This is a genomic window from Silanimonas sp. (assembly GCF_027530345.1).
In the GTDB taxonomy this organism is placed as follows: Bacteria; Pseudomonadota; Gammaproteobacteria; order Xanthomonadales; family Xanthomonadaceae; genus Silanimonas.
In genome coordinates, this window is the sequence record NZ_JAPZQK010000022.1 from 1 (window position 1) to 56,893 (window position 56,893).

47 protein-coding genes and 1 riboswitch (1 of these 48 cut by a window edge) are annotated in these 56,893 nt (G+C 70.3%); of the genes, 24 read left to right on the top strand and 23 right to left on the bottom strand.

Going from position 1 to position 56,893, the window contains the following annotated elements:
* Positions 1-405 precede the first annotated feature (405 nt).
* From O9255_RS11385 to O9255_RS11405, 5 genes are all read left to right on the top strand, one after another.
* Positions 406-993, top strand: coding sequence for a TetR/AcrR family transcriptional regulator (locus O9255_RS11385; protein ID WP_297866980.1), 588 nt, complete (start codon positions 406-408; stop codon positions 991-993).
* 54 nt (positions 994-1,047) lie between these two features.
* Positions 1,048-2,136, top strand: a complete 1,089-nt coding sequence (locus O9255_RS11390; protein WP_297866981.1) for an efflux RND transporter periplasmic adaptor subunit — start codon at positions 1,048-1,050, stop codon at positions 2,134-2,136.
* A gap of 31 nt (positions 2,137-2,167) precedes the next feature.
* Entirely contained in the window at positions 2,168-5,248 is a 3,081-nt protein-coding gene (locus tag O9255_RS11395) for an efflux RND transporter permease subunit (RefSeq protein ID WP_297866982.1), read from the top strand.
* Between the two features lie 89 nt (positions 5,249-5,337).
* A complete protein-coding gene (locus O9255_RS11400) occupies positions 5,338-6,690 on the top strand; it encodes a TolC family protein (protein ID WP_297866983.1) in 1,353 nt (450 codons plus the stop codon).
* Positions 6,691-6,692: 2 nt separating this feature from the next.
* Entirely contained in the window at positions 6,693-7,361 is a 669-nt protein-coding gene (locus O9255_RS11405) for a GAP family protein (RefSeq protein WP_297866984.1), read from the top strand.
* A gap of 888 nt (positions 7,362-8,249) precedes the next feature.
* Here O9255_RS11405 and O9255_RS11410 read toward each other — a convergent pair.
* The 3 genes from O9255_RS11410 to O9255_RS11420 are packed head-to-tail and all read right to left on the bottom strand — an operon-like array spanning position 8,250 to position 12,439.
* Positions 8,250-9,542, bottom strand: a complete 1,293-nt coding sequence (locus O9255_RS11410) for a multifunctional CCA addition/repair protein (RefSeq protein ID WP_297866985.1) — start codon at positions 9,540-9,542, stop codon at positions 8,250-8,252.
* A complete protein-coding gene (locus tag O9255_RS11415) occupies positions 9,514-10,449 on the bottom strand; it encodes a complex I NDUFA9 subunit family protein (protein ID WP_297866986.1) in 936 nt (311 codons plus the stop codon). Before O9255_RS11415 ends, O9255_RS11410 begins: the two co-directional genes overlap by 29 nt.
* A 10-nt stretch (positions 10,450-10,459) precedes the next feature.
* Entirely contained in the window at positions 10,460-12,439 is a 1,980-nt protein-coding gene (locus O9255_RS11420) for a lytic transglycosylase domain-containing protein (protein ID WP_297866987.1), read from the bottom strand.
* Positions 12,440-12,468: 29 nt separating this feature from the next.
* Between O9255_RS11420 and O9255_RS11425 the strand changes: the two genes are divergently transcribed.
* Positions 12,469-13,314, top strand: coding sequence for a sulfite exporter TauE/SafE family protein (locus O9255_RS11425; protein WP_297866988.1), 846 nt, complete (start codon positions 12,469-12,471; stop codon positions 13,312-13,314).
* Between the two features lie 7 nt (positions 13,315-13,321).
* On the opposite strand, the gene O9255_RS11430 is transcribed toward O9255_RS11425, so the two are convergent.
* The 3 genes from O9255_RS11430 to O9255_RS11440 form a co-directional block, all read right to left on the bottom strand.
* Positions 13,322-14,062: an endonuclease/exonuclease/phosphatase family protein gene (locus tag O9255_RS11430; protein WP_297867125.1), complete on the bottom strand. Its 741-nt coding sequence runs from the start codon at positions 14,060-14,062 to the stop codon at positions 13,322-13,324.
* 17 nt (positions 14,063-14,079) lie between these two features.
* Positions 14,080-14,772, bottom strand: a complete 693-nt coding sequence (locus O9255_RS11435; protein WP_297866989.1) for a thiol:disulfide interchange protein DsbA/DsbL — start codon at positions 14,770-14,772, stop codon at positions 14,080-14,082.
* A gap of 92 nt (positions 14,773-14,864) precedes the next feature.
* Entirely contained in the window at positions 14,865-15,701 is an 837-nt protein-coding gene (locus O9255_RS11440; RefSeq protein WP_297866990.1) for a c-type cytochrome, read from the bottom strand.
* 201 nt (positions 15,702-15,902) lie between these two features.
* Here O9255_RS11440 and yihA point away from each other — a divergent pair, with 201 nt between their 5' ends.
* Entirely contained in the window at positions 15,903-16,505 is a 603-nt protein-coding gene (gene yihA, locus O9255_RS11445; RefSeq protein WP_297866991.1) for a ribosome biogenesis GTP-binding protein YihA/YsxC, read from the top strand.
* 67 nt (positions 16,506-16,572) lie between these two features.
* The gene (locus O9255_RS11450) at positions 16,573-17,937 is read left to right on the top strand and encodes a glutamate--cysteine ligase (RefSeq protein WP_297866992.1); all 1,365 of its coding nucleotides are present in this window, start codon (positions 16,573-16,575) and stop codon (positions 17,935-17,937) included.
* 27 nt (positions 17,938-17,964) lie between these two features.
* Here the strand turns inward: O9255_RS11450 and O9255_RS11455 are convergent, their stop codons facing one another.
* Positions 17,965-18,696 (bottom strand): tetratricopeptide repeat protein, encoded by a 732-nt coding sequence (locus tag O9255_RS11455; RefSeq protein ID WP_297866993.1) that lies wholly within the window; start codon positions 18,694-18,696, stop codon positions 17,965-17,967.
* 77 nt (positions 18,697-18,773) lie between these two features.
* Between O9255_RS11455 and O9255_RS11460 the strand changes: the two genes are divergently transcribed.
* A complete protein-coding gene (locus O9255_RS11460; RefSeq protein ID WP_297866994.1) occupies positions 18,774-19,451 on the top strand; it encodes a UPF0149 family protein in 678 nt (225 codons plus the stop codon).
* A 103-nt stretch (positions 19,452-19,554) separates the two neighbouring features.
* On the opposite strand, the gene O9255_RS11465 is transcribed toward O9255_RS11460, so the two are convergent.
* The gene (locus O9255_RS11465) at positions 19,555-21,684 is read right to left on the bottom strand and encodes a M3 family metallopeptidase (RefSeq protein ID WP_297866995.1); all 2,130 of its coding nucleotides are present in this window, start codon (positions 21,682-21,684) and stop codon (positions 19,555-19,557) included.
* Positions 21,685-21,885: 201 nt separating this feature from the next.
* Here O9255_RS11465 and ppc point away from each other — a divergent pair, with 201 nt between their 5' ends.
* Genes ppc through O9255_RS11480 form a run of 3 tightly spaced genes read left to right on the top strand, consistent with a single transcriptional unit; the run spans position 21,886 to position 26,288 of the window.
* On the top strand, positions 21,886-24,639 hold the full coding sequence (gene ppc, locus O9255_RS11470) for a phosphoenolpyruvate carboxylase (RefSeq protein WP_297866996.1): 2,754 nt from the start codon (positions 21,886-21,888) through the stop codon (positions 24,637-24,639).
* Between the two features lie 18 nt (positions 24,640-24,657).
* Entirely contained in the window at positions 24,658-26,037 is a 1,380-nt protein-coding gene (locus tag O9255_RS11475; RefSeq protein WP_297866997.1) for a GGDEF domain-containing protein, read from the top strand.
* Positions 25,938-26,288, top strand: a complete 351-nt coding sequence (locus O9255_RS11480; RefSeq protein WP_297866998.1) for a GGDEF domain-containing protein — start codon at positions 25,938-25,940, stop codon at positions 26,286-26,288. The genes O9255_RS11475 and O9255_RS11480 overlap by 100 nt, the downstream gene beginning before the upstream one ends.
* 7 nt (positions 26,289-26,295) lie before the next feature.
* Here the strand turns inward: O9255_RS11480 and O9255_RS11485 are convergent, their stop codons facing one another.
* A complete protein-coding gene (locus O9255_RS11485) occupies positions 26,296-27,159 on the bottom strand; it encodes a DMT family transporter (protein ID WP_297866999.1) in 864 nt (287 codons plus the stop codon).
* Positions 27,160-27,264: 105 nt separating this feature from the next.
* Between O9255_RS11485 and O9255_RS11490 the strand changes: the two genes are divergently transcribed.
* The 6 genes from O9255_RS11490 to O9255_RS11515 are packed head-to-tail and all read left to right on the top strand — an operon-like array spanning position 27,265 to position 31,629.
* A complete protein-coding gene (locus O9255_RS11490) occupies positions 27,265-27,849 on the top strand; it encodes a DUF2796 domain-containing protein (RefSeq protein ID WP_297867000.1) in 585 nt (194 codons plus the stop codon).
* Complete coding sequence (locus O9255_RS11495) at positions 27,846-28,562, top strand: ABC transporter ATP-binding protein (protein ID WP_297867001.1); 717 nt, start codon at positions 27,846-27,848, stop codon at positions 28,560-28,562. The genes O9255_RS11490 and O9255_RS11495 overlap by 4 nt, the downstream gene beginning before the upstream one ends.
* Positions 28,559-29,821 carry an ABC transporter permease gene (locus O9255_RS11500; RefSeq protein ID WP_297867002.1) on the top strand — a complete coding sequence of 421 codons (1,263 nt, stop codon included), beginning with the start codon at positions 28,559-28,561 and terminating at the stop codon, positions 29,819-29,821. Before O9255_RS11495 ends, O9255_RS11500 begins: the two co-directional genes overlap by 4 nt.
* Positions 29,822-29,838: 17 nt before the next feature.
* Positions 29,839-30,393, top strand: coding sequence for a DUF3299 domain-containing protein (locus O9255_RS11505; RefSeq protein WP_297867003.1), 555 nt, complete (start codon positions 29,839-29,841; stop codon positions 30,391-30,393).
* A 4-nt stretch (positions 30,394-30,397) separates the two neighbouring features.
* Positions 30,398-31,213: a transporter substrate-binding domain-containing protein gene (locus O9255_RS11510; protein WP_297867004.1), complete on the top strand. Its 816-nt coding sequence runs from the start codon at positions 30,398-30,400 to the stop codon at positions 31,211-31,213.
* The gene (locus O9255_RS11515) at positions 31,210-31,629 is read left to right on the top strand and encodes a hypothetical protein (protein WP_297867005.1); all 420 of its coding nucleotides are present in this window, start codon (positions 31,210-31,212) and stop codon (positions 31,627-31,629) included. The genes O9255_RS11510 and O9255_RS11515 overlap by 4 nt, the downstream gene beginning before the upstream one ends.
* Here O9255_RS11515 and O9255_RS11520 read toward each other — a convergent pair.
* The 5 genes from O9255_RS11520 to O9255_RS11540 form a co-directional block, all read right to left on the bottom strand.
* Positions 31,573-32,922 (bottom strand): DUF3526 domain-containing protein, encoded by a 1,350-nt coding sequence (locus tag O9255_RS11520; RefSeq protein ID WP_297867006.1) that lies wholly within the window; start codon positions 32,920-32,922, stop codon positions 31,573-31,575. The genes O9255_RS11515 and O9255_RS11520 overlap by 57 nt on opposite strands.
* Entirely contained in the window at positions 32,919-34,343 is a 1,425-nt protein-coding gene (locus O9255_RS11525) for a DUF3526 domain-containing protein (protein WP_297867007.1), read from the bottom strand. Before O9255_RS11525 ends, O9255_RS11520 begins: the two co-directional genes overlap by 4 nt.
* Positions 34,340-35,089 carry an ABC transporter ATP-binding protein gene (locus tag O9255_RS11530; RefSeq protein ID WP_297867008.1) on the bottom strand — a complete coding sequence of 250 codons (750 nt, stop codon included), beginning with the start codon at positions 35,087-35,089 and terminating at the stop codon, positions 34,340-34,342. The genes O9255_RS11525 and O9255_RS11530 overlap by 4 nt, the downstream gene beginning before the upstream one ends.
* 2 nt (positions 35,090-35,091) lie before the next feature.
* Entirely contained in the window at positions 35,092-37,098 is a 2,007-nt protein-coding gene (locus O9255_RS11535) for a TonB-dependent receptor plug domain-containing protein (RefSeq protein ID WP_297867009.1), read from the bottom strand.
* A gap of 85 nt (positions 37,099-37,183) precedes the next feature.
* Positions 37,184-38,458 carry a GTP-binding protein gene (locus O9255_RS11540; protein WP_297867010.1) on the bottom strand — a complete coding sequence of 425 codons (1,275 nt, stop codon included), beginning with the start codon at positions 38,456-38,458 and terminating at the stop codon, positions 37,184-37,186.
* An 82-nt stretch (positions 38,459-38,540) separates the two neighbouring features.
* Here O9255_RS11540 and O9255_RS11545 point away from each other — a divergent pair, with 82 nt between their 5' ends.
* The 6 genes from O9255_RS11545 to O9255_RS11570 all read left to right on the top strand — a co-directional run bounded on the left by O9255_RS11545 (position 38,541) and on the right by O9255_RS11570 (position 45,103).
* Positions 38,541-38,747, top strand: coding sequence for a hypothetical protein (locus O9255_RS11545; protein WP_297867011.1), 207 nt, complete (start codon positions 38,541-38,543; stop codon positions 38,745-38,747).
* On the top strand, positions 38,737-39,354 hold the full coding sequence (locus O9255_RS11550) for a DUF1826 domain-containing protein (protein WP_297867012.1): 618 nt from the start codon (positions 38,737-38,739) through the stop codon (positions 39,352-39,354). Before O9255_RS11545 ends, O9255_RS11550 begins: the two co-directional genes overlap by 11 nt.
* Positions 39,351-40,181: a ZIP family metal transporter gene (locus O9255_RS11555; protein WP_297867013.1), complete on the top strand. Its 831-nt coding sequence runs from the start codon at positions 39,351-39,353 to the stop codon at positions 40,179-40,181. Before O9255_RS11550 ends, O9255_RS11555 begins: the two co-directional genes overlap by 4 nt.
* 49 nt (positions 40,182-40,230) lie before the next feature.
* Positions 40,231-41,223, top strand: a complete 993-nt coding sequence (locus O9255_RS11560; protein WP_297867014.1) for an alpha/beta hydrolase — start codon at positions 40,231-40,233, stop codon at positions 41,221-41,223.
* Positions 41,224-41,291: 68 nt separating this feature from the next.
* A riboswitch (cobalamin riboswitch) is annotated at positions 41,292-41,501 on the top strand.
* Positions 41,502-41,765: 264 nt separating this feature from the next.
* The gene (locus O9255_RS11565; RefSeq protein WP_297867126.1) at positions 41,766-44,087 is read left to right on the top strand and encodes a ribonucleoside-diphosphate reductase subunit alpha; all 2,322 of its coding nucleotides are present in this window, start codon (positions 41,766-41,768) and stop codon (positions 44,085-44,087) included.
* Between the two features lie 8 nt (positions 44,088-44,095).
* Positions 44,096-45,103: a ribonucleotide-diphosphate reductase subunit beta gene (locus O9255_RS11570; RefSeq protein WP_297867015.1), complete on the top strand. Its 1,008-nt coding sequence runs from the start codon at positions 44,096-44,098 to the stop codon at positions 45,101-45,103.
* On the opposite strand, the gene O9255_RS11575 is transcribed toward O9255_RS11570, so the two are convergent.
* From O9255_RS11575 to O9255_RS11615, 9 genes are all read right to left on the bottom strand, one after another.
* Positions 45,055-45,510, bottom strand: coding sequence for a hypothetical protein (locus O9255_RS11575; RefSeq protein ID WP_297867016.1), 456 nt, complete (start codon positions 45,508-45,510; stop codon positions 45,055-45,057). The genes O9255_RS11570 and O9255_RS11575 overlap by 49 nt on opposite strands.
* Positions 45,511-45,520: 10 nt before the next feature.
* A complete protein-coding gene (locus tag O9255_RS11580; RefSeq protein WP_297867017.1) occupies positions 45,521-45,949 on the bottom strand; it encodes a hypothetical protein in 429 nt (142 codons plus the stop codon).
* A gap of 99 nt (positions 45,950-46,048) precedes the next feature.
* The gene (locus O9255_RS11585; protein WP_297867018.1) at positions 46,049-47,089 is read right to left on the bottom strand and encodes a helix-turn-helix domain-containing protein; all 1,041 of its coding nucleotides are present in this window, start codon (positions 47,087-47,089) and stop codon (positions 46,049-46,051) included.
* Positions 47,090-50,245, bottom strand: coding sequence for an NAD(P)-binding protein (locus O9255_RS11590; protein WP_297867019.1), 3,156 nt, complete (start codon positions 50,243-50,245; stop codon positions 47,090-47,092).
* Positions 50,246-50,344: 99 nt separating this feature from the next.
* A complete protein-coding gene (locus O9255_RS11595) occupies positions 50,345-51,697 on the bottom strand; it encodes an outer membrane protein transport protein (protein ID WP_297867020.1) in 1,353 nt (450 codons plus the stop codon).
* Between the two features lie 40 nt (positions 51,698-51,737).
* On the bottom strand, positions 51,738-53,378 hold the full coding sequence (locus O9255_RS11600; protein WP_297867021.1) for a diguanylate cyclase: 1,641 nt from the start codon (positions 53,376-53,378) through the stop codon (positions 51,738-51,740).
* Positions 53,379-53,530: 152 nt separating this feature from the next.
* A complete protein-coding gene (locus tag O9255_RS11605; RefSeq protein ID WP_297867022.1) occupies positions 53,531-55,948 on the bottom strand; it encodes a Tex family protein in 2,418 nt (805 codons plus the stop codon).
* Positions 55,949-56,050: 102 nt separating this feature from the next.
* Positions 56,051-56,884 (bottom strand): transporter substrate-binding domain-containing protein, encoded by an 834-nt coding sequence (locus O9255_RS11610; RefSeq protein WP_297867023.1) that lies wholly within the window; start codon positions 56,882-56,884, stop codon positions 56,051-56,053.
* Positions 56,881-56,893, bottom strand: partial view of a transporter substrate-binding domain-containing protein gene (locus tag O9255_RS11615; protein ID WP_297867024.1) — the end only. 803 nt of this gene lie beyond the right edge of the window; only the last 13 of its 816 coding nucleotides appear in the window; its start codon lies off the right edge, out of view; its stop codon occupies positions 56,881-56,883. Before O9255_RS11615 ends, O9255_RS11610 begins: the two co-directional genes overlap by 4 nt.

A 56,893-nucleotide genomic window follows, 5' to 3' on the forward strand; every position in this document is an offset into this window, starting at 1 on the left:
CTCGTCCGCCGGGCAATCTCGCTGATCGAGAGCCCCTCCCGCAGCCGAAGCCGCCGGACCTTCGCGTACATCGCCATGGTGTGCACCTCGTCGTCCTGCCCTTCGTCTGGTCGGGCAGGTCAGGTTGAACACCCTGGTCAACTTTCGATGCGCAGATCCCCGTTTCGCTGGTCAATTTTCAGCGAGCGGCAACAGGGGAGGTTGCGCGGGGCCTTGAAGGCGCGGAGCTTGACGATGCCGCTGATGGTCTTGACGACGAAGGTTGCGGCGCAGTTCGCGCGGGGCGGTGGAACGGTTGCGTTGAGCGATCAATCACTAGGGGCTTGACAATATGTAAGCGAGGGCTTACTAATATCAAGCATGAACAGAACTAAAGCCTCTCCCTCCCTCCGCCGTGGCCGGCCCGTGAACGCCGAAGCGCGCGCTGAACGCCGGCAGCAGATCCTTGATGCTGCACACCGCTGTTTCGTGCGCCGCGGGTTCCATGCCTCGAGCACGGCGGAGATCAGCAGTGAAGCCGGCATCAGCGTAGCCGGGCTGTATCAGTACTTTCCCACCAAGCAGGATCTTGTCACGGCCCTGATCCAGCACGAGCTCGAGGCAGACCTCGCCCTGATCCAGCAGCTCGACCGCGCTGCCGATCTGCTGGAGGGGTTGCAACAGGTTGCGATGGCGGTAGTGCGTGACTCCAGAACCCCACAGGCTGCCCACCTGCGTCTGGAGATCCTCGCCGAGGCGGCCCGCGATGCGGGAACCGCAAAGGTGTTCCTCGCCGCCGAGCGGCGCATCAATCGTGCCCTCTCGCGGGTGATCCGCAAGGGCCAGGAACAGGGCAGCATCGACCGCGACCTCGACCCGATGGCGGTTGCAGAGCACATCAACGCGTTTCTCGACGGCGCGTTCAGTCGCCTGACGCTGCCGATCACCGACCCGGAAGCCTTTGTCCGCGGTTCGATCGAACTCATTCGCCGCGCGCTTAGCGCCAAAAGCTGATCCAACCCAACGACCAGCGGGCCAAGTGCTCGCGAAACATGGAGTGACTATTTTATGAGTAAGGCCTCACTTTTTATATGTAACCCCGGCCCCCTCGCAGCTGCTCTCTGCGGGATCTTGGCGGTGGGGTTGACTGGCTGTTCCAGCGAGCCGACCACCGTTGCGCCAGCGGCCGAGCCGGTTGCCTTGGTGGCGACCGCGGCAGCGCCTATCGACCCGGCGCTACGTGCGACCGGGCTGGTGCGTGGCCGCCACGCCCACGTCGTCACCTCTGAGGCGGCCGGCCGTATCGTCGGCGTACATGCTGATGTGGGCGCGCACGTGCGCCGCGGTCAGCTGCTGGCCACCATCGAGGGGGAACCGCTGCGTCTGCAGCTGGTCGTCGCCGAGGCCGAGGTCGCCCGCGCGGCGGCTGTCGCGGCGGAGCGCGAGGCAGCGCTGGCCCGCACGCGCGGCCTGGTGGAGGCCGGTGTCGCCAGCCAGGCCGATTACGACGCGCTTGCGGTCGACGCCGACAGCGCCCGCAAGATGCTGGAGGCTGCCCGGGCCAGCGCCGAGCTCAGCCGGCGCGCCGTGCGGGAAGCAGAGGTGCGTGCTCCGCTCGACGGTGTGGTCGCGGCGCGGCGCGTGGAGCTGTCGCAGGCGGTCGCTGCTGGCGAGGCGCTGTTCGACATCGACGGTCCCGGTCGGCGCGACATCGTGCTCATGGCACCGGCCACGGCCACATTGGAGCCCGGTGCCCACGCCCGATTCTGGTTCGATGGTGGCGCAGGCGAGGCGCGCCTGCTCGGAGTCAGCGCGCGGGCGGGCAGCGCGGGTGCGCGCACCGCCCGGCTGGAAATCCTTTCAGACGCACCGCTCGCGGGCACGCCAGTTGAGGTGGCTTTCAGCGGCAGTTCGAGCCCGACGGCGGCGGCGATCGTGCCCCTCGCCGCGGTGCTCAGCGGCCGCGATGGAGCGCGGCGGGTGTTGCAGGTGGACGCCGAAGGGGTTCTGCAAGAGGCCGCGGTGGAACTGCTCGCCGTGACGGACGCAGGTGCACTGGTCAGCGGACCTACCCGCCCGGGCGACCGGGTGGTGGCTGCCGGTGGCGAGTTCCTCGCCGTGGGCACGCGTGTGCGCGCCGTCGCGGTCCAGCGCTGAATTGCCGCCCCCTCGTATTGGGAGATCCGTCATGTCCATCACTGCGACCGCACTCAAACGCGCGCGATTCACTCTGGCCGCCGCGGCCGGGCTCATGATCGCGGGCGTCGTCAGCCTGTTCGGCTTTCCCGCCACCGAGGAGCCGACTGTGCCGACCCGCATCGCCACGGTCGAAGCCTACTTCCCCGGCGCGTCCTCCGCGCGGGTTGAGCAACTCGTCGCACGCCCGATTGAAGAGCGCGTTCGCGAGATCGCCGAGGTCAAGACTATCGATACCGTGGTCCGGCCAGGCGCCACGTACATTTATGTCTCGCTGCACCCGGAGACCAGCCCAGATCGCTTGCCTTCCGTGTGGCAGCGCCTGCGCGCAAAGGCCAGCGATGCCGCCGAGGTGCTGCCTGAGGGCACCATCGGCCCGATCGTCAATGACGAGTTCGGCCGGGTTTCGGTACTGACGCTCGCCTTGACCGGCCAAGGCTACTCGGCCGGACAGCTGCAAGACTGGGCGCGAAAGGTGCGCGGCCGCCTGCAGAGCCTTCCGGGGGTTGAGCAGATTTCGCTCCACGGAGTGCGCGAGGAACGCGTCTATGTCGAGCTTTCGCCGGCCCAGCTGGCAGCCCATGGGCTGTCGATCGAGGCCGTGGCGACCACCCTCGCCAACCGCAACGTGATCGCGCCTTCCGGCGAGCTCGACGCCGGCGGGCGCGTGCTCGCGCTCGAACCCAGCGGTGACCTGCCCGATACGGCGGCTCTGGCAACGGTCCAGATTCCGCTGCCAGACGGTGGGGTGATCGCGCTCGCTGCGCTCGGCGAGATCCGCCAGCAGGCCCAGGACCCGCCGCTGTTCGCTGCCATCTACGACGGCAAACCAGCCGTTGTGCTCGGTGCATCGATGCGCGCAGGGCTCAACGTCAACCAGTTCGTTGCCACCTTGCGTGAAGCCGCCACCGCGATGCAGGCCGACTTGCCGGCTGGCATGCGGCTGGACACCGTCACCGACCAGAGCGAAGTCGTCGCCGGTGACCTCACCAAGGTCGGCCAGATCTTCATCGAGACCATCGTCATCGTGATGCTGGTGGTCGTGGTGTTCCTGGGCTGGCGCGCAGGGATGGTGACTGGTCTGATCGTGCCGCTGACGGTGCTGGGCACGCTGGTGTTCATGCGCGTGGCCGGTATCGAACTGCATACCGTGTCGATCGGCGCCATCATCATTTCGCTGGGCCTGTTCGTCGACAACGCGATCGTGGTGGTCGAGGACTACCAGCGTCGGCTCGGCGAAGGTGACGAGCCCGATGCCGCCGCGCGCGCTGCCGGCGAGACCATGGCCGGGCCGCTGCTAGTGTCGTCGCTGGCGATCATCTTCGCCTTCGCGCCACTGGTCGCCGGCGCCAGCGAAACGGCCGAGTACATGCGCAGCCTTGCCATCGTGCTGGCGGTGACCCTGTTGCTTTCGCTGTTCCTTGCATTGACCTTCACCGCGGTGACGGCGCGGATGTTCGTCGGAAAGGCCGATCCCGGGCACGAGGACCATGGCCCGATCGCCAGGGTGCGCGACTGGTACGTCGTCAAGGTGCGCAGCATCCTGCGCTACCCGGCTGCGGTCGCCACGGCGATGTTCGTGCTGCTCGGCGCGGCGATCGTGGCTTCCGAGCTGCTGCCGACCGAGCTGCTGTCGCCCTCGGCGCGCAAGCAGCTGCAGATTCCGGTGGAGCTTCCGCCCGGTGCGTCTTCCCGCGAGACTCTGGCGCTCGCGCAGCGCCTGTCGGCGCGGCTAGCCGACCGTGCGGTCCACCCCCAGCTGCGCGGCAACGTGGTCTACGTGGGCGACGGCGGGCCGCGTTTCATCCTCGGCCTCAACCCGCCGACGCCGGCCGCGCACCGAGCTTACGCGGTGGTCAACCTCGACGATGACGCCGACCTCGACGCCACCGTCGAGCACCTGCGCGGCGACCTGTCGGGTGAGTTTCCCGGTGCGCGGATCGAGCCGAAGCGGTTCTCCCTGGGCGTGTCCGAGGCCGGCACCGCGGTGTTCCGCCTTGCCGGGCCTGATCGTGCGGCGCTGCAGCAGGCATCCGCGCGGCTGCGCGAGGCCTTGGGTGCCGTGCCGGGCATGCTCGACGTCAAGGACGACGCCGAAGGTCGCATCGTGCGCCTTGCGCTCGAGGTCGACCCGATCCGCGCAAACGCGGCCGGGGTGACCACGGCCGACATCTCGCGTTCGCTCGATGCAGCCTATGGCGGTGCCCTGGCAACGGCCCTGCGCCAGGACGACATCCTGGTGCCTGTGCTGCTGCGGGCGCCCGCGGGAGAGCGCCATGCACCCGAGCGACTGCAGGCGATGCCCGTGGTCGGCGCCGCGGGGGCTGTACCGCTGGGCCAGATCGCCCGGGTGCAGATAGCCGACCAGCCGAGCGTGCTGATCCGCCGCAACCAGAGCCCAGTGATCACCGTCTCCGCGCGCCATCCAGAGATGACCGCGCAGGCGATCGTCGACGCGATGGGCCCCGTCATCGCCGGGCTCGGCCTGCCCGCTGCGCATTCCCTGCAGCTGGGCGGCGAGATCGAAGAGGGTGTAGAAGCCAACGCCGGCCTGGTGACCTACTTTCCGCTCGCCATACTGGGAATGGCCGCCTTGTTCCTCTGGCAGTTCGGCAGCCTGCGCAAGACCTTCATCATTCTTGCCTCAATGCCCTTTGTACTGATCGGCGCCACGCTGGGCCTCGCGGTGACCGCTCAGCCGATGAGCTACACCGCCACGCTAGGCCTACTGGCCCTCGCCGGCATCATCGTCAACAACGCCGTACTGCTGCTAGAGCGCATCGTCGAGGAGCAGGCCGCAGGCAAGCCGCAAGCCGAGGCGATTGCCGCGGCCGCCGCGGTGCGTCTGCGCCCGATCGTTATGACCAAGCTCACCTGCGTGGTGGGACTGCTGCCGCTATTCGTGTTCGGCGGCGACCTCTGGCGCCCGATGGCCGCGGCGATGATCGGTGGCCTTGCGCTGGGCACCCTGATCACGCTCGTGCTGATCCCGGCGCTCTACGCGCTGCTGTTCCGGGGCCGAGCCACGGCGCCGGCCAACTCGAATGCACCCTTGCTGGATTCGCACCCATGAAAACCCTTCGGTTTCTGGCGATGGCCCTCGCCACTCTGACGCTCTGCGCCTGCGCCACCAGCGGCCAACTGCCGCACAACACGATCGACATGCCGGCGGCCTTCACGCCGGCCGACGGCACCGCGCCGGTGCCTGCACGCCTTGACTGGTGGAAACAATTCGACGATCCCTTGCTCGACGCGCTGGTTACCGACGCGCTCGCGTACAACCGCGAACTGGCAGCGGCGACCGCCAACCTGCGGGCCGCGCACGCGCTACACGCCGAGGGCGGCGCGCAGCGCGCACCCGGTGGCGGCGTCACCGGCAGCCGGCTGCGCCTGCGGCAGTCTGCCTTGTCGCAGCCGCCGATGGAGGGCGCGCCCTTGCTGTTCGACACCCAGCGGATTGTCGATGCCGGGCTGGCGCTGGCGTGGGAGATCGATGTTTTCGGTGCGCTTGCGGCAAACGAAACTGCGGCCCGCGCCGACGCCGAAGCGACCTGGTGGCTGCGGCGCCACGCCGAGGCGGCCGTGGTCGCCGAGACAGTTCGCGCCTATGTCGATCTGCAGGCTTCGTCAGGTCGGCAGGCGCGTCAACGTGAACGCATCGAGACCTTGGTCGCGATCGCCGATCGCCTGCAGCGTGCGCAAGCAATCGGTGGGCTTGCGCGCGATGAAGTCGAGCAAGCTGTTGCCGCCCTTGAGGGCCAGCGCGCTGGGCTTCCGCTGCTCGAGGTGGAAGCGCGCAACGCGGCGCGGCGGCTGGCGGTGCTCACCGGCAGGACGCCGCAGCACGGCCTGCAGTTGATGGCGGATTGGAAGCGTGCCGCCGTGATCGCGCCGCCGACGCTCAACGTTGGCGATCCCGCAGGTCTGCTGCGCCAGCGCCCCGATGTCGGCGCCGCGGAACGGCGGTTGCAGGCCGCGGTGGCGCGAACCGGCGTTGCGACCGCCGCGCTGTATCCGCGGATTGTCCTGCTCGGCGAGGCGGGCGTGGCCGCCCCCCCGGGCGGGCTGGATGACAAGGGCGCCATCCGGTTCGCCGCCGGTCCCAGGCTGGAGTGGGGCATTTTCGACCTCGCGCGCACGCGCGCCCGGATCGCTGCCAGCGAGGCTGGCGCCGAAGCCGCGTTGGCGGAGTGGGAGCACGCCACCCTGAGGGCCCTCGAAGAAGCCGACGCCGCGATCGACGGCTGGACGGCCGAGCGCACCGCCTTGGCCAGCGCAGCGAGTGCCGCGGCCGCGTCAGAGCGCGCAGCTGCAGCGGCTCACACCCGTCTCGCGCGCGGGCTGGCCAGCCCACTTGATGTGAGTCGTGCGGAGGTCGAGCGTTTGCTCGCCGAGGCAGACGCGTTCGAACGTGGTGTGTCGACCACGCACGCCTGGGTCAACGCCCATCTCGCTTTGGGCGCCGGCTGGCGCGACAGCGGCCTCGATGTCGCCGAGCGCGGTGCGGAAGACTGACCATGGAAGCGACCTTTTTCGCTACGGTGGTGGCGCTGGCGTTGGTCGATGCGCTCAACCCGTTCACCATCGCGGCGCAGGCCTATCTGCTCGGCACGCCGAAGCCGATGCCGCGATCGATTGCGTTCCTGGTTACCACCTTGGCCACCTACCTCGTCGCCGGCGTGCTGCTTGTGGCGGGCGCCTCGGCATTCCTGATCGACTTGCGCCCGCTGCTGCCCGATGTGCTGGTCGCTGCGGCGGCGCTTGGGAGCGGGCTGGCATGCCTCGGCGGCGCTGCCTGGCTGTGGCGGTCGGCCCGCCGTGGCACACCGCTGGCGTCGCCCAAATCGCTCGGCATTGGTGCCACGGTTGCATTCGCGGTGCTCGCCACGGCTACCGACGTGCCCACGGCGCTTCCCTATTTCGCCGCTGCGGGCATGATCGCCGGCGAGGGCGGCTCGGCGCCTGCGCAGGTGGCCTGGCTGCTGCTTTACTGCCTGATCTATGTCGCGCCGATGGTGGCCCTCGTCGCCTTGCGGGCGTTCTGCGCCGCGCGCACGGGTGGCATTTTCGCGTCTGTGCAGTGTGCGATCGACTGGACTTTCGGACGCGTGCTGCCGCTGTTTGCCGCTGGTCTTGGCGCATGGTTGTGCTGGACAGGCGTGAGAATGCTGCTGGCCCTGCCATGACGAGCCGTAGGCCGTTCAACCGAAAGCCTCCGTCCATCTCACCAACCCGCTGACATCCCCCCGATTCTGGGTAGCGCCTCGGCCCAGATGTGGAAACTTGGAATGTCGCTTTCGGGTCGAGAGTTGCCGGTCAGTGTCTTGCTGGCACTGTGCAGCTACCTTGCCACCTCCGGTCAGGTTGCCTGGCGAAGCTGGGCATTCTGATTGGCAAGGACCGGTCAGATGGCTGGCAATACGCAGCATCAACCGCTGCAGCAATTCGAAAGGTCGCTTCCTGTGCCGCTCGGGCGCTGGGCGGCAGCGCTCCCGCCGCACCTGCGTTGTGCACTCCGACTCCGCCATGTTGCAGAGCGTCGACAGGACGTCGGGGGCGACGACAGTTGAACCACCCCGGATCTGTCCCTGATGCGGCCGTCCATACGCGGCGCTGCGCACCACCCCGGATCTGTCCCTGATGCGGCCATCCACATAGGCCCCGGAGCGCTGCCCCGGATCTGTCCCTGATTACGACAACGCCCCATCGCCAGCGCGACACCTGTGGGCAACGGAAACGCCCTGAAGATGAGGACCTTATGTGCTTGGGCGTTCCGCAAACATCTCGGGCAACGTCGCTCGGTTTGGACCACCCCGGATCTGTCCCTGATGCGGCCGTCCATACGCGGCGCTGCGCACCACCCCGGATCTGTCCCTGATGGACAGACGGCCCCGGGACGAACCCGGGGGGCAACGTCCCTGGATCTTGGCGCCAGACAGGCAAGAAAGAGCCCCGGACACGCCAGGGCTCTTTAGTGCATCCACTAAATGGAAATCTATCTAAGAACCAGCCAATGCAATAAATAGTATGACTTTAGCTCCAGATAACCGAAGGGACCGCGCTCGGGCTCGCGCTCAACCTGCCGGCGTGGCTGGAGGCGCGGTTCCGCCGCTGAGGCTGCGACGCGCGGCGCCGATTGCCGCGATGCGTGCCTTCTTCAAGGCCTCGCCGATGGCGGGCCCCGCGAGGCCTTCGCGCATCACGTCCTTCGCCTGCAGGGCGAGGGCGGCGTCACGGCAGGCGCGCAGCGCGCGGCCCTGCGGGTAGTCGGATTCGGCGTGGCCGAGACGCCCGCGCTTGTCGGCCTCGCAGACGAGGGCGAGCGCGTCGATGCGCGAGCCTTGGCGCAGGCCGCCGCAGCGTTCGATCAGTTCGTGGACGGTGGCATCGCGCAGTTCGTCGAAGCGGTGCACGTTGAGGTGTTCGCGGCAGGCGTCGGTGGCGAGCTGGCTCTCCGCGTTCGGCACCTTGAGCCGCGCACACAGGGCCGCCAGCGGCTTCAGGTCGGCGTGTTCGTGCATCGGATGCCGGGGCAGCACGTCGGCCGGCGTCAGCGCCTTGCCGAGATCGTGCGTGAGCGCGGCGAAGCCGATGGCCGTGTCGCCGGCCGCGAGGCGCGCGGCCATGTCGACGACCATCTCGACGTGTACGCCTGTGTCGACTTCCGGGTGGTACTCGGCGCGCTGCGGCACGCCGTAGAGCGCGTCGACCTCGGGCAGGACGACGGCCAGCGCGCCGCAGGCGCGCAGGGTTTGCAGGAAGGCGGACGGCCGCGCTTCCCCGAGCGCGCGCTTGAGCTCCTGCCAGACGCGCTCGGGCACGAGGTGGGCGAGCTCGCCAGCCTCGACCATGCCGCGCATCAGGGCGAGCGTGTCGTCGTGCACGCGGAATCCGAGCGGCGCGAAGCGCGCCATGAAGCGTGCCGCGCGCAGTACGCGTAGCGGGTCTTCCGCAAAGGCCGGGCTGCAGTGGCGCAGCACGCGCGCTTCGAGGTCGGCGCGGCCCCCCAGCGGATCGACCAGCGTGCCGTCGTCCGCTTGCGCGATCGCATTGATGGTGAAGTCGCGGCGGCGCAGGTCGTCTTCGAGCGTCACCGTGCGATCGGCGTGGACGACGAAGCCGGTGTATCCGCGCCCGGATTTGCGCTCGGTGCGGGCCAGGGCGTATTCCTCGCCCGTGGCCGGATGCAGGAAGACCGGGAAATCGGCGCCAACGGTCTTGAAGCCCGCCGCGCGCATGGCTTCGGCGTCGGTGCCGACCACCACCCAATCGCGATCGCCGGGCGCACGGCCCAGCAGGGCGTCGCGCACGGCGCCGCCCACGAGGTAGACCGTGGCCTCAGCGGGCAACGCTGCGGTAGCGGTCATAGCGCGGCTGCTTTTCGGCCGGCGAGCCCAGGATTGTGGCGAGCTGCTGGCCGATGCGCGTCGGCTCGATGCCCAGCTGGTGCAGGCCGTCGATGGCGCCGACGGAATCGAGCTTCAGCGAGCGGTAGTTGTCGGAGGAGAACGGCTTGCCGGGCACGAAGTCGAAGGCGAAGGCCTGCAGGCGCGCCAGCGCATCGGGCAGCGGCACCACCACCCGCTTCAGCCCGAGCTGCCGCGCTGTCAGGCGCACGAGGTCGCCGAGCGTCATCACGTCGGCGCCGTAGAGTTCGTAGACCTGCCCGATGGTGCTGCGCGAATGCAGGGCGCGGCGCATGGCCTCGACCACGTCGCCGACGTACACCGGGGCAAACCGCGTGCCGGCTTTCGCCAGCGGCAGCACGGGGCTGAGCTTCAGCAGTTCGGCGAAGCGGCAGAAGAACCCGTCGCCGATGCCGAAGACCACCGAGGGCTCGAAGATCGTCCAATCCAGCCCACTGGCTTTCACCGCGGCTTCCGCTTCACCGCGCGTCTTCAAATAGAAGCTGTCGCCGCGACCGGCGTTGAGCGAACTCATTTGCAGCAGCCGCTTCGTGCCCGCGAGCTGGCAGGCGGCGACGACGAGCTTGGTCAGCGCCACGTGCGCGCGATGGAAGCCGCGGCCGTTGTCACCGGCTTCGTTGAGGATGCCGACGAGGTTGATCACCGCGTCGGCACCGGCGAAGTTCGCCTTCAGCAGTTCGGGGTCGTAGACGTCGCCGGTGACCACGCGCGTGCCGGGCGGCAGCAGGCGCACGAGGTGGGCGTGCGGATTGCGCGAAAGCACCGTGAGCTGGTGGCCTTCCTGGGCGAGGCGGGCGAGGAGGACGCGGCCGACGAAACCGGTGGCGCCGAGCAGGGTGATCTTCATGGTCGGACCTTCAGCGGGCGGTGGGAGTGGCCGTGGGCGCGGTGGCGTCGGGCACGGTGGTGCAGGCGAACTGCCGTGGCACGTGTTCGTCGCTGCCTTCGAGGCGATCGGTGAGCGAGCGGGTGCGACCGTCGAGGCGCCAGTCGTAGATCACGCTGAAAGCCAGCACGCGCGGCACGTACTCGCGGGTTTCCTTGAACGGGATGGTCTCGATCCAGTAATCGGCGGGCAGCGCCGGGCGCGCGGCCATCCAACGCTGCACGGCGCCCTGGCCGGCGTTGTAGGCCGCGATGGCGCGGTAGGCGAGGCCGCCGTTGTCGCCGATGCGCTGGGCGAGGTAGGCGGTGCCCAAGGGCACGTTCAATTCGGGGCGGAACAGGCTGTCGGCGCCCTGCCACGGCAGGCCGAGGCGCCGCGACACGCCTTCCGCCGTCGATGGGAGGAGTTGCATCAGGCCGCGCGCGTTGGCGGGCGAGCGCGCGTCCGGCATGAAGGCGCTCTCGGCGCGGGTGAGTGCCGCCACCAGCGAGGGCTCGAGGCCGTTCTTGCGGGACTCGCGACGGATCAGCGTCTCGTGGTGCAGCGGGAAGCGCAACGTGTAGTACTGCAGCGCCTGCGGATTCGCCGGCATGCCGAACAGGGCGCGGTCGTACCAGCGCGCCTGCATCGCTTTCCGCACGGCGAGCACGCGGCGCGTGTCGTCCATGCGCTCGACCGCCGCCTGCCACTCCAGCGCGGCCAGCGCGGGGCGCTTGATGCGGAACAGCTCGATGGCGCGGGCCAGGGCGGCGTTGCGCTCGACGTCGCGGCCGATGCGACGGTCGTCGGACGGATCGCGCGGGCACAGCGCGTAGGGCGTTCCGGCGCGATCGGCGGCGAGGAAGCCGTGGAAGGTCGGGCTTTTCGCGGCGGCGGCGAACAGCGGCGCGGCGGCCGCGGCATCGCCGAGGTCCTCGCGCAGTCGCGCTTCGAAGTACTGCCACTGCGCGGTGGCGCGAAGCGCGCCGGGCATGCGTTCGATGGCCTTCAGCGCCCCGGCGCGGTCGTCGCGCGCCAGCGCCTCGCGCACGGCCCAGCCGTGCAGGGCTTCGTCGAAGGCCGCGTCGGGCACGGCGGCGAGCCGGCGGGCCGACTCTGCGCCGTAGCTGGCGGCGGTCCACAGCGCGATGGCGGCGCGCACGGCGCCGTGCTCGCGGCTTCCGGCGGGCAGCAGCGAGGCGTTGGAGGCCAAGGCGCGCTCGGCGGCACCGGGATCGCGGCGCGCGAGGCGCGACAGGCCGATCTCGCCCATCGCGCGGCTGCGGGTGTCCTTCGGCCACTGCCCGGCGCGGGCATGCGGCACATCGATGAAGGCGGCGTAGTCGCGGATCAGCGCCAGCTCGGCCTCGGGGAGGTTGCGCGCCGCGGCGCGCATCAGCCCGGTGTTGCCGGCGCGCGCGGCGAGTTCGATGCGCTGCCAGCGCAGCGCGGGCGTGAGGTCGCCGCGCTGGGCCAGCGCGGTGAATACCGGGTCGCAGGCGGCGGGCTGGGAATCGGCGCTGAGCCAGAGGCCGGTGGCGGCCTGCACCCAGGCGGCGTCGACGGCGTTGGTGGCGAGCGTCGCCTGCAGCGTGAAGCATTGCAGCGTGACGTCGCCGCCGGGCCGGTCGTGGGCAAGGAAGTCCGACCAGCGGCCTTCGGCGGCCGCCCGCCGCAGCCAGGCTTGGCGAAGTCGCGTGGCGGCAGGCTGCGGGCCGAGGTCTTCGAGCAGTTCGCCGAGCGTTTCGCGGTTGATGTGGTGGAGTTCGCGCTCGCGCACCAGCACTTCGAGCCAGCCGGACAAGGGGTGCGACTGCAGGCGGGCGACGTCGGCCAGCTTGAGTTGGCCGCGGTCAGCCGCTTCGAAGGCGGCCTGCACTTCGGCGCGCCGCACGGAGGGCGACTCGCCCTGAGCCGCGCTTGCCGCGACAATGCCGCCGATGAGGGCGACGGAAAAGAAGAGGTTTCGCATGCCGGCCAGTGTAACGGAGCCCCCGCGTGATGCCTGAGTTCACCTGGGCCGTATTCCCGCTGCTCGGCAGCGTCGCCGGCGTGCTCGCCGGGTTGTTGGGCATCGGTGGCGGCATCGTGCTGGTCGCGGCCCTTGTTGCTCTGTTGCCGCTGTTCGGAGTGCCGTCCGACGCGGTGATGCACGTGGCGCTGGCCACCTCGCTGGCGTCGATCATCGTCACCGCCAGCGCCTCGGCGAACGCGCACCGCAAGCGCGGCAGCGTGCTGTGGCCGACGGTGGTGTGGTTGGCGCCGGGACTGGTGCTGGGCGGAATGGCCGGCAGCGTGTGGGCGATCGGCGTCGACGGGGCGACTCTGGCTACCTTGGTCGGCGCGTTCTGCTTGCTCATGGCAGCGCGCATGGCGTGGCCAGCACGTCCCGCAGCGCCCGCTGCGCCGGGCGATTCGATCATCGCCGCTGTGCCCCGCGGGCCGTGGTTGGGCGTGGCCGGCGGCGTCATCGGTGCGGTGTCGGCGGTGGTGGGCATCGGTGGCGGCAGCCTCACGGTGCCGCTGCTGGTGTCGCGCGGCGTCGCGACGGTGCGCGCCGTCGGCACCTCCTCCGCCTGCGGCGTGGTGATCGCGGCGGCCAGTGCCGCGACCTATGCGTTGGTGCCGTCGATGGGTGCGACGGCTCCGTCGGCTGCGGTCGAGGCGACGAAAGCCTTCGGGATGGTCGGCCACGTGCACGTGCCGGCCGCGGTCGGCATCGGCCTCGGGGCGTGGTTCGCGGCGCCCTACGGCGTGCGCCTCGCGCATCGGCTGAGCGGCGTGGCGCTGGCGCGGGTCTTCGCCGTCGCGCTGGCTTCGGTGGGCGTGGCCTTGCTCTGGCCCTGACGCGGCTTCAGGCCGCGGAGGGCGAGACGTTTCCGAGCGGTTCCAGCGTCACTGCCACCGCCATGTGATCCGAGCCTGCCGCCGGCAGGGCGCGGTACTCGCCGACCCGGAAGCCCGCGGTGAAGACGTGGTCGAGCGAGCGCGTCGGGCCCCAGCTCGGGAAGGTCGCGATCGGCTCGGGCGGCGGCATCAGCGCGGTGCGCCGGTACAGGCCTTCGAACTCGCGCGACGTGGCCGGGCAGTTGAAATCACCCATCAGCACGAGGCGCGTCTCATCGGCGAGCAACTCGCCGAGGAAATCCAGCTGCTGCTGACGCGAGGCGACGCCTAGCGAGAGGTGGGTGACCGCCAGCGTCCACGCGGCTTCGCCTTCGCCGAAGCGGGCGAGCATCACGCCGCGGCCGCCCAGTCGGCCGGGCAGGGCGTAATCCAACACCGTGGCGGGCGCGATGCGCGACAGCAGGCCGTTGGCGCTGCTGGCAATGCGGCTGACGCGGCGGTTCGGCTGGTGGCTCCAGAACGGAAAGCCCCCGCGTTCGGCGAGGGCTTGGGTCTGGTTGGTGAACCCGGAGCGCAGGCTGCCGGGGTCGCTTTCCTGCAGGCCGACGATGTCGAAAGGCCGGGCCAGTTCCGCGAGGGCGTCGAGGTTGCGCTGCTTGCCGTTCGGCAACACGTGCCCCCAGCCCCGCACCACGTAATCGCGGTAGGCGCGGGTGCTGTGGCCGGCCTGGATGTTGGCGCTCAGCAGGCGCAGCGGCGAGGCCTTTAGCGGGCCGGAGCGGGCTTCGGCGCGGCGGCGGGCGCAGCCGCCGGACGGGCCGGTGCGGCGGCGCGCTCCATGGCCAGCACGTGGTCGAGCGTTCGCAGCATGCCCTCGAAGCCGCCTTCCGGCGTCAGCATCACCCTGTACTTGCCGTTGACGATGATGGTGGGGGTGCCGATGGCGCCGGTTCGTTGGGCGAACTGCTTGGAGCGGTTGACCCTCGACGAGACGCCGAAGCTGTTCATCGTGTCGAGCATTTCTTGGCGGTTCAGGCCGAGACCGGCATAGGCGTCGGCGATTTCATCAAGCGAGCCGGTCTTGATCTTCCGCTCGATGTGGAAGGCCTTGAACATGCCATCGTGCGTGCGCTCCGTCGCGCCCAAGGCCTCGGCGGCGAAGAAGCCGCGGGCGAGGTTGTCAATGGCGGCACCGAAGGCTGCATGGACGTAGGTCACGCGTACATCGGGGCGTTGCTGCGCCTTCCAGCGCGCGAAGACCGGTTGGAAGCCGGCGCAGGCAGGACAGTGGTAACTGAAGATCTCGGCGATCTCGATCTTGCCGGGCGGGCCGAAGGTCGGCTGGGCCGGGGAGATCACTTCGTAGTCGGTGCCGAGGCGCGGCGCGCCAGCTGCGGCCTGGGCGACGCTGAGGCCGGGAACGACAAGGGCGGCAAGCAGGGCGAGCGAGCGGAGCATCGGGAATCCTCGGGTCGGAAAAGAAAAGCCGGCGGGAGACCGCCGGCTCGGGAGTTCAGAACGCGGGGCGGGCGGAAAGTTCCCGCCGCCGATCAGCGGGCGGCCGTGGCGTCGACCGGCGCGGCGTCGCGGACGTCGTGCAGGCCCTGCAGGTAGCTGGCCAGCGAGTCGATCTCTTCGTCGGTCAGGTTGCGGGCGACGGCCGACATGATGGCGTTGGCGTTGCCGTCCTTGCCCCAGACCGCGCCGTCGCGGAAGGCGCGCAACTGCACGGCGGTGTACTGCGCGTGCTGGGCATGGAGGGCCGGCCAGCTGGGACCGGGCACGCCGGCGCCCGTCGGGCCGTGGCAGGCGGCGCAGGACGGAATGCCGCGCGCCGGGTCACCGGAGCGGTAGAGCTTCTGGCCGACCTGATAGAACTTGCGACCGGCGTTCGGGCCTTCGGCGATCACGGTCTCGTCGGCGACGCCCGGGCGCGGGGCTTGCTTGGCGAAGTAGGCGCCGATGTCGCGCATGTCCTGCGAGGACAGCGTGGCGGCGAAGCCGAGCATGATCGCGTTGTCACGCTCGCCGCTCTTGTACAGCGCCAGCTGGCGGGCGATGTAGTGCTCGTGCTGGCCGGCGAGGTTGGGGTACTGCGGGTCGGCGGCATTGCCGTCGGCGCCGTGGCAGGCGGCACAGGCGGCAGCCTTGGCTTCGCCGGCGGTGGCATCGCCCGGATTGGCCGGGCCGTCGGCCGGCAGTTCGGCAGCGACCGCGACGGGGGCCTCCTCGGCGGGCGTCACGGCAGCGGGCGTTTCCGCGGCCGGCGCTTCCGCCGCGGCGGGTGCAGCGGCCGGGGCTTCGGTCGACTGGGCGATCGCGACGCCGGCCAGGGCGAGCGCCGTACCCACGGCGGCTCCAACGGCAAGGATGCGCTTCAGCGTCATGCGGACACTCCGGTGTTCAAGGCAGGTGAGACGGAACTGGGCCGGGGCGGCGAAGCCGCGGCAGGACGTTGGATTATCCCAGCCGGCTCGGCGGCGGGTCAACGAAGGCCGGGTGGCCCCGGGGCAGGCCCGTCGGCGGCCGGGCTTCCGGGGTGGCCCGCCAACCCCCACACTCTGCGGCCGAACGTGCAAGGACACCCGATGGCCACCAACCACCTGCAGAACGCCGAGTACCTGAAGGCGGCGCACCTGCCGCACCAGTTGCCGGACGACACCGGGCAGGAGGTGGCGTTCGCCGGCCGGTCGAATGCCGGCAAATCGAGCGCGCTGAACGCGATCTGCCAGCGCAACGGACTGGCGCGGACCTCCAAGACCCCGGGGCGCACCCAGCAGCTGGTGTACTTCCAGGTCCGTCCGGAGCACTACCTCGTCGACCTGCCGGGCTACGGTTATGCCGAGGTGCCGCTGCATCTGCGCGAGCATTGGAAGGCTTTCATCGAGGGCTACTTCCAGAGCCGGAAGGCGCTGACGGGCCTGGTGGTGGTGATGGACAGCCGCCACCCGCTCAAGGATTACGACCGCCAGATGGTGGACTTCGCCTTTCGTCGCAACCTCAATTGCCACGTGCTGCTGACCAAGGCCGACAAGCTCTCGCGCAGCGCGCAGGCGCAGACCCTGGCGAAAGTGCGCAAGGAACTGGGCGGCGTGGCTTCGGCGCAGCTGTTCTCGTCGCCGGACAAGCTCGGCGTCGAGGAGGCCCGTGCGGTGGTCAGCGGCTGGCTGGGACTCGCGAAGGCGGAGTGACGGTTCGCCTTGCGGTCGTCACGTACCGCCCCCATCGTCATCGGGTTCCCTTGCCAAGGTTTCACGAATGTCCGGACCGAGCGTCGAGAAGACCACGCCCATCGAGGGCCGTGCGCAGCTGATCGAGTACCTGGCGTCCGGCAACAAGCCGCCCGCCGATTGGCGCATTGGCACCGAGCACGAGAAGTTCGGTTTCCGCCACGAGGACCTGAAACCGATTCCCTACGAGGGTGAGCGCGGCATCCGCGCGCTGCTCGAAGGCATCGCCAAGTTCGGCTGGGAGCGCGTCGAGGAGAACGGGCACCTGATCGCGCTGGTGCAGGACAAGGCCTCGGTGACCCTGGAGCCGGCGGGCCAGCTCGAGCTTTCCGGCGCACCGCTGGAGACCATCCACGACACCTGCCGCGAGACCGCGCAGCACCTCTATGAAGTGAAGGCCGCCGCCGACCCGCTGCGCCTCGGCTTCCTCGGCATGGGCTTCCAGCCGAAATGGCGCCGCGACGAGATGCCGTGGATGCCCAAGGGCCGCTACAAGATCATGCGCGAGTACATGCCGAAGGTCGGCTCGCTCGGGCTCGACATGATGACGCGCACCTGCACCATCCAGACCAACCTCGATTTCTCGAGCGAGGCGGACATGGTGAAGAAGTTCCGCGTCTCGCTGGCGCTGCAGCCGGTGGCCACGGCGCTGTTCGCCGATTCGCCGTTCACGGAAGGGAAGCCGAACGGCTTCATGAGCTTCCGCAGCAACGTCTGGACCGACACCGACGCGGACCGCACCGGCCTGCTGGATTTCGTATTCGAGGACGGCTTCTCGTTCGAGCGCTACGTCGATTACCTGCTCGACGTGCCGATGTACTTCGTCTACCGCGACGGCCAGTACATCGATGCCTCGGGCAAGAGCTTCCGCGCCTTCATGGACGGCAAGCTCGACGTGATGCCGGGCGAGCGCCCGTCGATGCGCGACTTCAGCGACCACCTCACCACCGCCTTCCCCGAGGTTCGGCTGAAGAAGTACCTCGAGATGCGCGGCGCCGACGGTGGGCCGTGGAATCGCATCTGCGCGCTGTCCGCCTACTGGGTGGGCCTGCTGTATGACGATGCGTCGCTCGATGCCGCGTGGGACCTCGTCAAGGACTTCACGCTGGAAGAGCGCCATGCCTTGCGCGACGGCGTGCCGCGCCACGGCTTCAAGCTGCCCTTCCGCGGCGCGACGATGCGCGAATTGGCGATGGAGTCGCTGAAGATCAGCGAAGCCGGATTGAAGCGCCGTTCGCGCCTGAACCGCAGCGGCGCGAGCGAAGCGGTGTACCTCGAGCCGCTGATCGAGATGGCGCTGGCGAACCAGACGGCCGCCGAGCGCAAGCTCGAACTGTTCCACGGCGAATGGAACGGCAGCATTGATCCCTTGTTCAAGGAATTCGCCTACTGAGCCCGGCCGCGCGCGGCCGCGGCGGGTTCAGCTCGCCGCCTTGATCCGCGCGATCGCTTCGCGGTGCAGCTCCCTGCTGTGCTTCGGCAGCCGCTCGTAGCGCCGCAGGGCTTCGTCGCGCAGTTCACGCGCGGCGGTGAAGTCGCCCCAGACCTTCAGCCACTCGGCGTAGTGGGCGGCGACTTCGAGGCTTTCGGTCTCGTCGAGCAGGGCGATGAAGGCGCTGCGCGCCTCGTCGCGGCGGTCCAGCGCGGCCAGCGCGCGGGCGTGGCTCAGCGGCACGTCGTTCTGGCGGAACGGCGGAGTGCGGGCGAGCAGGGCGTTGGTGATGTCGAGTGCGCGGGCAGCGGCCCCGGTCCACAGGCTGGCCTCGGCGACGCGAGCCTGCACGTCCGGGGCCTCGGGGTCGCGCGCGAGGGCCGCGTCGAACTGCTCCAGCGCCGCCGTCCACTGCTTCTGCGCCACCAGGGCATCGCCGAGCGCGAGCCGGTTGCGCAGTGTGTCGGCCTGGTCCAGCGCGAGCTTGGCGTCCTGCAGTTCGCGGGTGGGCTGCAGCGCCTGCTTCACCGTGCGGACGGCCTGCCGCGCCCCGCGCGATTGCGACATCTCCGGCATCCAGATCGCAACGCAGTACACGAGGCTGCCGAGCAGCGGGAACATCAGCAGGATGAGCACCCAGTAGAGGCCCTGCCCGGTGCGGACGGCGTGGATCGCGAAGTAGATCGCGATGGCGAAGTGCAGGAGGGCGAGGAGGTGCATGGCGGGCGCCTTGCGGCGCGCTCGAGGGGCGGTGGGCGCATACTGTCGCCCCATTGCCGCACTGCCAAGCCACCACCATGTCGAACGTGTTCACCGATGCCGATGCCGAATCCCTGGCGCAGATGCTGGAGAAGCGCGCCATCCCCTTCGGTGGCATGAGCCTCGAGCAGCTGGATGGTTTCCTCTCCGGCGTCACGGTGTCGCCGGAAGCCATCGCGCAGGCCGACTGGATGCCGCGCGTGTGGGGCAAGGAGCCGCGCTGGGAAGGCGCGCGCGATCGCGACGAACACTACGCGCCGATCCTGCACCTCAAGGCCGCGGTCGAGCGCCGGGTGAAGCTGGGCGAAGAGGACTTCACCGACCAGGACATGCCCTTCATCTGGGTGCCGGAGGACGGCGAAGCGCCGCCAGCGGATGACATCCCGGTCGGCGCGGAATGGGCGGACGGCTTCCTCGAGGCCGTGGGCTTCCACGAGTTCGAGTGGGGCGAGTGGGAGGCCAAGGACGAGTGGGTGACCGAGGCGCTCGACCTGATCCAGTCGCTGTCCGGCGGGGAAGACATTCAAGAGCCGGGCCACGAGGGCCGTCTGGCGATCGTTGGCCAGCTGCCGGCCGTGCTGCACGACCTGTACGCCGGTGGGCTCGAGCGCAAGACGCCGAAGCAGCCCGTCCGCAAGGACGCGACGCCGGGGCGCAACGACCCCTGCGCCTGCGGTTCGGGCAAGAAGTACAAGGCCTGCCACGGCAAGGGCTGAGTCGGCGCTTTCGCCGAGTGGCAACGAAAGGGCCCGCTCGCGCGGGCCCTTCGCTTTCCTGCGGTTCGTGGCGGGACCGTAAGCGCCGGCCCCGCCCCGGTGCTTACTGCAGCCCGCGACGCTTCAGCAGGGCTTCGACTTCCGGGTCGCGGCCGGCGAAGGCGCGGTAGCTCTCCATCGGCTCGCGGGTGTTGCCCACCGAGAACACCTCGCGGCGCACGGCGTCGCCGTTCTCGCGGGTCAGGCCACCGCGCTGCTGCAGCACCGAATACGCGTCGGCCGCCAGCACCTCCGCCCACAGGTAGGCGTAGTAGCCGGCCGAGTAGCCGCCGGCGAAGGTGTGCGCGAAGTAGGTGCTCTTGTAGCGCGGCGGGATGGCGTTGATGGCCAGGCCGTGGCGCTCCAGCGAGGCCTTCTCGAAGGCCTCGACGTCGGTCGGGATCTGGTCGGCGGGCAGGGTGTGCCAGTCGAGGTCGATCAGGGCCGAGGCGATGTACTCGGCCGAATCGAAGCCCTGGTTGAAGTCGCCGGCGTCGATCACCTTCTGCATCAGCTCGGCCGGGATCGGCTCGCCGGTCTGGTGGTGCTTGGCGTAGTTGGCGAGCACCGCCGGATCGAGCGCGATGTCCTCGAGGAACTGCGAGGGGAACTCGACGTAATCGCGCGACACGGCCGTGCCCGAGAGGCTCGGGTACTTGGTGTTGGCGAATAGGCCGTGCAGCGCGTGGCCGACTTCGTGCAGCAGGGTGGTGACCTCGCTGAAGCTCAGCAGGGTCGGCTGGCCGTCGGCGCCCTTGGTGATGTTCATCACGTTGACGACCACCGGCTTCTGGCCGAGCAGGGTGCTCTGCGCCACGTAGCTGCCCATCCACGCGCCGCCACGCTTGCTCGGGCGGGCGAAGTAGTCGGCGTAGAACAGGCCGATCGAGCTGCCGTCGGCGTCGAACACTTCGTACGCCTTGACGTCCGGGTGGTAGACCGGCAGATCGGGGCGCGGCTTGAAGGTGACGCCGAACAGCTGGTTCATCGAATAGCCCATCGCATCGTTGAAGACGCGGTCGAGCTCGAAGTAGGGCGCCACTTCGGCGGCATCCAGCGCATAGCGCGCGGCGCGGACCTTCTCGGCGTAGTACTCCCAGTCCCAGGGCTGCACCGGGCCCTCGACGCCATCGGCCGCCATCACCTTGGCGATCTCGGCTTCCTCGGCCTGGGCATTGGCGACGACCTTCGGCACCAGATCGGTCAGGATCTTGTAGGCCGCTTCCGGCGTCTTCGCCATCTGGTCGTCGAGCACGTAGGCGGCCCAGTTCGGGAAGCCGAGCAGGGCGGCCTTCTCGGCGCGCAGCTTGGCCAGTTCGAGCACGATGGGGCGGGTGTCGTTCTCGGCCTGCGTGCCGCGTTCGGCCGAAGCGCGCCACACGCGCTCGCGCAGGGCGCGGTCCTCGAGGCTCACCAGCGCCGGCTGGCGCGTGGTGTTCTGCAGGGTGATGGCCCACTTGCCGTCCTGGCCCATCGCCTTGGCGGCGGCCGCAGCGGCGGCGATCTCGCCTTCGGAGAAGCCCTTCAGGGCCTCGGCGCTGTCGACCACGACGGCATTGGCATTGGTGGCGGCCAGCAGCTTGTTGCTGAACTCGGTCGTCAGGCTGCTTTCGCGCGCGTTGATCTCGCGCAGGCGGGCCTTGCCGGCCTCGTCGAGTTCGGCGCCAGCGCGCACGAAGGCCTTGTACGAACGCTCGAGCAGACGGGCCGACTCGGCGTCGAGGCCGAGCGTGTCGCGGGCGTCATGCAGCGACTTCACTCGGGCGAACAGCGGCCCGTCGAGGTAGATGCCGTCCTCGTGCGCGGCCAGCTTCGGCGCCATCTCGACCTGCACGGCCTGGATGGTCTCGTTGGTGTGGGCCGACGACAGCCCGAAGAACACCGCGGCCACGCGCTGCAGCACCGCGCCGCTCTTCTCCATCGCGACGATGGTGTTCTCGAAGGTCGCGGGCTCGGCGTTGTCGGCGATGGCGCGGATCTCGGCCGTGTGCTGCTTCATGCCCTCCTCGAAGGCCGGGCCGTAGTGCTCGTCCTTGATGGCGGCGAAATCCGGCGCGAGGTACTGCAGGGCGCTGGGCTGGAAGAAGGGGTTCGCGGCGTTCACCGCAGCGGCTTCGGCCGGTGCGGCCTCGGCGGCCGGCGCTTCGGCGGGCTTGTTGCAGGCGGTGGCGGCGAGGGCGGCGGCGACGATCATGGCGAGTCGGCTCGGGGCAAGGCGGGTCTTCACGGATTCTGGCTCGGTGGAACGGACAGGGACGGCGAGGATACCGGTGGGGTGTCCCGGGCCCGTAGCCCGTTGGTCATGCCTCAGCTCATGCCGACCGGCGATGAGGCGGGCCCCGCTGCACACGTATTCACGGGCGCAAACGACGCCTTCACGCGGTAGATTCCGGACATGAACAGCCCTGATCCCCGCACCGCCGGCGCGACCGCCCCCCGCCTCCGCGACATCGATTTTCCGCCCACCGACGCCCGCCTGCGCGAGGACGTGGGCCGCCTCGGCAGCCTGGTGGGCGAGATCCTCGCCGAGCAGGGGGGCGAGGGCTTCCTCGAACGCGTCGAACGCGTGCGCCGCGCGGCCATCCGCCGCCGCGAGGACGCCGCCCCGCTGGCCGACCTGCAGGCCGAGCTGGGCGCCCTGCCGCCCGAGCAGCACGCCGACCTGGTGCGCGCCTTCGCCCTGTATTTCTCGGCGGTGAACCTGGCCGAGCGCGTGCACCGCATCCGTCGTCGGCGCGACTACCAGCGCCACGGCGGGGGCGCGCAGCCCGGCGGGCTGCAGGACGCCTTGCAGCGCCTGAAAGACGAAGGCATCGGGCTGGACGAGGTGCTGGCCCTGCTGCCGGCGCTGCGCATCGAGCCGGTGCTCACGGCGCATCCGACCGAGGCCGTGCGCCGTGCGCTGCTCGATAAAGAGGCCGTCATTGCGCAGGCACTGATCGCCGATATCGACGGCACGCGCACGCCGGCGGAAGCCCGCGCCGATCGCGAGGTGATCCGCACCGCGCTCACCGCCGGCTGGCAGACCGAAAGCGCGGCGCCGGAGAAGCCCACGGTGGCCGACGAGTCGGCCCAGGTCGGCTACTACCTTGGCGACCCGCTGTACCGCGTGCTGCCCGTGTTCTTCGAGGCCTTCGAAGTGGCGTTCGAAGCGGTGTACGGCCGCGTGCCGGAGCTGCCGGCCCTGCTGCGATTCGCCACCTGGGTGGGCGGCGACATGGACGGCAACCCGGCGGTGGGCGCCGAGACCATCGCCACGACCCAGCACCAGCAGCGCCAGCGCGTGCTGTCGGCCTACGTGGGCGACATCGAGCATTTGAAGGCGATGCTGACGCAGTCGCGCACCCGCGTGGCCTTCAGCGCCGGCTTCGAGGCGCGGCTCGAGGAGTACGCGGCGCGCTGGCCGCAGGCCCTGCAGTACGAGGACACGCCCTACCGCGCCTTCCTTGGCCTCGTGCAGGCGCGCCTGACCGCCACGCGCGAGGACCGCCTCACTGGTTATCCCGACGCCGCCGCCCTCGATGCCGACCTCGCTCTCGTGGAGGACAGCCTGCTCGGCAGCCGCGGCGAGCACGCCGGTGTGTTCGCGCTGCGTCGCGTGCGCCGTCGCGTGGCCGCCTTGGGCTTCCACCTCGCTGCGCTCGATCTCCGCCAGCACGCCGACGTGCACCGGCAAGCCATCGCCGAATGGCTCGGCGAGCCCGGCTTCGTCGACCGCGACCGCGCCGCCCGCGTCGATCGCCTGCACGCGGCGCTGGATGAAGCGCTGCCGGTGGTCGAGCCCGGCCAACCGCTGCCCGCCCGCGCGCTGCCGAAGGAGGCACCGGCCGCGCTGCGCATGCGCCATGTGTTCCGCGCGGTGATCGAAGGTCGCGCACGCTACGGTGCGAGCGCCTTCGGCCTGTACATCGTCAGCATGAGCCGCAGCGCCGAGGACGCGCTGGCGGTGCTGGCGCTGGCGCGCTGGTCGGGGCTGGTGGATACGCGCGGCCGCGTGCCGCTCGACGTGGCGCCGCTGTTCGAAACCGTCGACGACCTTGCCGCCGCGCCGGACACGCTGCGCGACCTGCTCGCCGACCCGCGCTGGCGCGCCCACCTGAGGGCCCGCGGCGACCTGCAGTGGGTGATGCTGGGCTACAGCGACAGCGCGAAGGACGGCGGCCTGATGGCGGCACGCTGGGCGCTGCAGCGGGCGCAGGTGCGCCTGGGCGAGGTGGCCGCCGAGTTCGGCGTGAAGCTGCGCTTCTTCCACGGCCGCGGCGGCTCCGTCTCGCGCGGTGGGACGCGTACGGAGCGCGCCGTGATCGCCGGCCCGCGCGGCTCGGTGGGCGGCGTGTTGCGCCTCACCGAGCAGGGTGAGGTGATCCACCGAAAGTACGGGCTGCGCGCGCTCGCGCTGCGCAACCTCGAGCAGGCCACCGCCGCCGTGCTGCGCGCCACCCTGGCGCCGCGCGCGCCGGAGCCTCGCGAGGCCGCGTGGCGCGAGATCGCCGACCACCTGTCCGAGGTTTCGCGCGCCGCCTACCGTGAGCTGGTCTACGAACGCCCCGACTTCGTCGACTACTTCCGCGACGCCACGCCCATCGACGTGATCGAGCGCCTGAACATCGGTTCGCGTCCGAGCAAGCGCGGTGCGGGGCTCGATGGCCTGCGCGCCATCCCGTGGGTGTTCGGCTGGAGCCAGAACCGCAGCAACCTCACTGCGTGGTACGGCGTCGGTCGCGCCCTGCAGTCCGCGCGCGAGCGCTTCGGCGACGCGGCGCTGGTCGAGATGGCGCGCGACTGGCCGTTCTTCGACACCGTGCTCGATGACCTCGAGATGATCCTCGCCAAGACCGAGCTGGGCATCTTCGAGGCCTACTCGCAGCTGGCGGGTGAGCGCCACGCGCGCTACTTCGCCGATATCGACGCCGAATTCGAGCGCACAGTACAGGGCGTCGAAGCCCTTCGCGGCGCGGCCCTGCTGGCCGGCGACGCGCGGCTGGCGCGCTCGATCCGGCTGCGGAATCCGTACGTGGACCCGATCAGCCTGCTGCAGGTCGAACTGTTGCGCGACTGGCGCGCCGCGGGACGGCCCGACGACGCCCGTTTCCGCGCGCTGGCGGCCACGGTGAACGGCATCGCTGCCGGGGTGCAGAATACGGGCTAGTCGGGAGGGGGCCGCAGCATGACGCGAGGCTGGAGGGCGATCGCGGTCGCGATGATGCTGGTGCTGGCATGGGCCTTGGCGGGCGGCATCGCTGTCGCGCAGGCCGCGGCCTCCGGGCCGAGCGTGGAGCGCCTGCAGGGCAGGCCCTTCGACATCAATCTCAACTGCCGCCGCCCGCCCCCGCCGGATGCGCAGGTCGTCCGCATCGATCCCCCGGCCGAGGGTTGGCCAGCGTGGTCGCAGTCGGTGCTCGTGCTCGAAACACCGCCGGGGCTCGTGACGATCCAGCGCGGGGGCCAGGCGCGCTGTGGACTGAGCTTCGACACCCGCAGCAGCGACACCCGGTTCCGTTCCGGCGTCGGCGCGACGCTGGCACCCGCACCCGGCTCGCGCGAACCCATCATCGTGACCGCGCCGCCCACCGGCGGCTTTGGTTGGCCGATCACCGTCCGCTACGGCGATCCGGCGCCCCTGCAGCGCGAGGACACCTTGCGCTTCGCCATTCGGGTGGGTGGCGTCGCCATCCTCCTTGCCATGCTGTTGTCCTCGCTGCTGATCGCCGCCAACGCCCGCGATCGCGTCGCCGCGCTTTTCGCGCTCTCGACGGCGTCGTTCTCCCTGTTGGCGGCGTTGCGAAGCGGCTTGGCGGCCTGGCCGCGGCCCTGGCTTCCGAATCCGGAGCTTTCCCAGCTGGCGATCGAAGTGCTGCCTGCGGTCGTCGCCGGTGGGACGTGGTACGTCGCGGTGGTCTACACGCGCTGCGATCGCGTCCTGCCCGCCATCCACCGCACACGGCACTGGGGTTTCCTCATTGGTGCCCTGCTGACGGTCTGGATCCTGCTGCCGCTCCCGGGATCCACGGTGTTCGATCTATGGCGTCCTGCCAGCGTGGCGATCTTCGCCGCGGCTGCGGTCATCGGTGCGATGACGTGGGCCCGCGGCCAGGCCGGGGGCAAGGCACTGCTCGTCGCGGTCACGCCTGTCCTCGTGGTCTACGCCATGCTGATGGTTCAGATGCTGCCGGCTTGGAGCCCTGAAAGCCTGCTGCTGAGCCAGGCCTGGTACACGGTGGCCATGACGATCGCCATGTCGCTGCGCATGGGCGCCCTGCGACGCCAGCGCGACCGACTCCAGGTGCTGGCCGAGCGGGACCCGCTGACGAACCTCCCCAACCGCCGTGCGATGGCGGCGACGCTTCCGCGACGCATCGACGAGGCGAAGGCCCAGGGCCGTTCCATCGCCGTGGTTTTCGTCGATTCGATCGCTTCAAGTCCATCAACGATTCGCTGGGCCACGCCGTGGGCGACGAGGTCCTCGCCGAGGTGGCACGCAGGCTCTCCTCGATGCTTCGCGGTGGCGATCTGGCTTCGAGGCACGGCGGCGAGGAGTTCGTCCTGATGCTGGCCGGCGCGTCGGCCGTGCAAGCCATGGGGCTCGGCGAGCGATTGCGCCGCGCCATCGCCGATTCGCCGGTCGAGACACGCAACGGCCCGCTTGCGGTGACCGCCAGTTTCGGCGTGGGCGTGCTGCAGCCGGACGATCCGGGCGGCACGGCCGGTGCGGCGGCGTTGCTGTCCCGCGCCGATGCCGCGATGTATCGGGCGAAACAGGCGGGCCGCAACCGGGTGGTGGGCCCGGAGCCGGCGTAACCCAGCCTCAGGACTTCCGCGCGCGTCCGGCCACGGCCACGCCGATGAGGATCACCGCGCCGCCGGCCAGCATCGCCGGCGTGATCGCCTCCTTCAGCAACAGCGCGCCCCAGGCCACGCCGAAGACCGGCGCGATGTAGGTGACCATCGTCGCCTTGGTCGAGCCGATGCGGGCGATCAGGCCGAAATAGATCAGGTAGGCGATGCCCGTACAGGCCACGCCGAGGAACACCACGCAGGCCAGCGCCGTCCACGACGGGAACGCGGCGGGCCATTCGGCCAGCGCCGGACCGAGCAGCCACAGGCTGGCCAGCAACTGGCTGCCGAAGGCGAGGCCGAGCGGCGTGACGCCAGCGAAGCCGGTCCGCGCGTAATGCGCGGCGTGGCCGTAGCAGGCGGTCGCGGCGAGCCCGGCGAGGATCGGCAGCAGGGCCGCGCTGCCGATGTCGTTCAACTTCCCGGCGACGAGCACGCCGACACCGACGAAGCCGAGCGCGAGACCCGCCCACAGCTGCCGCCCGGCGGCGAGGCCGAAGAACAGGGTCCCGATCACCGCCCCCCACAGGGGCGTCGTGGCATTCAGCAAGGCACCGTAACCGGCGCTCAGGTGGATCGTCGCCCAGGTGAGCAGCAGGAAGGGCGCGGCGGTGTTGGTGAACGCCATCAGCGTCATCGCGCCCCAGCGACCGGACAGCGGCGGCGACTCCCGGCGCACGGCCAGCAGTGCACCCAGGAAAACGGCCGCCACCGTCACCCGCATCCACGCCAGCGGCGCGGCGCCGAGTTCCGGCCCGGCGATGCGCATGAACAGGAAGGAGCTGCCCCAGAGGCCGGCCAGCAGGACGAGCAGGGCGAGATCGCGGGGACTCATGGTTTCGCCGGTGTCGGGAGGCCGCGGAGTATGGCAGCGGCGGCGGATTCATCCGGCGCTGAAGCGGGAACGTTATTGTGTAACCCCCTTGCTCCGGAGCCTGCCATGACCGTTCGTCCGCTCTGTATCGCGCTGTTCGCCGCGCTTGCCGTTCCGTCGTTCGTGGCCGCGCAGGCCCAGCATGCCCACGTCCACGGGCAGGCCTTCGTCGACGTGGCGGTGGACGCGGGCGTTGTCGAGATCAACCTGCGTGCGACCGCCCAGGACCTCGTCGGTTTCGAGCGCGACGCGGCGACGCCCGAGGAAGAGGCCCAGGTCCTCGCTGCGCGCAAGGCCGTCCTCGACCATGCGCGCCTGTGGCAGTTCAACGCGGCGGCCCGCTGCGTGGCCGAAGGGCCGGTGCTGGAGGTGCCGGGGGCCGGCGAGGCGCACGACCACGACCACAGCCACGACCACGACCACGACCACGATCACGATCACGATCACGATCACGATCACGTCGCGCATTCGGACTGGACGGTGCGTTACCGCTTCCGTTGCGCGGCGCCCGAGGCCCTGCGTGCGATCGACAGCGGGATGTTCGCGGTGTTCCCCTCGTTGCAGTCGGCGACCGTGCAGGTGCTCGACGCGACCGGTGCGCGCGAAGAGACGCTGACCGCCTCGGCGAATCGCCTCGCGCTGGCGCAATGAGCGAGGTCCTCCGCATCGAGGGCCTGCGCTTCGCGTGGCCCCGCAGTCCGTGGACCTTGGACGTGCCGTCACTGGTGCTCGAGACGGGCGATCGCGTGTTCCTGCATGGCCCGAGCGGCACCGGCAAGAGCACGCTGCTGAACCTGATCGCCGGCACGCTGCTGCCGCAGGCCGGCGCCGTGCGCGTGGCCGGCGAGGACGTGGCGAAGCGCTCCGGTCCCGCGCGGGACCGGCTGCGCGCCGACCACCTCGGCATCGTGTTCCAGCAGTTCAACCTGCTGCCCTTCCTGTCGATGGTCGACAACGTCACGCTCCCGTGCCGCTTCTCGACGCGCCGCCGCGAACGCACGCTGCAGCGCTTCGGCAGCCTCGAGGTCGCCGCACGCCACTACCTCGCGGCGCTCGGGCTTGGCGACGCGGCGCAGGCCTCGCGTCGCGTCATCGAACTCTCGGTGGGCCAGCAGCAGCGGGTCGCGGCGGCGCGCGCGCTGATCGGCGGGCCGAGCCTGGTGCTTTGCGATGAGCCGACCTCGGCGCTCGACACCCGCAACCGCGATCAGTTCATCGACCTGCTGTTCGCCGAATGCGAGGCCGCGGGAACGGCCCTGCTGTTCGTCAGCCACGATCTCTCGCTGGCCGCACGGTTCCCGCGCCAGCAGGCCTTGGGCGAACTCACGGCGTCCGCCGTCGAATCCCCGGAGGCCTTGGCATGAGCGGCTTGCTCGGCCTGGCGTGGGCCAGCCTGAAAAACCGGCGCGCCACGGTCCTGTTGACCGTCCTGACGCTCGGCCTCTCCGTGCTTCTGCTTCTGGGCATCGAGCGCATCCGGCACGAGGCCCGCGACGCCTTCCTGCGCTCCGTCGCCGGCACGGATCTGATCGTCGGCGCCCGCGCGCATCCGGTGCAGCTGCTGCTGTATTCGGTGTTCCGCCTCGGCGAGCCCACCGCGAACCTGCAGTGGGACACCTACGAGAAGCTCAAGGCGCTGCCGCCCGTGGCGTGGACGGTGCCGATCAGCCTCGGCGATTCGCATCGCGGCTACCGCGTGGTCGGCACGACGGGCGAGTACTTCGCGCGCATGGGCTTCGGCGAGCGGCGAGGTCTCGAATTCCGCGAGGGCCGACCCTTCGAGGCCCTGCACGACGCGGTGATCGGGGCCGACGTGGCCGACACGCTCGGCTACGCCTCGGGCACGTCCATCGTGCTGGCGCATGGCACCGCGCGGGTGGCCACGCAGGCCCATGACGACCAGCCCTTCACCGTCGTCGGCGTGCTGGCGCGCACCGGCACGGCCATCGACCAGGGCGTGTTCGTCTCGCTGGAGGCGATCGAGGCCATCCACCTCAACTGGCGCGGCGGTATGCCGATCGGCCGCGCGCGCGTCGACGCCACGGCCATCCCGATGGAGCGCCTGCAGCCGAAGAGCATCACGGCCGCCTTCGTCGGGTTGGAATCGCGCACCGCCACCTTCCAGGTGCAGCGCGTGGTGAACGAGTACCGCGCCGAGCCGCTGACGGCGATCCTGCCGGGCGTGGCCCTGACGCAGCTGTGGGCGCTGATGGGCGGCGTGGAGCGCGCGCTGCTCGTCGCCGCCGGTGCCGCCGTGCTGGCCGCCCTGATGGTGCTGCTCACGACGATCCTGGCCACGCTCAACGAGCGCCGCCGCGAGATGGCCCTGCTGCGCGCCGTCGGCGCCGGGCCTCGGCACGTCTTCGGCCTGTTGCTGGCCGAGGCCGCCCTGCTGACGGGGGCCGGCCTCGCGCTGGGTGTGATCCTGCTGGAAGGGGCCCTGTGGCTGCTGGGGCCGTGGCTGGAAGCGCGCTTCGGCGTGTTCCTCTCCCCCGGCCTGCCCTCGGTCCGTGAAGCCGTCGTGCTCGGCGGCATCTGGGCGGGCGGTATCCTTCTGGGCCTGTTCCCGGCGGCCGTGGCCTACCTGCGCTCCCTGCAGGACGGCGTGGCCGTCGACCGATGACTTCCGAGGTGTTGCCGATGTCGATGCGTTTCTCCCGCCTTTTCGCCGCCGCCGCCCTGTGTGCCGCGCTGGTTGCGCCCGCCTTCGTCGCCGCGCAGGAGCCCGAGATCGGCGCTCGCCCGGCCACCGACGGCCTGCCGAAGAGCGACGCCCGCGAGATCGATTGGTTGGAACTCCTGCCGCCCGAAGACCTGAAGGCCCTCGAGGAGATGCCCGAGGTCGACCACGAGGGCCAGATGCAGATGCCGCAGGCGATGAGCAGCACGAAGACGGTCGCGGCGATGGATGGGGTGAAGGGCAAGGTGCCGGGCTACCTCGTGCCGATCGCCTTCGACGACCAGCAGCGCGTCACCGAGATGTTCCTCGTGCCGTACTTCGGCGCCTGCGTGCACGTGCCCCCGCCGCCGCCGAACCAGCTCATCTACATCAAGCCGAAGAACCCCGTGGAGCTCGGCAACCTGTGGGACGCCTACTGGGTGCACGGCACGGTGCGCGCCTCGCTGGTCGAGAACGCGATGGCGACGTCGGCCTATGCGCTGGAACTCGATCGCCTCGAGCTGATCGAGGAGTAATGGGATGAGGGTGGCGGTCCGCCTCTTCGCGGTGCTTGCCTTCGGGCTGGCGGCCGCTGCGGGAGCCACCGCCCCGGCGACGAGCGGTGGCGCGATGCCCGGGCCCCTTGTTCGCGTCTGCTACAACGACCAGCTGGGCCCGCCGGACGGCGGGCATTTCTCCCTGCAACTGATGAGGGCCATCGTGGCGGCCAAGCCGGCCTTGCGCTTCGAACTGCAGCCGCTGCCGTGGGTGCGTTGCCTCATCCTCGCCTCGCGCGGCGAAGCCGACGCGATCCTCGGGGCCAGCTTCACGCCCGAGCGCGCGCTGGATCTCGTCTATCCCCGCGATGCGCAGGGCCGTCCGGACGACTCGCGACGTCTGTTCGGCCAGGGCTACCGCCTGTTGCGGCGACGCGGCGACGCCGTGGACATCGACGGCCAGCGCTTCGTCGAGCTCGTGGGCCCGATCGGTGTCGAGCGCGGCCACAGTTCGGCCTCGTTCGCGCGGGCCGGTGGTGCCGACACCGACGACAACCACCCCGACGTGACGGCGATGCTGGCCAAGCTGCGCAACGGCCGCTTGGGCGGCGCGCTGGTCGCCGAACCGCAGTACGCCTCGTTGCGCCAACAGGCGGGCGCGCTCGACGGCCTGGAGGCCGCGCCATCGGTGCTCCAGCCTCGCGGCTACTTCCTCGTGTTCTCTGCGTCGTTCGCGCAACGCGAGCCGATTCTCGTCGAGCAGCTCTGGAACGAAGCGGCGCGGCAGCGCGAAACGCCGCACATCCGGCGGGAGACCGCCTTGCAACAGGGCGCCGCCCTCGAAGGGGACCTGCCATGACTCCGATGCCTCGTTCGCGCCTCGCGCCCCGTGGGCTCCGTCTGCTGGCCATGGTCCTGCTGATCGGCGCGGCCCCTCCGGCGACCGCTTGTGAGCTCGACGGACTGTCCCACGGCTACGGGCCGATGTCCGCGCTCTTCGCCGGCGCGCACCGCTACCAGAGCCTCAATGGCCTTGAGGACGAGGAATCGCCGCCCGAGCCGCCGCCGGAGCCCGCGGACGAGGCAACGGCCAATGCCGACGCCTCGTCTCCGCCGCCCACGCCGCCGCGCAGTTTCGTGGCGTGGGCCAAGGCGAAGCCCAAGGCACCCGGCGCGGCCGAGGCGCCGGCCGCATGGGTGCCGCGGGGGGCATCGCCTTCAGCCGATCCGCCGAGCGCTTCGCCACAGGGCGCCGAGCCCAAGCAAGGCGAATAGGGCCAGCGCCCCCCAAGCGGCGGGTCGGTGCCGTAGTTCGCGCACGCTGGGCGCGGGCGTCGGCAGCGCCGCGATGTCCGACGCGCCGATCAGCCGCTCTTCGAACACGAAGGGATAGAACGCGACGCGCAGTTCGTCGTGGAAGCGGCGTGCCGCCCTTTGTCGCGCCGCGTCGCCTTCGATGCCCTGGTCGCTGAGGCCGTCGAACAGGTTCTGCAGGGCGACCGTCGGCAGCAGCCATCCGAGCGCATCGCGCGCGCGCTGGCGATCGCGCTTCGCGGCCCTTGCTTCGATGAGCAAGGGCTCGACGCGCCAATCGGCCACCGAATGGAAGGCGAAGTACCACTTCCAATGGAAACGTCCGGTCACCGGTGGCGTGCCGCGCCACTCGGGGTGATGGGCGAAGAAGGCCTCGAAGGTCTCGTCCTTCGGCCGGTCCCAGGCCCCGTTGACCGCGTCGCGGTGGGCGAGGGCGATGGCGCTGCCGGGTACCGCCGGCGCCATTCGATCGAGCGCGAGGCCGCCGAGCGCGGGCAGCACGAGGGCAGCGAGTGCCCACAGCGCGACGAGGCGCGTCGCCACGGCGTCGCTGCCACCGCTCAGGCGCAGCGCGAGCGTGGCGCAGAGGCCGATCCAGCCGAGCGCGTAGAGCGTGGCACCGCCCATCACGCCGAGGCTGAGGGCCAGTGAGGCATCCATCGCCAGCAGCGCGACGAGGATCGGTCCCAGAACCGGCACCAGCACGACCAGACTGCGCGCGACGACGCGCTTCAACCAGAAGGAACGGGGTGACGCGACGAGCGCCGCAAGCAGCCCGTCGCGCCGTGCTTCGCGTTCTTCCGCGGCCAAGGGCGCGAACACCGCCACCGCGAGCAAGGGCAACAGCACGGCCACGACGAAGGCGGCGTCGAAGGTGCCGGCGGCTCGCGCGGCAGGATTGCCGCCGGTGCCATCGTGCACTTGGCCTTGCAGGCCCAGCAGGCGGAGGCGCTGCACGGCAGGTTGGGCGAGCGTGTCGCCGAGGTTGAACCAGGCGCCGGAGGCCGGCGGGTGCGGCACGGCGAACAGGGTTCCGTAGCCGAACATGCCTGCATCAAGCGGCGCGTCGTGCGCCCTTGCGCGGGCATCGTCCAGTGCTCGGGCATCGAAGGCCACGGCGTCGTGCATCGCCGCATCGACGTGGCGGACCTGCGCGATGCCGGCCAGCAGCGCCAGCGTGGTGACCAGGGCCGCGGCGAGGGCCGCGGCGATGAGCAGGGGCGAACGCAGCAGCAGTCGCAATTCCAGGTTCATGCGCGGCGCTCCAGTCGACGACCAAGCCACGCCAAGGCGAGCAGGCCGAGCAGCAGCCACACGCCGACCGGCGCCACGCTCGCGGCGAGCGCCGGCGCCGTCGAGCGCAGCGAGGGGAGCGCGATTTCGGCGCGTGGGATGTCGGCCCATTGCGAGGCGTCGAGCTTCTGGTCGCGATCGTTCAATGCGGCGATGCGGGTGGCATGCAGCTGGTTCAGGGCCTGCACCGTGGCGAAGCGGCGGCGCTCGGCCTGGTCGAGGAAATCACGATGATGCGCGAGGTCGGTGCCGGCGAAGGCCTGGGCCGCATGGCGGATCGCGAGCGTCGGGAGGGCCCAGCTGAAGGCCGTCGCGCGGTCGACTTGGGCCTGCCACGCATCGCGCTGGCGGTCGACCTCTGCGGCAATGGCTGCCGTCGTCAGGCGCTCGCCTTCGAGCATCACCAGGCCGCCGAAGTTCACCGGCAAGTCCTCCACGCGGGAAGCGCCGTACTTGTCGAGCACGCGCTGGCGGAACGCGGCGAAGTGCGCGCTGTTGGGGTCGTGCGCGTCGCCGACCTTTGCGAGTGCCACGGCGATGCGCTGCTCGACCTCGGCCTGCGTCGGTGCGGGCAGGCTGAGCTCGGCCCAGCTCGCGACCGCGCGCGGCGCGACGGCTACCAGCGCGAACCACGCGACGACGCCGGCCAGCAGGGCGCCGAGCACGCTGCGTGCGAGGCTCGAAACGAGCACCGTGCCGATGGCCGCCAGGCCCAAGATGGCCGCGAAGCCGGCACCGAGGCCGGCCGCTCGCGCGGCCAGTGCCGGCTGCGTGGCAGCCGCCCACAGGAGCGCGAGGAAGGCGGGCACCGCCATCAGCAGGCCGAAGCCCCACAGCGCGGCGGCCTTGCCGAACAGCAGTTCCGTGCCGCGCGCGCCGCCGATCAGGCTGGTGGCGAGCACGCCGCTCTGCCGTTCGCCGGCCAGTGACGCCGCACCGGCCAGAAGCACCAGCAGCGGCAGCCACTGCTGCACCACCAGCGAGGGCGAGAGGTCGCCCAGACGCAGCAGGCCGCCGGAGAGCGCCGCATCGCTGAAGTTCGCCGTGTTCTGCCGATGCCCCTCGAGGAACACGCTGCGCCCGACCTGCGATTCGATGCCCCAGTCGATGCGCGCCAGCGGCCCCGGTGTCTTGAACACGAAATCGCCGGCGTGCACCACGCGATGCGGATGGCGATCAGGCTGCGCGTTCCAGTCTTGATCCGCGCGGGCGGCGTAGTCGCCCTGCCGCTCCGCGGTCTGCCCTTCGCGCACCAGCCCGAGCCCCAGCGACAGCAGCATCAGGCACGCGCCGAGCAGGCCCAGCGTGCGCGCCAGCCGTTCGCGCAGCAGCCGGCGCAGCTCGTTGCCGGCGATCGACGCCGTGCGGTGCGGCGCACTCATGGGGCGAGGTCCGCCCGGCGCGCGTAGAGCGTGCGCAGGGCCGCCGCGTCGGCGCCGAGTGCGGCAAGGTCCGAGCCCTCGCGCAGCACCCGCCCTTTCGCGAGGAAGACGTAGCGATCGGCGATGGCGCTCGTGGCTTCGAGGTCATGGCTCACCATCAGGATCGCCCGCCCCGCATCCCGAAGCCGCGAGAGCAGGGCGGCCAGTTGGTCGGTGGCTTCCGGGTCCAGGCCGGAGGCCGGTTCGTCGAGCAGCAGCAGCGGCGCTTCGCGCAGCAGGGCCAGCGCGATCAGTAGCTTCTGCCGCATGCCTTTCGAGTAGAGCGCCGCGCGCTTGCGCCACGCCGCTTCCGGCAGATCGACCTCCCGCAGGGCGAGGGCGAGCCCCGCCTCGTCGGGGCGCCGGCCGGCGAGACCGAGCAGGTAACGGAGGTTCTCCAACCCGTCGAGGTGCGGGTAGACCGCGACGTTCTCCGGCACGTAGGCGAGCATCGCGCGGGCGGCCACCGGATCGACCGACGGGGCAAGGCCGAACACGCTGACCTGGCCCGACTGCGGGGGCAGCAGGCCCAGCAACACCTTCAGCAGGGTCGACTTGCCGGCGCCATTGCCGCCGAGCACGGCCAGCAGTTCGCCCGCCTGCAGGCGCAAGGACACGTCCTGCAGGACGGGCTCGCCGCCGTAGCCGGCGACGAGGCCACGCACGTCGAGGGCCGGTGGGCGAGGCATCAGGTCGATCACCGCCATGCTCAGAACTCGATGGTGGCCGAGAGCGTGGCGTTGCGGCCGTCGCCCGGCGAGTGGATGGTGTTGCTGCCGTCTTCGCTGAAGTCGAACACGTACTCGTGGAAGCGATCGGTCAGGTTGTTGAGCTGCAGGGCGAGCACGCCCCAGCCGAAGCGCTGCTCGACGCTGGCATGCAGCAGGGTGAAGCCACCGAACTGGCCGCCGAGGTTGGCTTCGTTGACGACGTAGTCGCCCTGGTGGTCGAGGTGCACGCGTGCGGTCAGCGTGTCGGTGGCGCGCAGGCTCAGGCCCAGCGAGGCGGTGCGGTCTGGGATGCCGCGCAGTTCGTTGCCGATGAAGGCGCGACGGTTCGAGGCCGGGCGGACGATGGCGCTGTCGACGGTGGTGAGGTTGCCCCACAGCGACCAGCGCTCGTCGATGCGCCAGTCGGCGGCGAGGTCCCAGCCCTTGCGGGCGGTCTCGCCAACGTTCTGTGCCGTGCCGTCGACGAGCACGAACTCGTCCTTCGCGGTCTGCTCCCAGTACGACAGGCGCAGCTGCGCGCCCGCCGCGGGTTGCCACGTGCCGCCGATTTCCCAGCCGTCGTTGATCGAGACATCGCGGGCCCGGCGATTGCCCGCCGTGAACGCATCGGCGAACAGCGGGTGCTGGAAGCTGCGCCCGGCATTGGCAAAGAGCTGGGCGTCCTCGCCCAGCGCCACGAAGGCATTGAACTTCGGCTGCACGATCGTCCCGAAGTCGAGGATGTCGCGCGCCGACGGCACACCGGCCGCGTTGAACTGCAGGTAGTCGCCGCCGATGCGGTCGGCGCGCAGCGCGACGTTCGCGCCCCAGCGGTCGTCGTCGCGGAAGCCGATCCGCGTCCACGCGCCCCAGTGGCTGAAGGTGAAATCCCGGTTGCGCAGCACGGCGGCGCTGTCGCGGACGCGCCGCTGGCCAAGGGTGCCGAAGCGCTGTTCGATGACGTCCTGCGTCTCCGCGTCCACGCCGCCATCCAGCGTCCAGTTCGGGTCGATGGCCCAGCGCGCCGACACGAGCAGGCCCTGCTGGTCCTGGTCGTCGAAGCGGTTCTGCAGCGCCTGCGCCGCGGAGAATCGCACCCAGCGTTCGCGCTCGAAATGGTTGATGTAGGCCTTGGCCGACCAGCTCAAGGCGTCGTTGATGCGCTGGTCGAAGTGCAGGCTGCCGTGCTGCACGTGCTTGTCGCCGCCGTCCTGGTTGGCATAGCTCGCCGACTGGCGCGGATTCGCCCGCGATTCCGCGAGCGTGAGGTAGCCCGGCGAGTCGCCGTCGTAGCGCGCCGTGCGGACGATGGCGCGCAGCGTGGTGTCGTCATTGATGGCGAGTGCCCAACGCCCGCCAAAGGCTCGCTTGTCGAGGTCCATACTGTCGCGATAGCCCTCCGTCTGCCGCCAGCCGATCGTGTAGCTGTGGGTCACCGGGCCGTCCTCGAATCCGGCGTAGGCCTGCAGCTCGCGGGCACCAAAGCTGCCGTAGGCCAGACGCAGTTCGCGCGCCACATCTTCGCGGGTCTGGATGCGCACGTTCCCGGCAATGGCGAGCAGGCCCACCGTGGGGTCGCTGGTGCCCTTGAACACCGTGATCGACTCGATGCCGGTCGGGAACAGCTGGTCCATCTCGCCGAAGCCGTTGTGCAGGTTCATCGGCACGCCGTCGATGAGCAGCTTCACGTGCGGGGTTTCGCCATCGCCGGAGAAGCCGCGGATGGCGATGTCCGAGTTCACCAGGCCCTGGTTGTAGCGGGCGATGTACAGGCCCGGGATCTTGTTGAACAGCGCGCTGGTGTCGTTGACGTTCTCGTAGCCGATCTCGCTGCGACCGATGACGTCGAGCGAGCCCTGCAGATCGAGTTCGGGCGTCTCGGTGGCTTCACCGATGACGACGACGGTGTCGAGGCGGCGCGCTTCGTCGGCGGGGTTGGCGAGGGCGGTCGACGACAGGGCGAGCGCGAGAGCGGCGGCGAGCTGGGTAAGGCGGGGCGTGGGCATGTTTGGCATGGGGAAATAGAGCGAGGAGAAGGAGAAGAAGGCGGAGAAAGAGAGATAGGCGATGAGCGGAGGGCGCGCGACGCGCTCAGTCCTCCGCGCCGCCCATCCGCCAGCGCGGGAAGGGGTCGGGCAGTCCCTGCCAACCGGCGGGGCCGAGGCGCATTTCGCGGTCGGTGAGCAGGCAGGCGTCGAGCTCTTCGCGGACGCGCTTTTCGTCGAGGCCGACGCCGATGACGGCGAGCTCCTGGCGACGGTCGCCCCAAGCCGGGTCCCACAGCCGCTTCATCGCGGCGTATTCGTTCTCGTCGTGGACGAGGTGCGCTTCCGGCAGCGGGGCGGTGACGCGCTCGCCCGTGCGCAGGCGTTCACCGACGCGACGCTGGTCGACGCGATCGCGGGCGGCGAACCAGAAGCCGGCGGCCTCGTGCTGCGTCGCGCCGCCGACGGTGGAGAGTTCTCCCACCCAGTCCATCCGTGTCGCCAGCCAGAAGAAGCCCTTGCTGCGGATCACGCCGCCCAAGCCCTCGTTGATCAGGCGGAAGAAGCGCTGCGGGTGGAAGGGCCGGCGCGCGCGGTAGACGAAGCTGGTGATGCCGTATTCCTCGGTCTCCGGCGTGTGCTCGCCGCGAAGTTCCTTCATCCAGCCGGGGGCCAGCTGGGCCTTCACGAAGTCGAAGCGGCCGGTGCCGAGCACGCGGTCGAGGGTCACGGCGCTGTGCGTGGTCTCGACGATCTCGGCGTCGCGGTTCAGCGCGCGGATCACCTGCTTCACCTGCTGCGTCGTCTCGGCGCCGGCGCGGTCGGTCTTGTTGACGAGGATGACGTCGGCGAACTCGACCTGTTCGGCCAGGAGGTTCACGAGCCCGCGCTGGTCGTCGGGGCCGGCGACCATGCCGCGGTCGGCGAGGCGGTCCGGCGAGCAGAAGTCGCGGGTGAAGGTCTCGGCGTCGACCACGGTCACCATGGTGTCGAGGCGCGCCACGTCCGAGAGCGAGAAGCCGTCTTCGCCGCGCACCGCGAAGGTGGCCGCGACCGGCATCGGTTCGCCGATTCCCGTGGATTCGATCAGCAGGTAGTCGAAGCGGTTCTCGGCGGCGAGGCGCTTCACTTCGTCGCGCAGGTCGTCGCGCAGCGTGCAGCAGATGCAGCCGTTGCTGAACTCGACCAGCTTCTCTTCGGTGCGCGACAGCTCGGCGCCGCCGTCGCGGACCAGCTGGGCATCGATGTTCACCTCGCTCATGTCGTTGACGATCACGGCGACGCGCTTGCCCTCGCGGTTGCGGAGCACGTGGTTCAGCAGGGTGGTCTTGCCGGCGCCGAGGAAGCCGGACAGCACGGTGACGGGGAGGCGAGGGTCCATGGGCAGGTATGCGATGTTATAAAGTAACATTCTACCATGCCTTCGGGGCCGTGCCCCGATGCCCATTCGACCGAGAGCCCCCATGATCCCCAGCACCTATGCCGACTGGCGCCGCTGCATCGAGCACGATTGCGGCCTTCCGTTGACCCGCGACTTCATCGCGGCGCGGCTCGCCGACTTGCGCGATCCGGCGTCGCACCACACCCAGCAGTTCGTTCGCCATTACGGTGGCGCGCACCACGTTCGGGTTCTGGAGTGGTTCGAACGGGCGGAACGCGATGCCCGCTGACGGCGGGCGGACCGCGGAAGTGGCGTTCGGCGATAGCGCCGCGGTGCTTCGCCGTTTTTCGTCGGAGCCGATTGCCTCGGCGGTCTGGCGTCGCGCTCTCGCACCCGATGTGGACGCCGAGGTGCAAGCGCTTCGCCCGGGGCCGCTGGTCCGCGTGGTGGTGCCGGTCGACGACCTTCGCACCGATGTGGCCGTTCTGGCCGCCCTCGACGGTTGGGCGCATCCATTCCCGCAGGCGCTCGCGCGCGATCTCCGGCAACTGTTGGCTTTGCACGCGCTACTGCATCCCGGCGTGGGACGCCGCCTGCGCATCGAGCGCCTCGTCGATGATGGCTGCCGGCGCTTCCATGCCGACCACGTCACCTCCCGCTTGCTTTGCACGTACGCCGGGCCGGGAACGGAGTGCCTTCCCGCCTCGGCAATCGACCCGCAGCGGCCGGCGGACGGCAGCAATGATCACGTGCTCGAACCGGACGCCGTCTGGCGTTGCGAGGCGGGATGGGTGCTGCTTATGCGAGGGACGCTCGGCGATGGGCCCGCGCAGTTCCACCGCTCGCCGCCGCGCGATCCGGCCGGCCCACGACTCCTGGCCGCCATCGACGGATGAACGCCGGACTCGAGGGTTGGGGATGGTGGGGGGCGACGCTCGTCGGCTGTGCCCTCGTGGCTTCGATGGCGCTGGTCGGGCCGCTGTTGCTGCGCACCGCGGTGCAACGGCAGCGCTGGATCCCGCCCCTGATCGCCCTCGCCATCGGGGTGCTCGCCGGCGACGCGCTGCTGCACCTGGTGCCGCATGCCGTCGATGCGATGGGACTGGCGCCCACGGTGATGCTCGCCGCAGCCGGCTTTGGGCTGTTCGCGACGCTGCGCCGCCTGCTTCCTTCGGCCGTTCGTCCAGCGGGCACGGCCGCGGTGTCGCTCGGTGGCGATGCGCTTCACAACCTCGGCGATGGCTTGCTGATCGCGCTGGCGTTCGCAACCTCGCCGGTACTCGGCATCGCCACCGTGGTAGCCATCCTCGCCCATGAGCTTCCACAGGAACTCGGCGACTACGCGATCCTGGTGGATGCCGGTTACAGCCCGCGCGAGGCCGCGGGGGCGAACCTCGGCAGCGCGGCCAGCGTGTTCGTCGGCGCCTTGGCCGGCCTCGTGGCCGGACCGGCGGCGGAGCCCGCGTTGCAATGGCTGTCGCCCGTCGCGGCCGGTGGTTTCCTCTACCTCGCCCTGTTCGCCCTGTTGCCCGGGCTGCGCCGCCATCCCGCCCAAGGGGCGCGCTGGTGGCGTCTGCGCGCGCTGCCGGTGGCCATGGGCGTGGGCGCGATGGCCGGCCTCGCCGTCGCGGAAACGCGCGCGGGCCTCGACCATGGCCATGTGCACGGCATCAACTCCCCCGCCGAAGCACCGCGGAACTTCGCGCCCTGGCCACGCGGCTGAGGGAGGCCCTCGCTAGAGTGGCGAGATTGCCCCCTTGCCGAGGTTCACGATGCTTCGTCGATGGCTGCGCCGCCTGCTGAAGGGATTCGCCGTGCTCGCGCTCGTGGTGCTGGTCGCTGCGGGTGGCCTCGTGGCCTGGGCTTGGGCGCCTGATCAACCGGCCGAGGCGCTGATGGCGCGATGGGGCGCGCCGCCCTCGCGCATCGAGCCGATCCTCGGCCTGCCGCTGCACCTGCGTGACGAGGGCCCGCGCGACGATCCGACGCCGATCGTGCTGCTGCACGGCACCGGCGATTCGCTGCACACCTGGCAAGGTTGGACCGAGGCGCTCGTACCGACGCGCCGCGTGATCCGCTACGACCTGCCCGGCTTCGGCCTGACGGGCCCGGACCCGGACCACGATTACTCGATGAAGCGGCAGGTCGATGTGCTGCTGGCCGTGCTCGATCGTCTTGGCGTCGAGCGCGCGATCGTGGGCGGCAATTCCTACGGCGGCGGCATCGCCTGGCAGGCCGCGCTGGCGCACCCGGAGCGCGTCGTCGGCCTCGTGCTGGTGGATGCCTCGGGCGCGCCGGCCCCCGACACGGCGGCCTCGGCCGCCACTGCGCCGCGCTCGGTGCCGATCGGTTTCCGCCTGGCGCGGATGTCCTGGGCGGCCCCGGTGCTGGAACGCGTGCTGCCGCGGTCGGTGATCGAATCCAGCCTCCGCAACGTCTACGGCGATCCATCGAAGGTGACGCCCGAACTCGTCGACCGCTACTTCGACCTCGCCACGCGCGAAGGCAATCGCGCGGCCCTGATGTCGCGCTTCGGCGGTCGTCGCGAGCCCGCCAGCACGCAGCCGGTGTCGGCCATCACGCAGCCCACGCTGATCCTCTGGGGCGCGCGCGACCGGCTGATCCCGCTCGCGGCGGGCGAGCGTTTCCACGCCGCGCTCCCGGGCAGCGAGCTCGTGGTGTTCGACGACCTCGGCCACGTGCCGCAGGAAGAGGATCCGGCGCGCACCGTGGCGGCGCTGCAGGCCTTCCTCGCGAGGCGCTGATCCCGCGCGTCGACTCGCCCCGGCGCGAGCGTCGCACAAGATCTTGTGTTGACGGATCGGATCGACCCCCATAGGCTGCGGTCGTCGGTTCCCGGGTTCGCGCCCGGGATGAAAAGGGAACCCGGTGCGATTCCGGGGCTGCCCCGCAGCGGTATGTGGAAACGACCGCCGTCAATGCACTGGGGGACTCATCGCCCGGGAAGCGACGGCCAGTAGGTGGACGGTGGCCCCGTCCGTGTCCGCGAGCCCGAAGACCTGCCGACCCGCCGCGCGAAGCACAACGCGTGGCGTGCGGTGATCCGGGCCCGGCGATGGGCCTGTCGCCCGCGGGGGCGACGCCGGCCAGCTCCACGGCGAAGCCACGCCGTGCCGTTCGCCGTCGTCGTGCCTGCGCGTCGCGCCCGAGGGAGGCGTGGCGGCCCGTGCTCCACCACGGAGAACCACCGATGAGCACCTCCACCGCGACGGCCCACGCCGTCGATGGCGAGCGCCTGCGCGCCGCCGAAACCTTCGACCTTCGCCCGCCCCACCACGCGCCGGCCATGACCGTCACCAAGCGCGACGGACGCCGCGAGCCGGTCGACCTCACCAAGATCGTCCGCGCCATCCAGCGCTGTGCCGAGGGCTTGCACGCCGTCGATCCGATGCGCGTCGCGACCCGAACGATCTCGGGCCTCTACGACGGCGCCAGCACCCGCGAGCTCGACGAACTGTCGATCCGAACGGCCGCGCTGCTGACGGCCGAAGAGCCCGAGTACGGCCGCCTTGCCGCGCGCCTGCTCGCGGCAGTGGTCGAGAAGGAGGTGGGTGGGCAGGGCATCCACGCCTTCTCGCAGAGCGTGCAGCGCGGCGCCGAGCTCGGCCTCGTCAACGAGCGCCTGTTGGGCTTCGTGCAGGCCAACGCACGGAAGCTGAACGACGCCGCCGACCGCGGGCACGACGCCCGCTTCGACTACTTCGGCCTGCGCACGGTCTACGACCGCTACCTGCTGCGGCACCCGGAGACGCGGCTCGTCATCGAGACGCCGCAGCACTTCTTCCTGCGTATCGCGGTCGCACTGTCGGCCTCGGTGGCCGAGGCGATCGAGCTCTACGAGCGCATGGCGCGCCTCGAATACCTGCCCAGTTCGCCCACGCTGTTCAACAGCGGCACGCGCCACGAGCAGCTGTCGAGCTGCTTCCTGCTCGACTCGCCGGAAGATTCACTGGAAGGCATCTACAAGGCCTACACCGACGTCGCGCGGCTGTCGAAGTTCGCCGGCGGCATCGGGCTCTCGTTCACGCGCATCCGCTCGCGCGGCGCGCTGATCCGCGGTACCAATGGCCTCTCGAACGGCATCGTCGCCTGGCTGAAGACACTGGACGCCTCGGTGGCGGCGGTGAATCAGGGCGGCAAGCGCAAGGGCGCGGCTTGTGTGTACCTCGAGACTTGGCACGCCGACATCGAGGAATTCCTCGAACTCCGCGACAACACCGGCGACGAGGCCCGGCGCACGCACAACCTCAACCTCGCGCATTGGGTGCCCGATCTCTTCATGCGTCGTGTCGAGGCCGATGCGGCATGGTCGCTGTTCAACCCGAGCGACGTGTCGGAACTCGCCGATCTGCACGGTGCCGACTTCGAGCGTGCCTATGCGGGCGCCGAGGCGCGTGGGCTGGCCCGCAAGCAGGTGCGCGCCCGCGACCTCTACGCGCGGATGACGCGAACGCTGGCCCAGACCGGGAACGGCTGGATGAACTTCAAGGATCGCGCCAATGCCACCTGCAACCAGGCGGCGCGTGCGGGCAACGTGGTGCATCTCTCCAACCTGTGCACCGAGATCCTCGAGGTGACGTCCGCGCAGCACACCGCGGTGTGCAACCTCGGCTCGATCAACCTCGCCCAGCACCTCAGCGAGGGTGGTGTCGACTTCGAGCGCCTCGGCGAGACCGCGCGTGCCGCGGTGCGGCAGCTCGATCGCGTCATCGACCTCAACTTCTACCCGATCCCCGAGGCCGCAGCCTCGAACGCGCGTTGGCGCCCGGTGGGCCTCGGGCTGATGGGCCTGCAGGACGTGTTCTTCGCCTTGCGCCTGCCCTTCGACAGCGCAGAGGCAAAGGCGCTGTCGACGCGGATCAGCGCCGAGATCTACTTCCATGCGCTGTCGGCCAGCTGCGAGCTCGCCGAAGCGCAGGGCGCGCATCCCGCGTTCGCCGAGACGCATGCCGCCGACGGCCGCCTGCAGTTCGACCTCTGGGGCGTGACGCCCCCGGACGAGCCACGCTGGGAGGCCCTGAAGGCGCGCATCGCCCGCCACGGCCTGCGCAACTCGCTGCTGGTGGCCATCGCGCCGACGGCGACGATCGCCTCGATCGCCGGTTGCTACGAGTGCATCGAGCCGCAGGTCAGCAACCTGTTCAAGCGCGAGACGCTGTCCGGCGATTTCCTGCAGGTGAACCGCCATCTCGTCGAGGAGCTCAAGCGCCTCGGCCTGTGGACGCCCGAGGTGCGCGATCGCATCAAGCAGGCGGAAGGCTCGATCGCCGGCATCAGCGAGATCCCCGAAACGCTTCGGCACATCTACCGTACCGCTTGGGAGCTGCCGATGCGCGCGCTGATCGACCTGCAGGCCGCGCGTGGCCCGTACATCGACCAGAGCGCCTCGCTGAACCTGTTCATCGAGAGCCCGAGCATCGGCGCCCTGAGCTCGATGTACATGTACGCGTGGAAGCAGGGCCTCAAGACGACCTACTACCTGCGCTCGCGCCCGGCCACGAAGATCGCCAAGACCACCGTCGCGGCCCGCGCCGCCGCCGCACCCGACGACACCGCGGCCGTCGTGTGCTCGCTCGAGAACCCCGGAAGCTGCGAGGCCTGCCAGTGAGCGCCGCCATGACCCCGAAACTCCTCGACCCGGGCTTCGACCTGACCCTGCGGCCGATGCGCTACCCGCAGTTCTTCGCGATGTACCGCGACGCCATCCGCAACACCTGGACGGTGGAGGAGGTCGACTTCGCGCCCGACGTGCAGGACCTCGCCACCAAGCTTGGGCCGGCGGAGCGCCACCTGATCCAGCGGCTGGTGGCTTTCTTCGCCACCGGCGATTCGATCGTGGCGAACAACCTGGTGCTGAACCTCTACAAGCACATCAACGCGCCGGAAGCGCGCATGTACCTCTCGCGCCAGCTCTACGAGGAAGCGCTGCACGTGCAGTTCTACCTGACGCTGCTCGACGCCTACCTGCCCGATCCGGCGGAGCGCGCGAAGGCCTTCGCGGCCGTGGAGAGCATCCCGAGCATCCAGGCCAAGGCGGCGTTCTGCTTCCGCTGGATCGATTCGATCCAGTCGCTGGAACGCCTCGACACGCCGGCCGACCGCCGGCGCTTCCTGCTCAACCTCGCCTGCTTCGCCGCCTGCATCGAAGGGCTGTTTTTCTTCGCGGCCTTCGCCTACGTCTACTACCTGCGCTCGCGCGGCCTGCTGCACGGCCTCGCCTCGGGCACCAACTGGGTGTTCCGCGACGAGAGCGCCCACATGGCCTTCGCCATGGCGGTGCTGGAGACGGCGCGCGAGGAAGAACCGGCGCTGTGCGATGCCGAGTGGGCCGCCGACGTCGACCGCATGCTCGACGAAGCCGTCGCGGTCGAGCTGGCCTTCGCCGAGGACGTACTGGCCGGCGGCATGGCCGGGCTCTCGTTGAAGGACATGCGCGAGTACCTCGACTACGTCGCCGACCAGCGCCGCGTGCAGCTCGGTCTGAAGGCCAAGACCGGGGCGCGCAACCCGTTCCCTTTCATGGACCTGCAGGACGTGCAGGAGCTGACCAACTTCTTCGAGCGCCGGGTCAGCGCCTACCAGGTGGGCGTGGAGGGCGAGGTGGCCTTCGACGAGGCGTTCTGAGCTTCACCCGCGTCACGCTCGAACCCGCGCAAGACGGCGTTGAAGGCGAGCGCCCCGGCGAGGCCATGCGAGCCGAGGACGAGCATCGGCAGCAGGGCCTCGAGTTCGCGCAGCGACTGCCCGCCGTTCCACAGCACGTCGCCGCTGGCCGGCAAGGCCGCGGCCGCGAAGCCGATCATCGCCAGCCAGAGCCCCCGTCGACGCGTGTTCCTGAGGATCAGTCCCGACGGAAGCCCGATCAGCAGGACGAACGGTGTCGCGACGAGGGCGGTCAACAGGGCGATCCCGGCGAAGTCGGAGAGGGGCGGCGCGGAGCCGCCCCCCATCAGGCTGGGCACGCTCAGCCAAGCGAACAACCACAGCGGCTGCACGGCGATCGCGGCGAGCGTTGCGAGGGCGAAGTTCATGGCTGCCCCCTCAGCGCGGCATTGCCGGCGGCTCGTTCGCTTCGGGGCCGTAGTCGGCGATCCAGCCGCGGATCGTGCGGCCCATGCGGGCGATCATCAGCATGTTGAAGAAGTGCATCCCGCCGAGCACCAGCAGGGTCACGCCGATGCGCACGCCAAGCTCGCCGATCAGGTTGTCGTAGCCGGGGGTCCAATTCCCGAGCCGCAGGCTGATGAAGCCGAGATTGACGAGGTAGAAGCCGATCACCAGCAGCCGGTTGGTGGAGCGGGCCAGGTCTTCGTCGTGGCCGAAGCAGCGCACGAGGAAGGTTTCGCCGGTGCTGGAGAGCACCCGCGCCACCCAGACCGTCAGTGCGATCGAGACGAGCAGGTAGATGGCGTAGGCGGCGTGGACGACGACGAAGTCGTTGGGGGTCAGGGCAGGGGTCGGGGCGTACATGGCGGGTCTCCGCAGTGGGTTCGACGCCACGATGGCGTCGGCCCGCGAGGCCCGCTTCCGGAATGATCGCCGCGGAACAGGTCGCCGACCCGTTCCTTTTCAATCAACCACTTGCACGTTTCCGGAATGATCGGACGGGAGATTCCGGCGCCGGAACTCGCCCGGCACGAGGCCGGTTTCCTCCTTGAACGCGGCGTAGAACGTCGATTGCGAGCCGAAACCGACCGATAGCCCGACCGACAGCACCGAGGCCCGCGGTTCGTCGATCAGCATCCGGCTGGCCGCCGCCACGCGGTGCCGGCGGACGAACTTCGAGAAGCTCTCGCCGAAGCGGACGTTGAGCAGCTCGGAAAGCTGGTGCGGGCTGAGGTCGACCCGACGGGCCAGCTTGGCGAGGCCGAGGTCCTCGTCGCGGTATAGGTGCTCGTCCTCGAACAGCCGCCTCAGGCGCTCCGTCGCCTGCGCCACGTCCACCCGGCCCAGCGAGCTCTGCGCGTAGCTGGTGCTCACGGCCTCCTGCGTCTTGGTGGCGAGGTCGGGCACGAGCAGCAGCAGGGCCGAGACCAGCAGGAAGCCCGCGGCCATCTGCACCGAGTAGGCGAGGGCGAACAGGTCCCAAGGGATGGCTCGCGGGGTGAGTGCACCGGCCACGCCGACCCCGAGGCCCATCACCGCGAAGGCGAGCACCACCGGCAGCTCGACACGGAACCAGCGCCGGGTCGCGCGCAGCCGGTAGACCAAGGCCCCAAGGTGCAGCGCGTAGGCGGTGCCGAGGGTGAGGGACACCGGGATGGCCCAGATGGGTGGTACCAGCACGGCCAGCGCAGCGCTGAGTGCCCCACCCGCGATCACCAGCCCGCGCCGCCGATCGGCTGGCTGCAGCACGCCGGAAAGCAGCGCATAGAAGCCCCAGCTTTGCGCGAACAGCCCCGCCCCATAGGACCAGGGCGGGGCGTCGGTCGCGCCGAGAGCGGCGAGGCCGACGTGCTGCCACGCCGTCAGCGTCAGGCCGGCCAGCATCACCGCGCCACCCACGCGTGCGCTCCAAGGCATCACCATCCGCGAGGGGGCGGTGACCAGGGCCACCGCCAGCAAGGCGGCGAAGGCCGTGCAGGCGCCGGCGAGTGCGGTCAGCAGCACCTAGAAACCGCCTTCGCCGCGGATCACCGCGGGGTAGCCGCCGATCGCGCGCGCCGCCTGCATGCCGCCCATCGTCGCGGCTTCCACGCAGCCGGCGTCGAGGCCGGTCTTCAGCCAGTCGCCAGCGAGGAACAGGTTGCCGAAGCCGGACTGGTCGGCGTGCAGGCGGTACCGGCTGCTGTTCACCACGCTGAGCACGTAGCGCTCGGAGGGATCGACATTGCCGCGCCAGTACTGGCCGTCGAAGCGCGCGACGCCGTTTCCGTTGTTCAAATCGACGAGCAACGACCAGTCGAAACCGGCCGGCGTCACGGCGTTCGGCCACAGGGTGCCGATGCGTTGCTCCAGCTGGGCGATGGCGTTCTGCTTCGCCTGCGCCGCGATGGCAGCGGGGAAGCCGGCATCGCTGCTCGGCGGGTACGAGGCGACTGGCATCGCGGAGCAGAAGTACGAGACGTTGCGCGGCTGCTGCCCGGCGGGCCACTGCTCGCGCACCAGCAGCTGGTCCATCGGCGCCCAGGTGTCATACGGCTCGCTGAAGGCCGAGAGCACCGGCTCCTGCCCGCTGGGTGAGAGCGTCGTCCAGCCGAGCTGCGCGATGTCCTGGTTGCACCACACCTGGTAAGCCTGCGTCGCCACCGCCTGCACCGCATTGCTGCATGCCGCAAGGCCGGGGCTGAGTGGCAGCAGGGGCGCGGCGACGTCGGCGAGGCTGGCGACCGACAGCCCGTACACCACGAGGTCGAAATCGACGCCGCGCTGCAGCGTGCGCTGCGGCAGCGGCGTGCCGAAGTGGGCTTCGTACACCTGCGGCCACGGCGACCAGTGGCTTTCAAGGTTGATGTTGTTCGCCTGCAGCAGGGCCGCTTCGCGTGGATCAAGCAGCTCGTACTTCGGCGTCGAGGGCCAGCAATCGAGGCCCTGCACCGGGCGCAGGGGCACGTAGTCCGCCGTGCCGGGGAGCTGCTGCTGCAGTTCGATGCGATCCACGACCTTCGCCCCATCGGCCGTGCCCGGCGTCAGGCCCAGCACCTTGTGGAAGAAGTGGAAGCGCACGCCGCGGCGCTTCAACACTTCGTAGATCGGCCCGAACACGGTGTCGCCCATGCCGGCCTGCATCTTGAACATGATGCCGCCGTGGTAGCACATGGCCACCTTCATCATGCCGCGCAGCATGGTGCCGGCCTCGATGTTGGGGCGGCTGAAATCACCGTTCTCGTAGGCGAAGACGAGGTCGTAGAAGCCTCGCACCGGCGCGCTGTACACGGTCCAGCGTTCGTTGGCGCCGTGCTTCTTCAGCCACGCGTAGAAGTCGATGTCGTTGATCGCCTCGAAGCCGTTCTTCAGCACGCCGTCCTCGAGCATGCCGATGCTGCAGGTGGCGCCCAGGTCGACCATGATGAAGAGGCGGCGCAGCGTGTCGTTCGTCGCCATCGCCTCCGAAACCAGGCCGCCCAGCCACGCGCGCAGGCCGCGCAGGGCGTCGCGCAGCAGCGCATGGTCGTCGGCGTCGTGTTGCTCGATGGCCTCGGGCAGCGCGGCGATGAACTGCTCGAACGCGGCGAGCGCGTGGTGCACGTCGGCCGCGAGGTGTTCCACGTCGGCCTCCACCGCGCCGGCAAGCCGATGCAGCCACGAGGCGTGGGCGCCGTTGGCGTCGGCGGTGAAGCCGTGCTGGTTGGCGTCGGCCACGTGCTGCGCGCGAATGTCGGACAGGCCCTGGCGGATCCACGCCAGCAGCGTTGTGAGCGCCGACCACAGGCTGATGGCCTCCGAATGGTGGCCCGGCTGCCCCGGTTTCAGCGGCACGTCGATGTTCCACATCGACCACGGGCCGCTGCGCGTGTCCGGGCCCGGCGGGCCGAGCGATTCGGCGAGGCTGATGAACTGCTGCGGCTTGAACGCGTCCTGCCACGTGGCCAGCGGCGTGCCGGCCGGTCGGCCCAGCGCGGCATAGGTCTGCTGCATCACGTCGAAGGCGTTGTCGTAGAAGCCGAACCAGATGTGCAGGCCGTGCTCCTCGATGCGCTCGCCCACCTCGGCGTTGCGCCCGCTCGCGCCCTTGCCGCCGAGGCGCCAACCCATCTGATAGACGTCGATCTCGAAGCGGTTGGTCCAGTCCGGCTGGTTCGTCAGCCAGAACGCCGCCGTCATCGCGCCGACGCCGCCGCCGAGGATGGCGATCTTCTTCTTCTGCACCACCGAGTTGTCGACGAGTTCCTCGCCCGCGCTCACCACGAAATCGAAGTTCACGGCGAAGGGCATCAGCGCCGGCTGCGTGCCGAGTGTCCAGCCCAGCGATTCCTTAAGCGGGAAACTGTCGAAGGCGTGCAGGTTCAGCGTGGCCGAGTCGTCGAACAGGTGCACGCTGTGCACCTTCTGCACGGCGGCCGGCGCGGTGACGATGGCCTGGTACACCGCGCGTTCGCCGGCGGAATCGGGGAACTGCTTCAGGAACAGCTGGTCGACGCGCGGCGAGGTGAGCATGCCGAGCAGCTGCGCCCAAGCGCCTTCGCCGAACTGCCAGAAGCCCGGCAGCGAGCGCAGGAAGGTGAGCATCTCGGTGAGCCACTGCACCCAGCCGGCGATCGGCCGCGGTGCGGCCGTGCCGTTCACCTCGAGCAGCGGATGCAGCGCCAGTTCGGTGCCCGGCGAGAAGGGCTGGAAGCCCTTGGCCGCCAACGTGAACGCCAGCGGGTCGCCGACCGTCGCGGGCATCGTGTACGTGCACTCGTACTTCGGATAACCGAACAGCTCGCGCCCGTTGATCAGCGCCATCGCGTCGTTCACCCAGATGTGCATCGGGTAGAAGTAGACGTGCTCGATCTCGGTGCTGCCGGCCGGCACCTGGCCCACCATCACCCAGGTGATGATGTCGGTCTCCTGGCCCCAGCCCTTTGCGGCATCCGCGGGGAACTGGCTGTTCGCGTGCGCCACGTTGGTGAAGGTGAGCATGACGAAGGGCGTCAGCACCTTGAACTGCATCTTGCCCTGTGTGCAGACGTTGAGCGTCTGGTCGACGCTGGCCTGCAGGGCGGCCAGCGTGCCCTCCACCCAGAAGCCGAACATCTGGGCGTTCTTCAGATCGAGCGGCGAGTGCATCAGCACCGAGCCGGGGGGATAGAGGAACGGCGGGCGCTGCGTGGGGTTGGGCATGGCGCGATCCGGGTCGAGGAGCCCCGGAGTGTCGTCGTTCGCGCCCCTCGGGCTCAAGCGGACGTCGCGAGGCTGCCGCGACGCCGCGCCGTCAGGGCCTCAGTGCCAGTTGTATTGCACGCCGAGGTGCAGCGAATCGAGCGCGTAGTCGCCGCGCAGGCGGCCAGCGCCAACGATGTCCCGGTCGATCGTGCTGCGGGCGAAGCGGATGGCTCCGAGCGCGACGTCCACGCTGCGCCGGTCGGCCAGCGTGTAGCGGAAGCCGCCACCGACGAAGACGCGATCACTGTCCGGGACGATGGCATTGCGGTTGGCATCGCTGACCGCGCTCGATTCCCATTCGACGCCGCCCTTCCATTGCATGCGCGCGCTGCTGCGATGGTTCAGGCCGAGGCCGAACTTGCGGGTGTTCTGCCAAGCGAAGGGGATGACGCTGTCGGCGGCGCCATTGGTGTAGCGCAGGCGGATGTCCTGCAGGCGGCTCCAGCGCGTCCAGATCACGTCGGCGACCAGCTGCGTGCTGTCCCCGAGGTCGTAGGCGAGGCCGACGCTGGCGATTTCCGGCAACACCAGGGTCGAGGCCACGCCGCCGTTGCTGGTGGCGGGCGTCTGCGTCAGCGCGGCGAACGGGCCGGGCAGCACCGGGTTGCGGAACGAGGTCTCGCCGTCGACGTCGAGATCGATCTTCGAACGCAGGTGGGCACCGAAGCGCAGGTGCTCCGAGGCCTGCCACGCCAGCGAGGCCGTCCAGCCGAAGCCGTTGCCCTCGGCGTCGATGCGCGCCGTGCCATCGCGGCCCTGCGGCAGGATGTTCGCCGGCACGCAGGCCGCCGGGCCGATCGCCGCGAAGCAGACGGTGCCGAAGTCCACCGCGCTGATCAGCTTGGTTTGGCCGCGGACGGCCGTGAGGCCGACGCTGGCCGACCAGCGCTCGCCGAGTTCGAAGGCCAGCGCCGGGCTCACCGCCAACGTCTTCAGCTGGGCGGTCTGCACCTGGTAGCGCCCGACCCAGTCCGGGTCGTAGTCGGTGGACAGGCCGAAGGGCGTGTACAGCGCGACGGTGAACGCGCTGCGCGCCGTCAGCGGCCGCGTGTGGAACACGCTGAGCAGCGGCGCCGCGCCATCGGCGCTGGAGCTGGCCGGGCCGAGGGCCGGCGTGCCGACGGCGGAGAGGCTCTGGCGGTTGTCGAAGTCCGCCGTCAGCGCGATGCCGCCCAGTGCGAGACTGGTCTGCGGCGTGTCGAAGCGCGTGGCGAGGGCGGGATTCAACAGGGCCACCGAGGCGTCGTCGGCCCGCGCCACGCCACCGTGTCCGTTCGCGATCGCGGCCGCGCTCTGCGACTGCACGGTGAAGCCGCTGCCGAGCACGCTGCCGGCCAATCCGAGCGCGATGGCGCCGACGAGGGTTCGTGTCGCACAGCTGCCGGGCCGCGATGTCGCCGATGTCGCCATGGAATTCCCCTGTGGGTGCTGCGTGTGGTGGTGCGCCGGACTAGGCCGAGCGGTGGCCGGTGCGGATCGCCTTGCGCGTGGCCTTGTTCTCGTACATCCGCTGGTCCGCGACTTCGAGCAGCTGGGCCAGATGCCGGCTGGTCGGCAGGGCGCGGTCGGAGGTGGCGATGCCGAAGCTCAGGCCGGCCTGCGGGAACCCCGTCGCCCGCACTTCCATCTCGACGCGTTGCAGTTCGCGGCTAAGGCGCTGCGTGGAGAGCTGGTCGCCGGCCAGCAGCAACACGGCGTACTCGTCGCCACCGAGCCGGTAGACCTCGGCGTTCGGCGTCGCGATGTCGCGCAGCCCCTGCGCGACGGCGCAGAGCAGGGCATCGCCGCGGGCGTGGCCTTCCAGGTCGTTGATGGTCTTCAGCCCGTCGAGGTCGATCATCGCGACGAGGATGCCGTTCGCCAGCAGGGCCTTGTCGGAGTCGAGGATCTCCTCGAAGCGAAGGTTGAAGGCGTAGCGGTTCTGCAGCCCGGTGAGCGGGTCGGTGCTGGCTTGGCGCAGCGCGGCCTGCATGCCCACGCGGAAGGTTTCGCGGGAGGCCTCCACGGATTTAACGCGGTCGGCCAGCGCGACCGCGAGCAGCATCGCCTCGACGGCGTTGCCGATCAGCACGAGCAGGTCGGCGTTGTCGATGATGTCTTCCATCATCCCGAGGTTGGCCGGGAGGATGACGATGCCGGGAATCAGGATGGCGAGGTAGCCGGCGAGCATGAAGCGCGCCTGGGTGACGCCATTGAGCAGCGCCCAGACGCTGGAGCCCACGGCGAACGCGATCGCGAGGCCGACGAGGACGGTGGCCCACAGGTGCGCGGTGCCCGGCATCGTCAAGGCGCCGAGCAGGCCGATCGCCGACAGCACCATCAGCCCGTCCGCCATGTGGGCCAGTTTCGGGTCGAGCTTGGGAAGTTGCAGGAAGCTCCGGCAGAAGCCCGCGTGCAGCGCCGTCAATGCGATGAAGAAGACCGAGTAGTTGATCGTGAGGTCGCGCCAACCGAACCACTGGTAGGGCAGGCCGAAATAGAACGCCCAGCCCAGCACGAGGCAAAGGGATTGGCCGCCGTAGTAGACGTAGGCCGACGAGCGGGTCCATGCGCCAATCAGCAGGTTGTACACGCCCAGGGCGAGCAGGCCGCCGAGGGCCAGTCCGAACAGCAGGGTCTCGTTGCGGACGCGCTGGGTGAAGGCCTCCGCGCCGTAGATGTCGACCCGCGGCAGCGAGGTGAAGAGCGGGGTCTTCATCCGCACCAGCACGTCGTAGTCGGTGTCGGGCCTCAGCACGACGGCCACGCCCTGGTGCATGACGTGCGAGGAGGGCTGGCCGATGCCGACGGTGCCCGCCTGCACCCCGTCGGGCCCGTACACGCGGACTTCCGCCGTGTGGAAGAAGGTGTTCCCGGGCATCACCACGTACCGACCGCCGTCGCCCGTGCTGCGGAACCGGTGGCGCAGCCAGAAGGTGCCGCCCCGGAAATCGACGTGGCGCAGGCGCTGCTGGCTCGTCGACCAGCGGTCCACCTGGACCTGGCTCGTGGGCCACCAGACCACCTCGGCGGCCTCGTAGACCGTCAGCTCGGCGCCGGCGTTGTCCGCGGCCGGGCCGAACAGCCACCACGGGCCGGCGGCGACCGGCATGGAGACGGACACCAGCAGCCAGAACAGCAGTGCGCGCGCCGTGGCGATGGTCGTGATCCGTCCGGGGATAGTCCGCCCCCATTGTGCGTCACTCCCGGCTCCCGGCTCCCGGCAATGCGCGCCGCGTCAATTCCTGTCGGAGTCGCCCCGGTTCAGCGTTTCAGGGCCCTCAGGGCGTCCGCCATGGCGCTGTTGGCCGGGGCGGGGCCGGTGCCCGGGGTGCCGCGGCCGGCGGGGCGTCCGCCGTCCGGACGGGGGCCGCGCGGCTCCCGGCTGCCCCGCTCGTTCGAGGTGGGGCGGTCGTCGCGTTTGCCGCCCCGGGCCTCGCCCGGCACGTCGTCGAGGCGCCGGGTGAGGGCGATGCGCTTCCGCGGCACGTCGACCTCCAGCACCTTCACCTTGACCACGTCGCCGACCTTCACCGCTTCGCGCGGGTCCTTGATGAACTTGTCGGAGAGCGCGCTGATGTGGACCAAGCCGTCCTGGTGCACGCCGATGTCGACGAAGGCGCCGAAGGCCGCGACATTGGTGACCACGCCTTCCAGCACCATGCCGGGCTTGAGGTCCTTCAGGTCCTCGACGCCGTCGGCGAAGCGCGCGGCCTTGAACTCCGGGCGCGGGTCGCGGCCGGGCTTCTCGAGTTCCTTGACGATGTCCTTCACCGTCGGCAGGCCGAAACGCTCGTCGGTGAACGGCTCGAGCTTCAGGCCGCGCAGGCTGGCGGCGTCGCCGATCAGCTGGCCGATCGGGCGACCGCAGGCCTTCACGATCTTCTCCACCACCGGGTAGGCCTCGGGGTGCACGGCCGACGCGTCGAGCGGCTCGTCGCCACCGGCGATGCGCAGGAAGCCGGCGCACTGCTCGAAGGTCTTGTCGCCGAGGCGCGGCACCTTCAGCAGCTCGCGGCGCGACTTGAAGGCGCCGTGTTCATCGCGATAACGAACAATGTTCTCCGCCACCGTGGTCGTCAGGCCCGACACGCGCGCCAGCAGCGGCGCGGAGGCGGTGTTCACGTAGACGCCGACGGCGTTCACGCAGTCCTCGACGCGGGCGTCGAGCGCGCGCGCCATCGCGAACTGGTTGACGTCGTGCTGGTACTGGCCCACGCCGATCGCCTTCGGTTCGATCTTCACCAGCTCGGCCAGCGGGTCCTGCAGTCGGCGGGCGATGGAGACCGCGCCGCGGATGCTGACGTCGAGGTCGGGGAATTCGCGGGCCGCGAGTTCCGACGCGGAATACACGGAGGCGCCGGCCTCGCTGACGACGATCTTCGTGAGCTTCAACTCGGGATGCTTGGCCATCAGCTCGCCGGCCAGCTTGTCGGTCTCGCGGCTGGCCGTGCCGTTGCCGATGGCGATGAGTTCGACGGCATGCGCCGCGCAGAGCTGCTTCAGGCGCGCGATGGACGAATCCCACTGCCGCTTCGGCTCGTGCGGGTAGATGGTGTCGTAAGCGACCAGCTTGCCGGTGGCGTCGACCACGGCCACCTTCACGCCGGTGCGCAGGCCGGGGTCGAGCCCCAGCACCGGGCGCATGCCGGCGGGCGCGGCCAGCAGCAGGTCCTTGAGGTTGTCGCCGAACACGGTGATGGCTTCGGCCTCGGCCTTCTCGCGCGCGGCGCCGACGAGATCGACCGACAGGTGCATCAGCAGGCGCGCGCGCCAGGCGAGGCGGGCGGTCATCAGCAGCCAGGCGTCGGCCGGGCGGCCCTTCGGCGCAATGCCGGCGGCGAGGGCCACGCGGCCTTCGGCATAGGCGTGGCCGGCCTCGATATCGGCGGTCGGCTCGAGGTCGACGCTGAGCATTTCCTCGCGGCGGCCGCGCAGCAGGGCGAGCATGCGGTGCGACGGGATCGCGCTGATCGGTTCGACGTGCTCGAAGTAGTCGCGGTACTTCGCGCCTTCGTTTTCCTTGCCCGGCATCACCTTCGAGCGCAGCACGCCCTTGGCCTGCAGCCACTCGCGCAGTTCACCCACCAGAGCCGCGTTCTCGCCGATGCGCTCGATCAGGATGGCGCGCGCGCCGTCGAGTGCGGCGGCGACATCGGCCACGCCCTTCTCGGCATCGACGAAGCCGGCAGCGCGTTCCTCGGGGGCGACGTTCGGATCCGCGAGGATCGCGTCGGCCAGCGGCTCCAGCCCGGCCTCGCGGGCGATCTGCGCCTTGGTGCGGCGCTTGGGTTTGTAGGGCAGGTAGAGGTCTTCGAGGCGCGACTTGCTGTCGGCGGCCAGCACGTCGTCGAGCAGCGCCTTCGTCAGTTTTCCCTGCTCGGCGATGGAAGCGAGGATGGCGTCGCGGCGGTCTTCCATTTCGCGCAGGTAGCCGAGCTGCTGCTCGAGGTTGCGCAGTTGGGTGTCGTCGAGGCCGCCGGTCACTTCCTTGCGGTAGCGGGCGATGAAGGGGACGGTCGCGCCTTCGTCCAGCAGCTCGACGGCCGCACGCACCTGCGCGGGTTGTGCGCTGATCTCGTGGGCAATCCGCTGGGCGATGGTGGCCGCGATGGCAGCGGCAGGACGGACGGGCGCGGCGAGGCCGGCGGTTTCAGGGGCGGGCGCAGCAGGAGCGGACATCGGGACTCGACGGCAGGGTGGAACGGCCGGCGATTGTCCCCCCGGCCGACGGCTCGGGACAGGCTGGCGAAACGTCGCCGGCTGTGTCAGGCCGGCGGTGCGCTAGGGCGAGCTGCGCGGCGTCAGGGCCTCGGCGGTCGCCGCCTCCACGCGGCGGCGGAACGTGGCGCTGTTGCGGACCTCGCGCGTGGCGGCCCAGAGCCGTTCAGCCAGCGCGGGGTGGGCCGCGACGAAGGCGTGCGACAGGCCGAGGAAGTAGCGCTTGGTGAGGATCGGTCGCGGCAGGGCTTCAAGGTCATCCAGCGCGACGCCGCCGGCCGCCTGCAACTGCGCCCAGCGGAAGGCACTGAGCGCGATCGCGTCGAGCTCGCCCCGGGACAGCCGCGACAGCTGGACCAGATGGTCCCGCGACGACATCTCCACGGCCCATCCGGCCCGCTTCAGGTCGTCCGCGATGGCATAGCCCGGCTGCACGCCCACCGGCCGCGTGGAGCCCACCAGCTGGCCATCGACAACGTCGACGGGGGTGCCGCGACGGCGGACGAGGACAATGGCGTCCTCGCGCAGGGCATCTGCGTCGACATCAGGCGCGCCCGGCGGGAAGGCGAACACCGGCCGCCGCTCCGGCGAGAACGCGACCGCGAAGGCGCCGTCCATCCGGCCGCCGCCCACTTCGGCGAGGCAGAAGGGCCAGGGTTGCGGGTGGTACTCGACGTGCAGCCCGAGGCGTCGCGCCACCTCATCGAGCAGCTCGAAGTAGAGCCCCTGCTTCTGCCGGCTGCGCCAGGGCACCGCCGGGGTTTCCTCGAAGCAGAGATCGAGCGTCGTCGGCTCGGCGGCGGCAGCCGGACGGACCGGCTTGGCCACGACGTTTTCGGCACCGAACCAGACCGCGATCGCGAGGCCGGTCGTGGTGCAGAAGCCGCAGGGCCTCATCGTGGGCTC

Excerpts from the sequence above, each read along its gene's own strand:
- yihA (WP_297866991.1), top strand. The coding sequence starts at position 15,903 with ATGGCCACCAACCACCTGCAGAACGCCGAGTACCTGAAGGCGGCGCAC.
- O9255_RS11490 (WP_297867000.1), top strand. The coding sequence starts at position 27,265 with ATGACCGTTCGTCCGCTCTGTATCGCGCTGTTCGCCGCGCTTGCCGTT.
- O9255_RS11390 (WP_297866981.1), top strand. The coding sequence starts at position 1,048 with ATGAGTAAGGCCTCACTTTTTATATGTAACCCCGGCCCCCTCGCAGCT.
- O9255_RS11410 (WP_297866985.1), bottom strand. The coding sequence starts at position 9,542 with ATGACCGCTACCGCAGCGTTGCCCGCTGAGGCCACGGTCTACCTCGTG.
- O9255_RS11495 (WP_297867001.1), top strand. The coding sequence starts at position 27,846 with ATGAGCGAGGTCCTCCGCATCGAGGGCCTGCGCTTCGCGTGGCCCCGC.
- O9255_RS11600 (WP_297867021.1), bottom strand. The coding sequence starts at position 53,378 with ATGCCGGTCGCCGCCGGCCCGTGGTGGCTGTTCGGCCCGGCCGCGGAC.
- O9255_RS11530 (WP_297867008.1), bottom strand. The coding sequence starts at position 35,089 with ATGGCGGTGATCGACCTGATGCCTCGCCCACCGGCCCTCGACGTGCGT.
- O9255_RS11565 (WP_297867126.1), top strand. The coding sequence starts at position 41,766 with ATGACCGTCACCAAGCGCGACGGACGCCGCGAGCCGGTCGACCTCACC.
- O9255_RS11505 (WP_297867003.1), top strand. The coding sequence starts at position 29,839 with ATGTCGATGCGTTTCTCCCGCCTTTTCGCCGCCGCCGCCCTGTGTGCC.
- O9255_RS11395 (WP_297866982.1), top strand. The coding sequence starts at position 2,168 with ATGTCCATCACTGCGACCGCACTCAAACGCGCGCGATTCACTCTGGCC.
- O9255_RS11590 (WP_297867019.1), bottom strand. The coding sequence starts at position 50,245 with ATGCCCAACCCCACGCAGCGCCCGCCGTTCCTCTATCCCCCCGGCTCG.
- O9255_RS11460 (WP_297866994.1), top strand. The coding sequence starts at position 18,774 with ATGTCGAACGTGTTCACCGATGCCGATGCCGAATCCCTGGCGCAGATG.
- O9255_RS11415 (WP_297866986.1), bottom strand. The coding sequence starts at position 10,449 with ATGAAGATCACCCTGCTCGGCGCCACCGGTTTCGTCGGCCGCGTCCTC.
- O9255_RS11475 (WP_297866997.1), top strand. The coding sequence starts at position 24,658 with ATGACGCGAGGCTGGAGGGCGATCGCGGTCGCGATGATGCTGGTGCTG.
- O9255_RS11405 (WP_297866984.1), top strand. The coding sequence starts at position 6,693 with ATGGAAGCGACCTTTTTCGCTACGGTGGTGGCGCTGGCGTTGGTCGAT.
- O9255_RS11500 (WP_297867002.1), top strand. The coding sequence starts at position 28,559 with ATGAGCGGCTTGCTCGGCCTGGCGTGGGCCAGCCTGAAAAACCGGCGC.
- O9255_RS11510 (WP_297867004.1), top strand. The coding sequence starts at position 30,398 with ATGAGGGTGGCGGTCCGCCTCTTCGCGGTGCTTGCCTTCGGGCTGGCG.
- O9255_RS11455 (WP_297866993.1), bottom strand. The coding sequence starts at position 18,696 with ATGCACCTCCTCGCCCTCCTGCACTTCGCCATCGCGATCTACTTCGCG.
- O9255_RS11550 (WP_297867012.1), top strand. The coding sequence starts at position 38,737 with ATGCCCGCTGACGGCGGGCGGACCGCGGAAGTGGCGTTCGGCGATAGC.
- O9255_RS11580 (WP_297867017.1), bottom strand. The coding sequence starts at position 45,949 with ATGTACGCCCCGACCCCTGCCCTGACCCCCAACGACTTCGTCGTCGTC.
- O9255_RS11555 (WP_297867013.1), top strand. The coding sequence starts at position 39,351 with ATGAACGCCGGACTCGAGGGTTGGGGATGGTGGGGGGCGACGCTCGTC.
- O9255_RS11420 (WP_297866987.1), bottom strand. The coding sequence starts at position 12,439 with ATGCGAAACCTCTTCTTTTCCGTCGCCCTCATCGGCGGCATTGTCGCG.
- O9255_RS11515 (WP_297867005.1), top strand. The coding sequence starts at position 31,210 with ATGACTCCGATGCCTCGTTCGCGCCTCGCGCCCCGTGGGCTCCGTCTG.
- O9255_RS11610 (WP_297867023.1), bottom strand. The coding sequence starts at position 56,884 with ATGAGGCCCTGCGGCTTCTGCACCACGACCGGCCTCGCGATCGCGGTC.
- O9255_RS11400 (WP_297866983.1), top strand. The coding sequence starts at position 5,338 with ATGCCGGCGGCCTTCACGCCGGCCGACGGCACCGCGCCGGTGCCTGCA.
- O9255_RS11525 (WP_297867007.1), bottom strand. The coding sequence starts at position 34,343 with ATGAGTGCGCCGCACCGCACGGCGTCGATCGCCGGCAACGAGCTGCGC.
- O9255_RS11540 (WP_297867010.1), bottom strand. The coding sequence starts at position 38,458 with ATGGACCCTCGCCTCCCCGTCACCGTGCTGTCCGGCTTCCTCGGCGCC.
- O9255_RS11575 (WP_297867016.1), bottom strand. The coding sequence starts at position 45,510 with ATGAACTTCGCCCTCGCAACGCTCGCCGCGATCGCCGTGCAGCCGCTG.
- O9255_RS11485 (WP_297866999.1), bottom strand. The coding sequence starts at position 27,159 with ATGAGTCCCCGCGATCTCGCCCTGCTCGTCCTGCTGGCCGGCCTCTGG.
- O9255_RS11595 (WP_297867020.1), bottom strand. The coding sequence starts at position 51,697 with ATGGCGACATCGGCGACATCGCGGCCCGGCAGCTGTGCGACACGAACC.
- O9255_RS11425 (WP_297866988.1), top strand. The coding sequence starts at position 12,469 with ATGCCTGAGTTCACCTGGGCCGTATTCCCGCTGCTCGGCAGCGTCGCC.
- ppc (WP_297866996.1), top strand. The coding sequence starts at position 21,886 with ATGAACAGCCCTGATCCCCGCACCGCCGGCGCGACCGCCCCCCGCCTC.
- O9255_RS11440 (WP_297866990.1), bottom strand. The coding sequence starts at position 15,701 with ATGACGCTGAAGCGCATCCTTGCCGTTGGAGCCGCCGTGGGTACGGCG.
- O9255_RS11605 (WP_297867022.1), bottom strand. The coding sequence starts at position 55,948 with ATGTCCGCTCCTGCTGCGCCCGCCCCTGAAACCGCCGGCCTCGCCGCG.
- O9255_RS11450 (WP_297866992.1), top strand. The coding sequence starts at position 16,573 with ATGTCCGGACCGAGCGTCGAGAAGACCACGCCCATCGAGGGCCGTGCG.
- O9255_RS11535 (WP_297867009.1), bottom strand. The coding sequence starts at position 37,098 with ATGCCCACGCCCCGCCTTACCCAGCTCGCCGCCGCTCTCGCGCTCGCC.
- O9255_RS11560 (WP_297867014.1), top strand. The coding sequence starts at position 40,231 with ATGCTTCGTCGATGGCTGCGCCGCCTGCTGAAGGGATTCGCCGTGCTC.
- O9255_RS11545 (WP_297867011.1), top strand. The coding sequence starts at position 38,541 with ATGATCCCCAGCACCTATGCCGACTGGCGCCGCTGCATCGAGCACGAT.
- O9255_RS11520 (WP_297867006.1), bottom strand. The coding sequence starts at position 32,922 with ATGAACCTGGAATTGCGACTGCTGCTGCGTTCGCCCCTGCTCATCGCC.
- O9255_RS11465 (WP_297866995.1), bottom strand. The coding sequence starts at position 21,684 with ATGATCGTCGCCGCCGCCCTCGCCGCCACCGCCTGCAACAAGCCCGCC.
- O9255_RS11570 (WP_297867015.1), top strand. The coding sequence starts at position 44,096 with ATGACCCCGAAACTCCTCGACCCGGGCTTCGACCTGACCCTGCGGCCG.
- O9255_RS11435 (WP_297866989.1), bottom strand. The coding sequence starts at position 14,772 with ATGCTCCGCTCGCTCGCCCTGCTTGCCGCCCTTGTCGTTCCCGGCCTC.